This is a genomic window from Luteimonas sp. 3794, from assembly GCF_031456825.1.
Classification (GTDB): domain Bacteria; phylum Pseudomonadota; class Gammaproteobacteria; order Xanthomonadales; family Xanthomonadaceae; genus Luteimonas.
In genome coordinates this window covers 111544-169214 of the sequence record NZ_JAVDVJ010000005.1, presented here as the reverse complement: position 1 = coordinate 169214, position 57671 = coordinate 111544, and the positions used below count along the sequence as shown (strand labels likewise).

The 57671-nt window shown below is 66.0% G+C and carries 51 protein-coding genes (2 of these 51 only partly in view); 33 read left to right on the top strand and 18 right to left on the bottom strand.

Annotation, left to right across the window (positions count from 1 at the left end):
• Positions 1-1125, top strand: partial view of a primosomal protein N' gene (locus J2X52_RS09905; protein WP_310152314.1) — the 3' portion only. The gene continues 1107 nt to the left of window position 1, outside the view; only the last 1125 of its 2232 coding nucleotides appear in the window; its start codon lies beyond the left edge, outside the window; its stop codon occupies positions 1123-1125.
• Positions 1126-1146: 21 nt separating this feature from the next.
• Here the strand turns inward: J2X52_RS09905 and J2X52_RS09900 are convergent, their stop codons facing one another.
• From J2X52_RS09900 to pssA, 4 genes are read right to left on the bottom strand one after another with little or no spacing between them, the layout of a single operon-like run.
• Positions 1147-1941, bottom strand: a complete 795-nt coding sequence (locus J2X52_RS09900) for an NYN domain-containing protein (protein ID WP_310152311.1) — start codon at positions 1939-1941, stop codon at positions 1147-1149.
• A gap of 56 nt (positions 1942-1997) precedes the next feature.
• Complete coding sequence (rimI, locus tag J2X52_RS09895; RefSeq protein ID WP_310152486.1) at positions 1998-2477, bottom strand: ribosomal protein S18-alanine N-acetyltransferase; 480 nt, start codon at positions 2475-2477, stop codon at positions 1998-2000.
• A gap of 16 nt (positions 2478-2493) precedes the next feature.
• Positions 2494-2748, bottom strand: a complete 255-nt coding sequence (locus J2X52_RS09890) for a hypothetical protein (protein ID WP_310152309.1) — start codon at positions 2746-2748, stop codon at positions 2494-2496.
• Positions 2745-3518, bottom strand: a complete 774-nt coding sequence (pssA, locus tag J2X52_RS09885) for a CDP-diacylglycerol--serine O-phosphatidyltransferase (protein ID WP_310152306.1) — start codon at positions 3516-3518, stop codon at positions 2745-2747. Before pssA ends, J2X52_RS09890 begins: the two co-directional genes overlap by 4 nt.
• 106 nt (positions 3519-3624) lie before the next feature.
• On the opposite strand from pssA, the gene J2X52_RS09880 reads away from it, so the two are divergent.
• The 3 genes from J2X52_RS09880 (at position 3625) to J2X52_RS09870 (ending at position 6532) form a co-directional block, all read left to right on the top strand.
• Positions 3625-4029, top strand: coding sequence for a DUF4124 domain-containing protein (locus J2X52_RS09880; protein ID WP_310152304.1), 405 nt, complete (start codon positions 3625-3627; stop codon positions 4027-4029).
• A gap of 254 nt (positions 4030-4283) precedes the next feature.
• Positions 4284-5978, top strand: coding sequence for a proline--tRNA ligase (locus J2X52_RS09875; RefSeq protein ID WP_310152484.1), 1695 nt, complete (start codon positions 4284-4286; stop codon positions 5976-5978).
• Between the two features lie 179 nt (positions 5979-6157).
• Positions 6158-6532, top strand: coding sequence for an H-NS histone family protein (locus J2X52_RS09870; protein WP_310152302.1), 375 nt, complete (start codon positions 6158-6160; stop codon positions 6530-6532).
• A 72-nt stretch (positions 6533-6604) separates the two neighbouring features.
• Here J2X52_RS09870 and J2X52_RS09865 read toward each other — a convergent pair whose 3' ends face one another.
• Positions 6605-7858 carry a threonine/serine exporter family protein gene (locus tag J2X52_RS09865; protein ID WP_310152300.1) on the bottom strand — a complete coding sequence of 418 codons (1254 nt, stop codon included), beginning with the start codon at positions 7856-7858 and terminating at the stop codon, positions 6605-6607.
• Between the two features lie 117 nt (positions 7859-7975).
• On the opposite strand from J2X52_RS09865, the gene J2X52_RS09860 reads away from it, so the two are divergent.
• The 4 genes from J2X52_RS09860 to J2X52_RS09845 all read left to right on the top strand — a co-directional run bounded on the left by J2X52_RS09860 (position 7976) and on the right by J2X52_RS09845 (position 11615).
• Positions 7976-9088, top strand: coding sequence for an ABC transporter permease (locus J2X52_RS09860; RefSeq protein ID WP_310152297.1), 1113 nt, complete (start codon positions 7976-7978; stop codon positions 9086-9088).
• A gap of 81 nt (positions 9089-9169) precedes the next feature.
• Positions 9170-9994: an ABC transporter ATP-binding protein gene (locus J2X52_RS09855; RefSeq protein ID WP_310152294.1), complete on the top strand. Its 825-nt coding sequence runs from the start codon at positions 9170-9172 to the stop codon at positions 9992-9994.
• Positions 9994-10920 (top strand): MlaD family protein, encoded by a 927-nt coding sequence (locus J2X52_RS09850; protein ID WP_310152292.1) that lies wholly within the window; start codon positions 9994-9996, stop codon positions 10918-10920. The genes J2X52_RS09855 and J2X52_RS09850 overlap by 1 nt, the downstream gene beginning before the upstream one ends.
• On the top strand, positions 10917-11615 hold the full coding sequence (locus J2X52_RS09845) for an ABC-type transport auxiliary lipoprotein family protein (protein ID WP_310152289.1): 699 nt from the start codon (positions 10917-10919) through the stop codon (positions 11613-11615). Before J2X52_RS09850 ends, J2X52_RS09845 begins: the two co-directional genes overlap by 4 nt.
• A gap of 111 nt (positions 11616-11726) precedes the next feature.
• On the opposite strand, the gene J2X52_RS09840 is transcribed toward J2X52_RS09845, so the two are convergent.
• Positions 11727-12296 (bottom strand): alpha-ketoglutarate-dependent dioxygenase AlkB, encoded by a 570-nt coding sequence (locus J2X52_RS09840; protein ID WP_310152287.1) that lies wholly within the window; start codon positions 12294-12296, stop codon positions 11727-11729.
• Positions 12297-12478: 182 nt separating this feature from the next.
• Between J2X52_RS09840 and J2X52_RS09835 the strand changes: the two genes are divergently transcribed.
• The gene (locus J2X52_RS09835) at positions 12479-15301 is read left to right on the top strand and encodes a rhamnan synthesis F family protein (protein ID WP_310152284.1); all 2823 of its coding nucleotides are present in this window, start codon (positions 12479-12481) and stop codon (positions 15299-15301) included.
• A 6-nt stretch (positions 15302-15307) separates the two neighbouring features.
• On the opposite strand, the gene J2X52_RS09830 is transcribed toward J2X52_RS09835, so the two are convergent.
• Both J2X52_RS09830 and J2X52_RS09825 read right to left on the bottom strand, forming a co-directional pair.
• Positions 15308-15943 carry a CoA transferase subunit B gene (locus J2X52_RS09830; RefSeq protein ID WP_310152282.1) on the bottom strand — a complete coding sequence of 212 codons (636 nt, stop codon included), beginning with the start codon at positions 15941-15943 and terminating at the stop codon, positions 15308-15310.
• Complete coding sequence (locus tag J2X52_RS09825; RefSeq protein ID WP_310152279.1) at positions 15943-16674, bottom strand: CoA transferase subunit A; 732 nt, start codon at positions 16672-16674, stop codon at positions 15943-15945. The genes J2X52_RS09830 and J2X52_RS09825 overlap by 1 nt, the downstream gene beginning before the upstream one ends.
• 136 nt (positions 16675-16810) lie before the next feature.
• Here J2X52_RS09825 and J2X52_RS09820 point away from each other — a divergent pair, with 136 nt between their 5' ends.
• A complete protein-coding gene (locus J2X52_RS09820; RefSeq protein ID WP_310152277.1) occupies positions 16811-18160 on the top strand; it encodes a phosphomannomutase in 1350 nt (449 codons plus the stop codon).
• Between the two features lie 8 nt (positions 18161-18168).
• Positions 18169-19581: a mannose-1-phosphate guanylyltransferase/mannose-6-phosphate isomerase gene (locus tag J2X52_RS09815; protein ID WP_310152274.1), complete on the top strand. Its 1413-nt coding sequence runs from the start codon at positions 18169-18171 to the stop codon at positions 19579-19581.
• Between the two features lie 69 nt (positions 19582-19650).
• Here the strand turns inward: J2X52_RS09815 and rfbD are convergent, their stop codons facing one another.
• Genes rfbD through rfbB form a run of 4 tightly spaced genes read right to left on the bottom strand, consistent with a single transcriptional unit; the run spans position 19651 to position 23046 of the window.
• Positions 19651-20556, bottom strand: a complete 906-nt coding sequence (rfbD, locus tag J2X52_RS09810) for a dTDP-4-dehydrorhamnose reductase (protein ID WP_310152271.1) — start codon at positions 20554-20556, stop codon at positions 19651-19653.
• Positions 20553-21110: a dTDP-4-dehydrorhamnose 3,5-epimerase gene (gene rfbC / locus J2X52_RS09805; RefSeq protein ID WP_310152269.1), complete on the bottom strand. Its 558-nt coding sequence runs from the start codon at positions 21108-21110 to the stop codon at positions 20553-20555. The genes rfbD and rfbC overlap by 4 nt, the downstream gene beginning before the upstream one ends.
• Complete coding sequence (rfbA, locus tag J2X52_RS09800; protein ID WP_310152266.1) at positions 21107-21994, bottom strand: glucose-1-phosphate thymidylyltransferase RfbA; 888 nt, start codon at positions 21992-21994, stop codon at positions 21107-21109. The genes rfbC and rfbA overlap by 4 nt, the downstream gene beginning before the upstream one ends.
• Positions 21991-23046 (bottom strand): dTDP-glucose 4,6-dehydratase, encoded by a 1056-nt coding sequence (rfbB, locus tag J2X52_RS09795; RefSeq protein ID WP_310152264.1) that lies wholly within the window; start codon positions 23044-23046, stop codon positions 21991-21993. The genes rfbA and rfbB overlap by 4 nt, the downstream gene beginning before the upstream one ends.
• 216 nt (positions 23047-23262) lie before the next feature.
• Between rfbB and J2X52_RS09790 the strand changes: the two genes are divergently transcribed.
• From J2X52_RS09790 to J2X52_RS09685, 22 genes are all read left to right on the top strand, one after another.
• Positions 23263-24009 (top strand): electron transfer flavoprotein subunit beta/FixA family protein, encoded by a 747-nt coding sequence (locus J2X52_RS09790; protein ID WP_310152262.1) that lies wholly within the window; start codon positions 23263-23265, stop codon positions 24007-24009.
• A gap of 97 nt (positions 24010-24106) precedes the next feature.
• Entirely contained in the window at positions 24107-25054 is a 948-nt protein-coding gene (locus tag J2X52_RS09785) for an electron transfer flavoprotein subunit alpha/FixB family protein (RefSeq protein ID WP_310152259.1), read from the top strand.
• Between the two features lie 44 nt (positions 25055-25098).
• Entirely contained in the window at positions 25099-26124 is a 1026-nt protein-coding gene (locus J2X52_RS09780; protein WP_310152256.1) for a glycosyltransferase family 2 protein, read from the top strand.
• Entirely contained in the window at positions 26121-26909 is a 789-nt protein-coding gene (locus J2X52_RS09775; RefSeq protein ID WP_310152253.1) for a GNAT family N-acetyltransferase, read from the top strand. The genes J2X52_RS09780 and J2X52_RS09775 overlap by 4 nt, the downstream gene beginning before the upstream one ends.
• Positions 26900-27274, top strand: coding sequence for an EamA family transporter (locus tag J2X52_RS09770; RefSeq protein WP_310152250.1), 375 nt, complete (start codon positions 26900-26902; stop codon positions 27272-27274). The genes J2X52_RS09775 and J2X52_RS09770 overlap by 10 nt, the downstream gene beginning before the upstream one ends.
• A gap of 38 nt (positions 27275-27312) precedes the next feature.
• On the top strand, positions 27313-28443 hold the full coding sequence (rffA, locus tag J2X52_RS09765; RefSeq protein WP_310152247.1) for a dTDP-4-amino-4,6-dideoxygalactose transaminase: 1131 nt from the start codon (positions 27313-27315) through the stop codon (positions 28441-28443).
• Positions 28444-28446: 3 nt separating this feature from the next.
• Entirely contained in the window at positions 28447-30534 is a 2088-nt protein-coding gene (locus J2X52_RS09760) for a hypothetical protein (protein ID WP_310152244.1), read from the top strand.
• On the top strand, positions 30495-32411 hold the full coding sequence (locus J2X52_RS09755; RefSeq protein WP_310152240.1) for an ATPase, T2SS/T4P/T4SS family: 1917 nt from the start codon (positions 30495-30497) through the stop codon (positions 32409-32411). Before J2X52_RS09760 ends, J2X52_RS09755 begins: the two co-directional genes overlap by 40 nt.
• Positions 32412-32502: 91 nt before the next feature.
• On the top strand, positions 32503-33612 hold the full coding sequence (locus tag J2X52_RS09750; protein WP_310152237.1) for a type II secretion system F family protein: 1110 nt from the start codon (positions 32503-32505) through the stop codon (positions 33610-33612).
• A 5-nt stretch (positions 33613-33617) separates the two neighbouring features.
• Complete coding sequence (gspG, locus tag J2X52_RS09745) at positions 33618-34070, top strand: type II secretion system major pseudopilin GspG (RefSeq protein ID WP_310152234.1); 453 nt, start codon at positions 33618-33620, stop codon at positions 34068-34070.
• Positions 33976-34467 (top strand): type II secretion system protein, encoded by a 492-nt coding sequence (locus J2X52_RS09740; RefSeq protein WP_310152231.1) that lies wholly within the window; start codon positions 33976-33978, stop codon positions 34465-34467. The genes gspG and J2X52_RS09740 overlap by 95 nt, the downstream gene beginning before the upstream one ends.
• Positions 34464-34889 (top strand): type II secretion system protein, encoded by a 426-nt coding sequence (locus J2X52_RS09735; RefSeq protein ID WP_310152228.1) that lies wholly within the window; start codon positions 34464-34466, stop codon positions 34887-34889. Before J2X52_RS09740 ends, J2X52_RS09735 begins: the two co-directional genes overlap by 4 nt.
• Positions 34890-34909: 20 nt before the next feature.
• Complete coding sequence (locus J2X52_RS09730) at positions 34910-35512, top strand: prepilin-type N-terminal cleavage/methylation domain-containing protein (RefSeq protein WP_310152225.1); 603 nt, start codon at positions 34910-34912, stop codon at positions 35510-35512.
• Between the two features lie 94 nt (positions 35513-35606).
• Positions 35607-36638 (top strand): type II secretion system protein GspK, encoded by a 1032-nt coding sequence (locus tag J2X52_RS09725; protein ID WP_310152223.1) that lies wholly within the window; start codon positions 35607-35609, stop codon positions 36636-36638.
• Positions 36577-37623: a hypothetical protein gene (locus J2X52_RS09720; protein ID WP_310152220.1), complete on the top strand. Its 1047-nt coding sequence runs from the start codon at positions 36577-36579 to the stop codon at positions 37621-37623. Before J2X52_RS09725 ends, J2X52_RS09720 begins: the two co-directional genes overlap by 62 nt.
• Complete coding sequence (locus J2X52_RS09715; protein WP_310152217.1) at positions 37620-38330, top strand: hypothetical protein; 711 nt, start codon at positions 37620-37622, stop codon at positions 38328-38330. The genes J2X52_RS09720 and J2X52_RS09715 overlap by 4 nt, the downstream gene beginning before the upstream one ends.
• Positions 38327-38809 carry a hypothetical protein gene (locus J2X52_RS09710; protein ID WP_310152214.1) on the top strand — a complete coding sequence of 161 codons (483 nt, stop codon included), beginning with the start codon at positions 38327-38329 and terminating at the stop codon, positions 38807-38809. The genes J2X52_RS09715 and J2X52_RS09710 overlap by 4 nt, the downstream gene beginning before the upstream one ends.
• 126 nt (positions 38810-38935) lie before the next feature.
• Positions 38936-41125, top strand: coding sequence for a secretin N-terminal domain-containing protein (locus J2X52_RS09705; protein ID WP_310152211.1), 2190 nt, complete (start codon positions 38936-38938; stop codon positions 41123-41125).
• 368 nt (positions 41126-41493) lie between these two features.
• Positions 41494-42927, top strand: a complete 1434-nt coding sequence (locus J2X52_RS09700) for a hypothetical protein (protein ID WP_310152209.1) — start codon at positions 41494-41496, stop codon at positions 42925-42927.
• Between the two features lie 327 nt (positions 42928-43254).
• On the top strand, positions 43255-45198 hold the full coding sequence (locus J2X52_RS09695; RefSeq protein ID WP_310152208.1) for a hypothetical protein: 1944 nt from the start codon (positions 43255-43257) through the stop codon (positions 45196-45198).
• A gap of 268 nt (positions 45199-45466) precedes the next feature.
• Complete coding sequence (locus J2X52_RS09690; RefSeq protein ID WP_310152206.1) at positions 45467-46540, top strand: acyltransferase; 1074 nt, start codon at positions 45467-45469, stop codon at positions 46538-46540.
• Between the two features lie 226 nt (positions 46541-46766).
• On the top strand, positions 46767-47372 hold the full coding sequence (locus J2X52_RS09685; protein ID WP_310152203.1) for a hypothetical protein: 606 nt from the start codon (positions 46767-46769) through the stop codon (positions 47370-47372).
• 321 nt (positions 47373-47693) lie between these two features.
• Here J2X52_RS09685 and J2X52_RS09680 read toward each other — a convergent pair whose 3' ends face one another.
• From J2X52_RS09680 to J2X52_RS09655, 6 genes are all read right to left on the bottom strand, one after another.
• On the bottom strand, positions 47694-49991 hold the full coding sequence (locus J2X52_RS09680) for a glycosyltransferase family 2 protein (protein ID WP_310152201.1): 2298 nt from the start codon (positions 49989-49991) through the stop codon (positions 47694-47696).
• Between the two features lie 184 nt (positions 49992-50175).
• Positions 50176-52974, bottom strand: a complete 2799-nt coding sequence (locus J2X52_RS09675) for a methyltransferase (RefSeq protein WP_310152198.1) — start codon at positions 52972-52974, stop codon at positions 50176-50178.
• 50 nt (positions 52975-53024) lie between these two features.
• Positions 53025-54368 carry an ABC transporter ATP-binding protein gene (locus J2X52_RS09670; RefSeq protein ID WP_310152195.1) on the bottom strand — a complete coding sequence of 448 codons (1344 nt, stop codon included), beginning with the start codon at positions 54366-54368 and terminating at the stop codon, positions 53025-53027.
• Positions 54358-55155, bottom strand: coding sequence for an ABC transporter permease (locus J2X52_RS09665; protein WP_310152191.1), 798 nt, complete (start codon positions 55153-55155; stop codon positions 54358-54360). The genes J2X52_RS09670 and J2X52_RS09665 overlap by 11 nt, the downstream gene beginning before the upstream one ends.
• The gene (locus J2X52_RS09660; protein WP_310152188.1) at positions 55152-56327 is read right to left on the bottom strand and encodes a cystathionine gamma-synthase; all 1176 of its coding nucleotides are present in this window, start codon (positions 56325-56327) and stop codon (positions 55152-55154) included. Before J2X52_RS09660 ends, J2X52_RS09665 begins: the two co-directional genes overlap by 4 nt.
• 82 nt (positions 56328-56409) lie before the next feature.
• On the bottom strand, positions 56410-57671 hold the 3' portion of the coding sequence (locus J2X52_RS09655) for a pyridoxal-phosphate dependent enzyme (protein ID WP_310152185.1). It continues 115 nt past the right edge of the window; the window shows 1262 of its 1377 coding nt (coding positions 116-1377); the start codon falls outside the window, past its right edge — the gene reads right to left on this strand; its stop codon occupies positions 56410-56412.

The following is a 57671-nucleotide window of genomic DNA, read 5'->3' as shown; positions in this document are numbered from 1 at the left end:
GTTTCCGGCCGCTACGCGCATCTGCGCCTGACCCATCGCGCGGGCGCGGCGAAGCCGCCGACGGTGCGCGTGCTCGATGTGCGCAAACGCCCGCTCGAGGCCGGCCTGTCACCGGAGATGTTCGCCGCGATCTCCGCCGCGCTCGCCGCCGGTGGACAGGTGCTGGTGTTCAAGAACCGCCGCGGCTACGCACCGGTGCTGCTGTGTCACGACTGCGGCTGGAGCGCGCATTGCCCGCGCTGCAGCACACCCGATCGTCCGCATCCGATGACCGTGCACGCTGGTGGCCGGCGCCTGCAATGCCACCACTGCGGCCATCGCGCGAGCGCGCCGCCGGCGTGTCCGGATTGCGCGAGTCTCGGCCTGCAGCCGCAGGGCGTGGGCACCGAACGTATCGAAGAGCTGCTGGCCGCACGCTTTGCCGATGTGCCGGTACTGCGCATCGACCGCGGCAGCACCCGCCGCCGCGATGCGCTCGAAGGCCTGCTGGGTGAACTCGGCAGTCAGCCCGGCATCCTGATCGGCACCCAGATGCTGGCCAAAGGCCACGATCTGCCGAATCTCACCCTGGTCTGCGTGGTCGGCATCGACGAGGGCCTGTTCTCGGCCGACTTCCGCGCCGGCGAAAAACTCGCGCAACTGCTGATCCAGGTCGCCGGCCGCGCCGGCCGCGCGGAGAAAGCCGGTCAAGTGCTGCTGCAGACCCATCACCCCGAGCATCCGCTGCTGCTCACGTTGATCCAGGGTGGCTACCACGCCTTCGCCGCCGAGGAACTGATGCAGCGCGAAGCCGCCGGCTTTCCGCCGTTCGCACCGCTCGCGCTGCTGCGCGCCGAGTCTCAACAGGCCGAGCCACCGATGGCCTTCCTGCAGGCTGCGCGCCGCGTGCTCGCGCCCCATGCCGGACGCGACGCCGCCGGCATGCCGACGCTGCTGCTCGACGGCCCGGTGGTCGCACCGATGCCGCGCCGCGCCGGCGTGTATCGCGCGCAATTGCTGATCGCCAGCGACCAGCGTCCGCGCCTGCACGCGATTCTCGATGCAGCCCTGCCGTTGATCCACGCGCTGCCGGAAGCGCGCCGTGCGCGCTGGTCGCTGGATGTGGATCCGGTCGATCTCTACTGAGTCGACCGTCGCGCGAATGGGTCAGTCGGTCGCCGCAGGTTTGCGACGACCGCGTGCGCGCGAGGCCTGTTTCGCGGCCGGCTTTTTCGGCGCCTCGCGGATCTCGACCGCCTGCCCGACCCGGCGCACTTCGAACAGACCGGTCGCATCGATCAGCGCACTGAGATTGCGATAGCCGTAGTTGCGCGCGTCGAACGAGCCCTGGTTGCGCACGTGACTGCCGACCTCGCCCAGATGCGACCAGCCGGCATCGTCGGCGCCCGCCGACACTGCGTTACGCAGCAATTGCACGAGTTCGCGATCGGCCTGCAGTTCGCGCCCCGTCCGCGGCTTGGTCGTGCCGCCGCTGTCGACCTCGTCGGCCGCGCGGAGTTTTTCCAGATACAGGAACGTCGAGCATGCCTTGACGAACGGCGTCGGCGTTTTCTCCTGGCCGAAGCCATAGACCGCGTAGCCGTCGTTGCGCAGCCGCATCACCAGCGGGGTGAAATCCGCATCGCTGGACACGATCGCAAAGCCGTCGAGATTGCGCGCGTACATCAGGTCCATCGCGTCGATGACCATCGCCATGTCGGACGCATTCTTGCCGGTGCTGTAGGCGAACTGCTGGATCGGACGGATCGCATATTCGTGCAGCACTTTCTCCCACCCGACCAGGTGCTGGCTTTTCCAGTTGCCGTAGGCGCGGCGCACGTTGGCGACGCCGTGGCGCGCGACTTCGGCCAGGATCACGTCGATCTTCGCCGCCGGCGCGTTGTCGGCATCGATCAGCAGCGCGATGCGTTTCTCGTTGTCGATGCGGGTGTGTTCGCCCATGGCGATTCTCCGGTCAGGGCGCGCAGCGCGCGCCGGATGCAACGTGGCAGCGGGGTTCAGTCCGCGCCGAACAGTTCGCGGGCCATGACGATCGCGTCCTCGCGGCCGTTGTGCGCCGGGTAATAACGCGGCCGCCGGCCGATCTCGTTGAAGCCTTCGTCGTGATAGAGCGCAACCGCACTGGGATTCGACGGCCGCACTTCGAGAAATACCCGCTGCGCGCCGTGCTGCTGGGCCAGATCGACCAGCGCGCGGAACAGCCGACGCCCGTAGCCGCGGCCCTGCAGCGCGGGATCGACGCAGACATTGAGCACGTGCGCTTCGCCGGCGGCAACGCTCAATACACCGTAACCGGCGAGGCGCCGATCGACATGCAGCACCCACGCCGGATACGCCGCGCGCAGGCAATCGTCGAAAATGCCGCGCGTCCACGGAAACGGATACGCGCGCAGTTCGATCTCCATGATCGCGTCGACATCGGCCGCGCGCATCGGACGCAGCGCCCAGTCGCGCGCCGCAGCCGCGTCTTCTTGCATCGCCTGCGTGTCGGGCTCAGCCGCCATGGCGGCGCAGCTTGCGCAGGCGCGGCCACAGGGCGCGCTTGGCCGACGCCGAACGCAGCTCTGACAGCGCGCCGAGACTGCGCACGAATGCGAACGCGCCTTCGCCATCGCGATGCAGGCCGGCGGCGCGCAGCAGCGGGTCGACCAGCGGATCGTCCGGCAATACCTGGCCCGGCACCTGCACGCGGTAGCGGTCGTGTCCCAGCGCATCGAGCGCCGCGATCTGCAGCGCGTCCCAGCTCACGACGCGGCCTCCGCGCCTCCGCGGCGGCGGCGCCACACCCACAGACCCGGACCCGACAATGCGTACAGCACGGCGGCGATCAACAGCGTCTTGGGCGGATCCACCCACATCGCGATCAGCAGGCCGACCGCGACGACCAGCGCGACGAACGGCACGCGATCGGCCTTCGGCCCGGTGCCGCTGCCCTTGAAACTGGTGTAGCGGATCCGGCTGACCATCAGCAGACCGCAGACCACGGTGACCGCGAGCGCCAGGTAGCGCAGCGCGTCGCCGGTGAAATTGAGTTCGTGGCAGGTCCAGACGAAACTCGCCATCAGGCCCGCCGCGGCCGGACTCGCCAGGCCAACGAAATAGCGCTTGTCGACCGTGGCCACCTGGCTGTTGAAGCGCGCCAGACGCAGCGCCGCGCAGGCGGCGTAGAGAAACGCACCGAGCCAGCCGATCTTGCCGAGCGTGGTGCCGTCGAGGCGCATCGCCATCAGCGACCAGTGGTACATCACCAGCGCCGGCGCCAGCCCGAAGCTGATCAGATCGGCCAGCGAGTCGTACTGCACGCCGAACTCGCTCTGGGTATTGGTCAGGCGTGCGACCCGGCCGTCGATGCCGTCGAGTACTGCCGCGACGAAGATCGCGATGCAGGCGGCGCTGAAGCGCCCCTGCGACGCGGCGATGATCGCGAAGAATCCCGCGAATAGACCACCGGTCGTGAACAGGTTCGGCAGCAGGTAGATGCCGCGGCCGCGGCGCGGGGTCGGGTCGGGTTCGCTCATGCGGGCCAGTGTAGCGCCTGCATCGGGCCGGCCGGCGGGCCGGTTGCGCCTGCGGTCCGGGAGTGCTGCAATCGCCGCCACATTCGAGCACCTGCCGGGGACCGCCATGCGCCGCACCTTCGTGACCGCCCTTGCACTGCTCCTGGCCGCCGCGCCACTGGCCGCCAGCGAGGTCTACAGCTGGAAGGACGCGCGCGGCGTCACCCATTATTCGCAAACGCCGCCCCCGGCGGGCACCCGGTTCGAGGTGCGCAGCATGCAGGGCAATCCTGCCGCGTCCACCCAGGCCACGCCGGCGCCGGCAACGACCACGCCTGCAGCACCGGCGGCGACCGCGAAAACCGGCGACAGCACACAGTGCGAACTCGCCCGGAGCAACGTCGCCGCGCTCAGGGGCGACGGCGCGGTGCAGCAGGTCGACGCCGACGGAACGCCACGGGAACTGGGCAGCAACGAGCGTGCCGACCAGCTCGCGCTATCGGAAGCCGCGGTCCGCGCCTACTGCCGCTAGATTTCGGCACGCCTTGGCGTCCCAACGGCGCCGGGAATTTCTGTAGGAGCGCGCTTGCGCGCGATCGAGGCATTCGCAGTAGACGCCCGATCGCGCGCAAGCGCGCTCCTACAGAAGCTGAGCGGGGACGGTTGCCGGCGAATATCAGGCGGGAGTGACGCTGAGAGCTCAGACCTCATGGCGCCTCGGCGGACCGGGACGCAGAAGCGCGCGTGGCACAATACGCCCCCTTCTTCACCAGCCAGAAGCCGCCGATGCGCCTGTCGCAGTTCCATCTCCGCACCGAGAAAGAAACCCCCGCCGATGCCGAGGTGACCAGCCACAAGCTGATGCTCAAGGCCGGCATGCTGCGCAAGCTGGGCGCCGGTCTCTACACCTGGTCGCCGTTAGGCCTGCGGGTGCTGCGCAAGGTGGAGGGCGTCGTGCGCGAAGAAATGAACGCCGCCGGCGCGATCGAATTGCTGATGCCGGCCGTGCAGCCGCGTGAGTTGTGGGAGGAAACCGGCCGCTGGGAGAAGTTCGGCGGCCAGTTGCTCAAGATGCAGGACCGCAAGGAGAGCTGGTACTGCTTCGGCCCGACGCACGAGGAAGTGATCACCGATTTCGCGCGCAGCGAACTGGCCAGCTACAAGCAGTTGCCGGTGAATTTCTACCAGATCCAGACCAAGTTCCGTGACGAGATCCGCCCGCGCTTCGGCGTGATGCGCGCACGCGAATTCCTGATGAAGGACGCGTACTCGTTCGACATCGACGAGGCCGGCATGGCCGCTTCGTACCAGACCATGCATGCGGCCTACACGCGCATCTTCACCCGTCTGGGGCTGGAGTTCCGCTCGGTGCAGGCCGATTCGGGCGCGATCGGCGGTGACGCCTCGCAGGAATTCCACGTGATCGCCGACTCGGGCGAAGACGCGCTGGTGTTCTCGACCGGGTCCGACTACGCCGCGAATGTCGAAGCCGCGCGCGCGGCCGCACCCGCGCCACGTCCGGCGGCGTCGGAAGAGATGCGCAAGGTCGACACGCCGACGCAGAAGACCTGCGAAGCTGTCGCCGAGCTGCTCGGCATGCCGCTCGCGCGCACCGCCAAATCCATTGCGCTGATGGCCGGCGAGACTTTCGTGCTGGCGCTGGTGCGCGGCGACCACGCGGTCAATACGATCAAGCTGGCCAAGATCGAAGGCCTTGCCGATCACCGGATGGCGACGGATGCGGAAATCGCCGCGCACCTCGGCGCAACACCGGGCTTCCTCGGCCCGATCGGTGCGTCCGGGCCAATCCGCGTCGTCGCCGATCTGGAAGTCGCCGCCCTGGCCAATTTTGTCGTCGGCGCCAATGAAACCGGCTTCCATATCGCCGGCGTCAACTGGGGCCGCGATCTACCCGAGCCCGATGTCATCGCCGACATCCGCGACGTCGTTGCAGGCGACCGCGCCGAAGACGGCGGCGAACTGAAAATCGCGCGCGGTATCGAGGTCGGCCATGTGTTCCAGCTCGGCCGCAAATATGCCGAGGCCATGAATTTCAAGGTGCTCGACGCCAACGGCAAGGCGACCGTGCCCTTCATGGGCTGCTACGGCATCGGCGTGTCGCGCATCGTCGCCGCGGCGATCGAACAGAACCACGACGCCAACGGCATCCTGTGGCCGGTCGCGATGGCGCCGTGGCAGGTGGCGGTGTGCGTGATCAACCCGAAGAACGAGGCCCACGTGGCCGAGGCTGCGGATGCGCTCTATCGCGAACTCAACGCAGCCGGTTTCGACACCGTGCTCGACGACCGGGGTCTGCGCCCGGGGATGATGTTCGGCGACATCGAGCTGATCGGCATTCCCCACCGCGTCGTGGTGTCGGCGCGCGGGCTGGAATCGGGCGCGTTCGAATATCGCGCGCGCAACGCCAGCGAAGCCGAGAATCTCGACCGCGAGGCGCTGTTTTCACGTCTGCGCGACTGAGAATTTCCAGCGCGAAACCGGCGGTATTTACCGCCGGATAATCCGGATCCTTCACGCCGCCTGCCCGCGCAGGTGACGTGCCCGCGCGGTCGTTATTTGTCCGCCGGGGATAAACCGGATTAAGATGCGGCCCATGCCAATGGACTGGTATTCCCAATAATCAGCCGGAGCCGACTCGAATGGCGTTTGACCTCAATGCGTTTTCCCCCCAGCAGCTCGATGCGCTGATCACCCAGGCCAAAGAGCGCAAGACCACGCTCAAAAAGCGCAAGCCGCTGACGGCCGTGCGCAAGAAGCTGACCGACATGGCCGCGGCCGAGGGTTACAGCATCGCCGAGCTGTTCGGTGGCAGCACGCCGCGCGCGACACCGGCCGCAGCCCCGGCGACGCGCAAGAGCGCGACCAAGGGCCGCAAGCTCGGCAAGGTGGCGCCGAAGTACCGCAACCCGGCGAACAAGAACGAAACCTGGACCGGTCGTGGCAAGCAGCCGCTGTGGCTGGCCGCGCACACCAAGAAGGGCCGCAAGCTGGAAGAGTTCCTGATCCAGAAGTGATTGCGGCGGCGCAGAACGCGCAGCACCGCTTCGACGACGCCCTCCGCATGGAGGGCGTTTTCGTATGCGGCGTCAGAGGTTCTTGCGCGCGGGCAGCACGACGTTGCCGAACAACAGCCCGGCAATCAGTGCCAGCACGATGTTCATCACCACCAGCGCCGCTTCCTGGCCTGCAGCCATGTCCTGCTGCTGCACCAGATTCATCAGCCCGCGCAGGCTGTTGCTGCCGGGCACCAGCATGATCAGACCAGGCACGCGGATCACCGCGCCGGGGCGATTGGCCCAGCGCGCGTAGCCGTTGCCCGCGGCGGTGGTCACCAGCGCAGCAACGAACAAACCAATGTTTGGACCCAGCGCCGCGCCGACCCAGCGTGAGATGAGATAGCCCGAGGCGGCGGCGCCCATCACCAGCAACACATCGCGGCGTCCGGCCCGGAACAGGATCGCAAACGCACCGGCCGCGGTGGCCAGCGCCGCCCACTCCACCCAGTCGGGCTGCGGCCGCAGCGCGCGTACATTCGGAGTGACCCCGAGCATCTGCATCAGGGTGAGCGCGATGATCGTGCCGATGGTGAGCTTGAGTACGGTCGTGATCGCCCCGGCGAAGCGCGCGGTGCCCGACACCAGATGCTGGCTGGTCAGCTCGTTGATCGCGTTGGTCAGCGCCATACCCGGCAGCATCACGATCAGCGACGCGATGACCACGGTATTGAGATTCAGCGGGGCGATGAAGGCCGACACCAGGATCGCCACCAGCCCGGCCAGCATGCCGGCCAATGCCTCGTGCGCCTCCTTCAGCCGGGTGCCGTCGCGGGTGACCATGTCGAGCAGGCCGATCAACAGGCCGATGGTGCCGGCCGTGGCGATATCCGCCCAGGGCAACCGCCACAAGCCAGCGACGCCCATCGCCACCATCGCGAAGCCCATGACCTGGAGCGCCTTGCCCCAGGCCCGCGGCTGGCGTTCGTCGAGCGCGCGCAGGGCGGCATAGCCTTCGGCCAGATCCATCTCACCGGCCATCACCTGCTCGGCGATCCGGTCGGTCTCACACAGCTTGTAGAGATCCACATCGCCCGGCGACATGCGGATCACGCGCGTGGTGTCGCTGTCGCCCGGCGGCCGCAGCGGATCGCTGAAGGACAGCACCATACCGGTCGGGTTCACCCAGGGCTCGCAGTCGACGCCCAGTTGCTGGGTCACCGAGATCACCGCGCCCTCGAGGCGCTGTGCGGTGGTGCCATAGGCGTGCAGATGCTCCGCCAACTCGACCACGAAGGCGATGCGCGTGGCGTAACTAGCGGTGGTGAGCGGGGTGGCACGCGACATCCGCACAGGATCGCACGGGCGACCGCGGCCCGGTAGGCGTCGCGACCGTGATGCGCGGCGTCACGCGGGATTTCGGTATGCTCACCGGCGTTTGCACCTCGACCGACCGATGCCTGCATGACCGTCCCCCGACACGCCACGCCCAGCGCCGAATCCGGCGACGGTGGGTCGTTGCGGCTGCGCGGTCAGTGGACGCTGGCGCATGCGGGCGACATCGAAACCGTTCTGCGGGCGCACGAGGCGCCAGCGGGCCCTGTCGACGCGACGGGCGTCGAGCGGCTGGATTCGGTGGGCGTGCTGCAACTGCTGCGCTTCGCCCACAAGCGCAACCTCGATTTCGCGACGTTCCGCTTCCGCGACGACCACCATGCGCTGGTGGAGGCGATCGAGGATGTCGCCGACGATCGTCCGAAGAAGAAGCGGGACTACGGTTTCCAGGCTGCGCTGGCGCGCCTGGGCGAGACGATGCACGACAACGGGCGCGAGGTCGTCGCGCTGGTCAGCTTCCTTGGCGAGACTCTGCTCAAGCTCGGCCGCCTGCTGGTATCGCCGCGGCGCTTCCGGCTGACCTCGACCGTGCACCACATGGAGCAGGTCGGCCTGGACGCGGTCCCGCTGGTCGCGCTGCTGTCGTTCCTGGTGGGCGCAGTCATCGCCTTCCTCGGCTCGACCGTGCTCGCGGAATTCGGCGCGACCATCTTCGTCGTGGAACTGGTGTCGATCGCATTCCTGCGCGAGTTCGGCGTGCTGCTGACGGCGATCCTGCTCGCCGGCCGTACCGCCAGCGCGTTCACCGCGCAGATCGGCGCGATGGTGAGCCGGGAAGAAGTGGACGCCATCCGCACCCTCGGGCTCGATCCGGTGGACCTGCTGGTGATCCCGCGCGTGGTTGCGTTGATGGTGATGCTGCCATTGCTGACCTTCGTGGCGATGATCGCCGGCCTCGTCGGCGGCCTGACCGTGGGTGCCTTCAGCCTCGACATTCCACCGCAGGCCTATATGGCGCGCATGTACGAAACCATGAACGTCCGGCATTTCTTCGTCGGCATGTCGAAAGCGCCGATCTTTGCGCTGGTGATCGGTCTGATCGGCTGCCTGGAAGGCCTGCAGGTCAAGGGCACGGCGCAGTCGGTCGGCGAACGCACCACCTCGAGCGTGGTGCAGACCATTTCGCTGGTGATCGTGTTCGACGCGTTCGCCGCGATCTGGTTCATGCACGTGGGTTGGTGACGACGTGATAGGTGATTCGTGACGGGTGATTCGAAAGAGCAGGCGCGCGTGAGCCCACCCGGGGATCGGGAGGCTGACGCCGTGTCCAATTCCGAATCACCAATCACCAATCACACCGACGGCGACATCGCCATCCGCGTGCGTGGCCTGGTCAACCGGTTCGGTTCGCAGACCGTGCACGACAATCTCGATCTCGACGTCCGCCGAGGGGAGATTCTCGGCGTGGTCGGCGGCTCGGGGACCGGCAAGTCGGTGCTGATGCGCAGCATTCTCGGTCTGCGTCCGCCGCAGGCCGGCGCCATTGAGGTGCTGGGCGCCGATGCGCTGTCGCGCGATATCGAAGAGCGCCGACATATCGAGCGCAATACCGGTGTCCTGTTCCAGGACGGCGCGCTGTTTTCGTCGCTGACCGTCGGCGAGAACGTGCAGGTGCCGCTGAAGGAACATCATCCGGACCTGCGTGATTCACTGCGCTACGAACTGGCGTTGCTGAAGGTCAAGCTGTCTGGCCTGCCGGCCAACGCGCTCGACAAACTTCCGGCGGAACTGTCGGGCGGCATGCGCAAGCGCGCGGGCCTAGCGCGGGCGCTGGCGCTCGATCCGCCGCTGCTGTTCCTCGACGAACCCACGGCCGGCCTGGATCCGATCGGCGCGGCCGCGTTCGACCGACTGATCCGGACATTGCAGGAAGCGCTGGGCCTGACGGTGTTTCTGATCACGCACGACCTCGACACGCTGTACGCGATCTGCGACCGCATCGCGGTGCTGGCCGACGGCCAGGTGGTCGCGGTCGCGCCGGTGGCGGAGATCGAACAGGTCGATCACCCCTGGATCCAGGATTATTTCCACGGCCCGCGCGGCCGTGCCGCACGCGATGCCAAGGCCCACGCCTCGGGAGCTCATTGATGGAAACCAGAGCCAACTACGTCCTCATCGGCGCCTTCACGCTGATTGCGTCGATCGCCCTGCTCGGCTTCGCGCTGTGGGCGGCGAAGTACTCGTCCGACCGCAGCTGGAACGAGTTCGACGTCGTCTTCCGCGAGCCGGTGACCGGCCTGACCGAAGGCAGCAGCGTGCAGTACAACGGCATTGCGGTCGGCACGGTCGACAGCCTGCAGCTCGCGCCGCAGGATCCGCGCCAGGTCATCGCGCGGCTGCGCGTGCAGGCCAATGCGCCGGTCAAGACCGACACCCGCGCACGTATGTCGATGACCAGCCTGACCGGCTCGCCGATCATCCAGCTCACCGGGGGTTCGCCCGAGGCGCCGATGCTGGTGTCGGAAGACGGCGACCGGGTGCCGATCATCCAGACCGAGGCCTCGGCGCTGCAGAACATCTCCGACACCGCGAACCGTCTTGTCGAGCGGCTCGACCAGGTGCTCAGCGAAGAAAATGTTGCGCGCATCGCCAATACGCTGGAGAACATCGAAGGCATGACCGGCTCGGTCGCCGGGCAACGCGAGGATCTGGCGGCGATCATCATCAACGCCCGCACCGCCAGCGAGCAGCTGGAACAGACGTTGACCACCACGAATCGCGCGATGACCAATTTCGACCGCGAACTGGTGCAGAAGCTGCCGACGCTCGTCGCGAGCCTCGAGAGCACATTGGCGCGCATGGATTCCGCCGCCGGCGGCGCCGACACCATCCTCAACGAGAACCGCGCGGCGATCAGCAGTTTCGCCAACGACGGCCTGTCGCAGCTCGGACCGACCCTCGGTGAACTGCGTTCGCTGGTCCGCGACCTGCGCCGGATCAGCGACCGCCTCGATGCCAACCCTGCGCGCTACCTGCTCGGTCGCGATGCGCCGAAGGAGTTCGAACCCGAATGAGTACGCTCACGACATCCACGCGACGCCGCCTGCCCCGGCTCGCCATCGCTCTCGCACTGGGCGCCCTGCTCGCAGGGTGCAGTTCGCTGCTGGGGGGCGGTGGTGGTGACCGTGACCGCGCGACGATCTACGCCCCCGACCCCCGCGTGGCGGCCGATCCCGCCTGGCCCCAGGCGGACTGGCAGTTGATGCTGAGCCCGCCCACCGCGGCGCGGATGATCGACAGCTTCCGCATCGCCGTACGGCCGACGCCGGCCGAACTGCAGGTCTATCGCGGCGCCAGCTGGTCGAAGACGCCCACCGACATGCTCCAGGACACGGTGTTGCGCGCGCTCGAGGATTCGGGCCATATCGCCGCCGTCGCGCGTCAGGGCGCGGGTATGACCGCCGACTACAAGCTGGTCATCGACCTGCGCAGGTTCGAAGCCGACTACAACGGCAACATATTGCCGGCGGCCACGATCGAAGCCAATGTCAAGCTGATCCACAACATCGACCAGACCGTGGTCGGATCGCGCACCTTCCTCGCAGCGCAACCTGCAACGAGTACCGAGGTCGCGGAGGTCGTGGATGCGTTTTCGACCGCGCTGCAAACGGTTGGTGGCGAGATGGTCGGCTGGATTCTCGAATCCGGCAACGCGCACGAGGCGACGCACGCCCGTCGTCCCCCTAGCGCGACCGCGCCTCGGCGCTGAGGCACCCCGCCGGGGTTGCGGACGTTGCGCTTCACTGCGTATGCGGATGACGCACCGCCCGGCCTCACCGCGGACGCAACTCTGCACTTGGCGCGCATGCGACAGCGCGCCTCAACGCAGAATTCGCCGAAATGTGAGATTGATCCGCGGCCCCACCGGCCGCGCAGTTCTCGGCAATGCATGTCGAAACCGCGCCTGCGTATCACCACGCATCACCAGCAGGCTGCCGTGCGGCAGTTCCAGCGCATGTCGCGCCAACCGCCCCTCCGTATCCGGCGCACGCGCCTTGAGCACGAAACGCCGCGTTGCGCCGAGGCTCAATGACGCGATCACCGGCTCAGGGCCGAGCTCGCGCTCGTCGTCGCTGTGCCAGCCCATCGCGTCATTGCCGTCGCGATAGAGATTGGCGAGCACGCTGTTGTAGGCCACGCCCGTTGCCGCGGACACCGCCTCACGAACGGGCCTCAAAGCCTCGGGCCACGGATGCGGCGCAAACGTCGTGCCCGAATAGCGATAGCTCGCGTCCGGATCGCCAATCCAGCAGCTCAACCGCGGCGCGTCGATCTCACGCCCGAACATGCGCAGGCGGTGGCGGCTCCAGGGGACTTGCGCAAGCAGCCCTGCAAACAGCAGGTCGGCTTGGCGCGCCGACATCCAGGTCGCGTCGAATTCGACATCCATTGCAGCCAATACGTGTGCACCGTCCTGTCTCACCATAGATATAGAATGATGCAGCCACGCATCGATTTGCGGCTCCGCATGGCGACCCGCCACAATCCATACATGATTTTTCCTACGCCCCCCCGTCTCAGCGCCTGCAAGAGTCTCGCCTCGGTCCGCTGTCGTCGTGACGCGCGTTTGCGATGAGTCACATCAGCGCGTTTCTGCGGGCATTACGCCGCAGCATCGAAGTTCGTGGTGGCGGCCTCCGCGGCATCGCAGGCGTCATTGAAAGGACGTGGAAAATGCTGCGGGCGCTGGGTCCAGGCGGAGTGCTTGCCCGCATACAGTCGGCCGGACGCACAATGCCACCGGCGCTGATGCCGGCAGACCACTATCCTTTCCCTCCACCTTTCGCGAGTGACCGCAATATGCTTCGCGTCGGCGTGGTGGTTCACATGTTCTATCCCGATCTCGCCGACGAATTCGCTGTCGCGCTGTCGCGAATGCCATTGCCCTTCGTGCTGCTGGTGTCCGTGACTGATCCTAAAGCCGAGGCCACAGTACGGGCCGCATTCGCAAGCATCGAAGGGGCTCAGCGCCTGGAAATCGTAAGGGTGCCGAACCGCGGCCGGGATATCGCTCCGCTCCTCGTGACATTCCGCGAGCAGATCCTGCAACTTGATGTCGTCGGGCACCTGCACACGAAGAAGTCGCTGTACACAGGCAGTACGCAGGACCGATGGCGTACTTATCTCGTGGACGCGCTTATGGGAAGTCGGGAGCGGATCGAGTGGCAACTGGGAATGTTCGCAGCCGAGCCGAAGCTCGGCCTAATATATCCGGAAAGCCACGAGACCGTGCCGTTGTCAGGACACACCTGGCTTGCCAACGTAGCAGCGGCGCGCACGATTTCCGTTAGACTCGGCGTGACGATCGATCCCGATGCGTATCTCGACTTTCCCGCCGGCTCAATGTTCTGGGCGCGAGTCGAAGCTATCCGGCCGATGCTCGCCTTGCGCTTGCCGATCGAAGCGTTTCCGGAAGAGCAGGGGCAACTGGACGGCACACTTCAGCATGCTGTCGAGCGTCTCTTCGTCGCGACGGTGCGCGCAGGGGGGTTTCTCTCGGGCGTGCTCCCGCGGGACGGGGCCCTTGCACTGACTCTCGAAGGCGCGCGCAACTGGCATACCTATTTCGCCTCTCCTCTGGAGGAACGGATCGGTGCTGCCACGATCGACTCGGCTTTTATCTCACTAGACATTTTCGACACGCTCGTACAGAGACCGTTCATCACCCCTGAAGGCGCGCGACACTATCTCGCACGATTGGCCGAGGTCACCTTGGGCGTCACCGATTTCGTGAACCTGCGCGCCCGCGCTGAAGCGCTTGCACGCCATAAAGCCGGTCGGGACCCCACCCTCGGCGAAATCTATGCCGCTGTCGAGGTTCTAGAAGCCAAGGCTCCCGCCGATGACCTGCAAGCACTTGAGCTCGAAACCGAACGCCGCTTGCTCCAGCCCCGGACGGGTGTTCTCGCCGCGCTCGCCCCGCTGCGCAGACGAAAGCTGCGTATGGTTGTGTTGTCTGACATGTATCTGTCTGCCGCAACGCTACGCGAAGTTCTTCCGCCAGCGGTTTCGCAGTCCATTGAAGCCTGGTATGTCTCCTGCGAGACCGGCTGCCGCAAATACGATGGCGATGCATGGCCCATGCTCGTAGAGCGGGAACGGCAGCCTTTATCCAGATGTGTACACATTGGCGACCATGAGCGCGCTGATCTTCAGCAACCGCGTTCGCACGGAATGGAGATGCCCGTCCACGTGCTGCGCGCATCCGCGCTGCTGGAGGTCGTGCCAGCGCTTCGCCCGCTACGCATCGCCCAGGGCGCGTCGTGGTGCGAACAACTCAGGCTGGGACTCATCGCCAACCATTTCAGCCACATCGCGGACGTGTCACCTAACGTGTTCCGACAGGGCCTGCCCATCACGCCAGATACCTTCGGATACGTGGTTCTTGGCCCATTCGTGCTCGACTTCGTGACCTGGCTGGCCCAACTGGCGCGGGCTCAGGGTGTGGAGCACCTGCTGTTCCTGAGCCGCGAAGGCCACCTGCTCTCGCAGGCTTTCGAACGCGTCATTGCAGGGACTTCATCTACGCGACCAGATATCCGCGGCAGTTACTTTCTGGCGTCTCGCCAGGCAACCGGTCTCGCGGCGATTCGCAGCGCGGACGACATCGATCGATTGTTCGAGGGCACCTTCAACGGCACGCTCGGCGATCTGCTCGACGCACGGCTGGGCGAAACGGCCACCCGCACAGTCAGTGCAGCAGTGGGGGCAGCGGCAATGTACGAGCCGGTATTCCTGCCCGAAATGCATGCTGTTGTGTTGGTTCGCCTGACACCGGCGGTCGACGCTCTTCTGGAGTTAGCTGCGTCCACCCGCGAGACCTATCAGGAATACTGGCGGGAAAAGGTCGGAACCGCGCGTCCTATGGTGGTCGACATCGGCTATGCCGGCACGATCCAGCGAAATCTCGCGGGCCTGTTAGGCCATTCGGTAGACGGGGCCTATTGTGCGTTGGACGGTCGCGCCCGGTCGCGGCTGGAACACGTGGGCCAGGCGCACGCGCGCTACCATGATGGTCGGAACAGCATGGCGCCCTCGACCGTCCTTTCGCACGACCTGCTTCTGGAGTCCGTACTGACCGCCTCACACGCCCAATTCGCCGGGTTTCAGCCCGAGACGCGCACCCCCCTTTACGCGCGTCAGGAAATTGATGCGACCCAATGGGCCACGATCGATAGCGTACACAAGGCCGCTCTGCGCTTCATCGATGCGGCCCTGTCTATGGCAGGCCCGTTGTCGCAAGAACTCGTGTTCAATCCGGAATCGGTGCAGGTGCCCCTCGAATGCGTCGGGAGCGGCCGTTGGGCTGCGCCCTGGCTGAGGAGGGTCGGGGTCGACGACGCGTTCACCGGCCGCGGCCATATCGCCGCCGCCCCTTTGCCCAAAGGCGCCTGACGCGCCTCAGCCTGCGCCCGTGAATGTCACGCCGGTCTGCTGTTTCAGCGCATCGGCATCCACACCATCTGCGGTTTCAACCAGCACCAGCCCGTCCGCCGTGACGTCGAACACCGCAAGGTCCGTGATGATCCGGTCGACCACGCCCACGCCCGTCAGCGGCAGCGTGCACTCGGGCAGGATCTTGTGGCTGCCGTCTTTCGCGACGTGCTCCATCAGGACCACGACGCGCTTGACGCCGGCGACGAGGTCCATCGCGCCGCCCATGCCCTTGACCATCTTGCCGGGCACCATCCAGTTGGCGAGATCGCCGCTGCCGGTGACCTGCATCGCGCCGAGGATCGCCAGGTCGATGTGCCCGCCGCGGATCATCGCGAACGAGTCATGGCTGCCGAAATAGCTCGCACCCTTGCGCGCGGTGACGGTCTGCTTACCGGCGTTGATAAGATCGGCATCGACCTCGTCCTCGGCTGGAAACGGGCCGATGCCGAGCAGGCCGTTCTCGCTCTGCAGCCATACGTCCACACCGTCGGGAATGTGGTTGGCCACCAGCGTCGGCAGGCCGATGCCGAGATTCACGTAGGCGCCGTCGGTCAATTCGCGCGCCGCGCGCGCGGCCATTTCATCGCGTGTCCAGGCCATTACTTCACTCCTCGCACGGTGCGCTGCTCGATGCGCTTCTCTGGCGTCGCGTTGACGACGATACGGTCCACGTAGATGCCCGGCAGGTGCACCTGGTCGGGATCGATCTCGCCGATCTCCACCAGTTCCTCGACCTCGGCGACGCAGATCTTGCCGGCCATCGCGCAGGCCGGATTGAAATTGCGCGCGGTCTTGCGGAACACGAGATTGCCCGCTTTGTCGGCCTTCCACGCCTTCACCAGCGCGACGTCGGCCACCAGCGCGGTCTCCAGCACGTAATGCTTGCCGTCGAACTCGCGCGTCTCCTTGCCCTCGGCGACGATGGTCCCGAAGCCGGTCGCGGTGAAGAACGCCGGAATGCCCGCGCCGCCGGCGCGCAGGCGCTCGGCCAGCGTGCCTTGCGGGTTGAACTCGAGTTCCAGTTCACCGCCGAGATACTGGCGTTCGAACTCTTTGTTCTCGCCCACGTAGGACGAAATCATCTTGCGGATCTGCCGGGTTTCCAGCAGCTGGCCGAGACCGAAGCCGTCGACGCCTGCGTTGTTGGAGATCGCGGTGATGTCCTTGACGCCGGAATCGCGCAGGGCGGCGATCAACGCCTCGGGAATTCCGCACAGGCCGAAGCCGCCGACGGCGAAGGTCTGGCCATCGGCGACGATGTCGGCCAATGCGGTCACGGCATCGGGATACTGCTTGCCGCGTCGATCCGCGGCGGAACTCTGCTCGCTCATTGTGATCCTCATGGCGCAACGGCCTTCGATTCTACCGGCTGCGCGGGCGCGCGGCCTTGGACCTTGGTGCAGTGGCAAACGGTCCTGTCCAGTCGAAACGCTAGAATCGGCCCATCCCCGTACCGATGGACCGACGATGCCCCTGCCCGCCTTCAAGGCCTACGACCTCCGCGGCCGCGTGCCTGACGAACTCAACCCCGGCCTGGCCCGTGATATCGGGATCGCATTGGCGGGTCAGCTGCCGCCAGGCGCGATCGTGCTGGGGCGCGACGTACGTCTGAGCAGTCCGGAGCTGCAGGCTGCGCTGGCGGACGGTCTGCGCAGCCAGGGCCGCGAGATCATCGACATCGGCGTCGGCGGCACGGAAGAGGTCTACTTCCAGGTCGACCACCTCGGCGCGGCCGGCGGCGTGATGGTGACCGCAAGCCACAATCCGATGGACTACAACGGCATGAAGCTGGTGCGCGAGCATGCGCGGCCGATCAGTTCGGACACCGGCCTGTTCGCGATCTCCGATGCGGTCGAGGCGGGCAACCTGCCGGCGCCGGTTGCGACGCCCGGCCATGAAACACCCATGCACGACAAGTCGGCCTACATCGCCCACCTGCTCGGCTATGTCGATCGCGCGGCGCTGCGTCCGCTCAAGCTCGTGGTCAACGCCGGCAATGGCGGTGCCGGCTCGATCGTCGATCTGCTCAGCCCCCACCTGCCGTTCGAGTTCGTGCGCGTATTCCACGATGCGGACGGAAACTTCCCGAACGGCATTCCCAACCCCCTGTTGACCGAGAACCGTCAGGCCACGGCAGATGCGGTGCGTGAACACGGTGCCGACTTCGGCATCGCCTGGGACGGCGACTTCGACCGCTGTTTCTTCTTCGACGAGACGGGCCAATTCATCGAGGGCTATTACCTGGTCGGTCTGCTGGCCGAAGCGATTCTCGCCAAGCAGCCGGGTGGCAAGGTCGTGCACGATCCGCGCCTGGTCTGGAACACCGTCGAGCAGGTCGAGGCCGCCGGCGGCGTGCCGGTGCTGTGCAAGAGCGGCCACGCCTTCATCAAGGAAAAGATGCGCGCCGAAGACGCGGTCTACGGTGGCGAAATGAGCGCGCATCATTATTTCCGCGAGTTCGCCTATGCGGATTCCGGCATGATCCCGTGGCTGCTGATCGCCGAACTCGTCTCCACCAGCGGCCGCTCGCTGGGCGATCTGGTGGCGGAACGCGTCGCGAAATTCCCGTGCAGCGGCGAGATCAACTTCCGTGTCGCGGACGCGAAAGTCGCAGTCGATCGCGTGATGGCGCATTACGCAGCGCAGTCGCCTGAAATCGACCGCACCGACGGCATCAGCGCCGACTTCGGCGACTGGCGCTTCAACCTGCGCAGTTCCAACACCGAACCGCTGCTGCGGCTCAACATCGAGACGCGTGCGGACCAAGCACTGCTCGAAGCCCGCACGCGCGAACTGTCCGACCTGTTGTCCGCCTGAGGCCTGTCATGTCCACGATCGTCCCGGTTCTGCTCTCCGGCGGCTCAGGCACGCGCCTGTGGCCGTTGTCGCGCGAGATGCACCCCAAACAGTTCCTGCCTCTGGTGGGCACGGACACGATGCTGCAGGCGACCTGGCTCCGCGCGGCGCCACTGGCCGACAGCGCAGGGCCGATCGTCGTCGCGAACGAGGCGCATCGCTTCGTCGTCGCCGAGCAGTTGCAGCAGGTCGGCGCGCGTCCCGCGGCGATCGTGCTCGAACCGGTCGCCCGTAATACCGCACCGGCGATCGCGGCAGCTGCACTCGAAGCGCTGCGTGAGACGCCGGATGCGGTGCTGCTGGTGTTGCCGTCCGATCATGTCGTGCAGACGCCGGAGGCCTTTCATGCAGCGGTGCGCACCGCACTGCCTGCGGCCGAGGCCGGCAAGCTGGTGACATTCGGCGTCGTGCCGCGCGGGCCGGAAACCGGCTACGGCTACATCAAGGCCGCGAACGGCAATGGTGGCGGACCTGTGCCTGTCGAAGCCTTCGTCGAGAAGCCGGATCTGGCACGTGCCCAAGCCTACGTCGCATCCGGGGATCATTTCTGGAACAGCGGCATGTTCCTGTTCCGCGCCGATGTCTACCTCGCCGAACTGGAACGCCATGCACCGGCGATGCTCGCGGCGGTGCGCGCATCGTGGTCGGCCGCGCGCAAGGACGTCGACTTCACCCGTCTCGACGCCGACGCATTTGCCGCAAGCCCTTCGGACTCGATCGACTACGCAGTCATGGAGAAGACCGACGCGGCGGTGGTGATGCCGCTGGACGCAGGCTGGAGCGATGTGGGGTCCTGGGCGAGCCTGCGCGAGGTCTCGCCGCAGGACGCCGAAGGCAATGCGCATCACGGTGAGGTCGTGTCGATCGACTGCCGCAACACTTATGCCTACGGCGAACGCCTGATTGCGATGATCGGGCTGGAAGACACCATCGTCGTGGAAACGCCGGACGCGATCCTCGTCGGGCGCAGCGACCGCATCCAGCAGGTCAAGGACATCGTGGCCGAACTCAAGTCACGTGATCTGCCGCAAGCCGCCTGGCATCGCAAGGTCTACCGTCCGTGGGGCGCCTACGACTCGATCGACCATGGTCCGCGTCACCAGGTCAAACGCATCACGGTCAAGCCTGGCGGCGTGCTGAGCCTGCAGATGCACCATCACCGCGCCGAACACTGGATCGTCGTCAGTGGCACGGCAGAAGTCACGCGAGGCGACGACGTGCTGTTGCTGAGCGAGAACCAGAGCACCTATATCCCACTCGGCGTGACGCACCGGCTGCGCAACCCGGGCAAGGTGCCGCTGGAACTGATCGAGGTGCAATCTGGCAGCTATCTGGGCGAGGACGACATCGTGCGTTTCGAAGATACCTACGGCCGCGCCTGATCGGCGCGAATCGTTTCAACGCAGAACGGCGCCCAACGGCGCCGTTCTGATGTCCGCGACACCGCACACTCAGCGTTGCGCGGCCGCCAGCGTATCGAGGACGCCGTCCAACCCGGCCTGCCAGGTCGGCAACGCGATCCCGAAGTCCTGCTCCAGCGCCGTAACGTCCAATCGCGAATAGGCAGGACGCCTGGCGGGCGTCGGATAGTCGGCCGTGGTGATGGCTTCGACTGTCGGCGCACGCGCGATCAGCCCGCGCTTGACCGCGCCGTCGAAGATCGCTCCGGCAAACCCGTGCCAGCTGGTTCCCCCAGTCGCCGTGAGATGCCAGGTGCCGGATGCCACGTTGTCGGCACACAGGATCTGCGCGGTGACGTTGGCGATCAAAGACGCGGGTGTCGGCGTGCCGATCTGATCCGCGACGACGCGCAGCACCTCGCGCTCGGCGCCAACGCGTAGCATCGTGCGTAGAAAGTTCTGGCCGTGAGCGGCGTAAACCCAGGCCGTGCGGAAGATCAGATGACGACCACCAGCGGCACGGATCGCCTCCTCACCTGCAAGCTTGCTGGCGCCGTAAATACCGAGCGGCGCCGTGGCGTCATCGGGGCGATACGGACGCGAGCCACTGCCGGCGAACACGTAGTCCGTGGAGTAATGCACCAGCGGCACAGCGTGCGTAGCGCACCAGCGCGCGATCGCACCCGGGGTCTCCGCATTTGCGGCTTGCGCCGCTGCGGGCTCGCTCTCTGCCCTGTCGACCGCGGTGTACGCGGCCGCATTGATCACGCGTGTCGGCCGCGTCGCGTCGAGTAGCGCCACAATCGATCCAGGATCAGAAAAGTCGGCGGTCAGACACCCGCTACCGTCGGGCAGCGTGCCGGACCGGGTCGTGGCGGTCACCTCGCCCAACGGCGCGAGCGCGCGCAGCAGTTCCTGCCCGACCTGTCCGTTCGCGCCGAAGACCAGCGAAGTCATGCGACGAACACCGGCAGGCGATCCTCGGCGATGTCGGCCAGCAAGGGCGCGTGCGTGTCCTTGTCGGACAGCAGCGGCGCATCGATCTGCCAATCGACACCGATCGCGGGATCGTTCCAGCGCACGCCGGCATCGGCTTCCTTCACATATACGTCGGTGCACAGATAGCTGAAGACCGCGCTGTCGGACAGCACCGCGAACCCATGCGCAAAGCCTTCGGGGATCCAGAACTGGCGCTTGTTCTCTTCGCTCAGGATCACGCCTTCCCATTGCCCGAACGTCGGCGAGCCGCGACGGATGTCGACGGCGACGTCGAGCACCTCACCGCGCAGCACGCTGACCAGCTTGCCCTGCGGCCGCGGCCACTGGTAGTGCAGTCCGCGCAGCACGCCCTTGGACGATAACGACACGTTGCTCTGCACGAAATTCGTCGGCAGACCGTGCTGGCCGAACCGCTCCGCATTCCAGGTTTCGAAGAAGAAGCCACGCGCGTCTCCGAACACCGCCGGTTCGATGACGACGGCGCCCGGCAGCTTCGTTTCGATGATCTTCAACGCACCACTCCCCGCTGCACGAGCGACATCAGGTACTGGCCGTAGCCGTTCTTGGACAGCGGCCTCGCGAGCGCCAACAACTGCTCGGCGTCGATCCAGCCGTTGCCGTACGCGATCTCCTCCGGACAGCACACCTGCAGACCTTGCCGGTCCTGGATGGTCTGGATGAAATTCGAGGCCTCGTGCAGGGACTGGTGCGTGCCGGTGTCGAGCCATGCAAAGCCGCGACCGAGCTGCTCGAGATACAGCGCGTCGTCATCGAGATAGCGGCGATTGAGATCGGTGATCTCCAGCTCTCCGCGCGGCGACGGCTTGAGTTCGGCGGCGTAGTCGCTGGCACGCCCGTCGTAGAAGTACAGACCCGTAACGGCGTAGTTCGAACGCGGCGCCTCCGGCTTCTCGGCGATGTCGATGACCTTGCCCGCGGTATCGAACTCGGCCACGCCGTAGCGCTCAGGGTCGTTGACCCAGTAGCCGAACACGGTCGCGCCATCGCCACGCGCATCGGCGTTCTTGAGCGTGTCCGTCAAGCCGTGGCCGTGGAAGATGTTGTCGCCCAGCACCAGGCAGCTCGGCTTGCCGCCGACGAAATCGCGGCCGATCAGATACGCCTGCGCCAGGCCATCCGGACTCGGCTGCACGGCGTACTGGATGTCCATGCCCCACTGCGAACCATCGCCCAGCAGGGTCTGGAACAGCACCTGCTCGTGCGGCGTGTTGATGATCAGCACCTCGCGGATGCCGGCCAGCATCAGCACGCTGAGCGGGTAATAGATCATCGGCTTGTCGTAGACCGGCAGCAGCTGCTTGCTGACGCCCTTGGTGATCGGATACAGCCGCGTGCCCGATCCGCCGGCGAGGATGATGCCCTTGCGTGTGGTCATGCCTGCGCCCCCATGCGTTCCAGACGATAGCTGCCGTCGAGGATGCGCTGCACCCAGGCCTGGTTGGCGAGATACCAGTCCACGGTCGCCTCGATGCCGCTCTCGAATGTGTGCTCGGGCTTCCAGCCGAGCTCGCCCTGCAGCTTCGAGGCGTCGATTGCATAGCGGCGGTCGTGGCCGGGGCGATCGGTCACGTAGGTAATCTGGGTCGCGCGCGGCTGGCCATCGTCGCGCGGACGGCGCGCGTCGAGCAGGCGGCAGATCGTCTCGACCACTTCGATGTTCTGGCGCTCGGAGTCACCGCCCACGTTGTAGGTCTCGCCGACCCGGCCCTTCTCCAGCACCGTCCGGATCGCCGCGCAGTGATCCGTGACGAACAACCAGTCGCGGACCTGCTTGCCATCGCCGTACACGGGCAAAGGCTCACCGGCCAGCGCCTTGGCGATCACCAGCGGAACGAGCTTCTCTGGGAAGTGGTAGGGCCCATAGTTGTTCGAGCAGTTGGTGGTGAGCACCGGCAGCCCGTAGGTGTGGTGGAACGCGCGCACCAGATGGTCGGACGCAGCCTTGGAGGCCGAGTACGGGGAATTTGGCGCATACGGCGTGGTCTCGGAGAACTTGCCGGTTTCGCCCAGCGTGCCGTAGACCTCGTCGGTCGAAACATGCAGGAAGCGGAACGCCTCGCGCCGGCCGTCCGGCAACGCCTTCCAGTAGTCGCGGACCGACTCGAGCAGACCGAGGGTGCCGACAACGTTCGTCTCGATGAACGCGGCCGGCCCATCGATCGAGCGGTCGACATGACTCTCGGCGGCAAAATTCAGCACAGCGTCGGGCTGATGCTCGGCCAGCAGGCCCGAGACGAGCGCGCGGTCGCCGATGTCGCCCTGCACGAACACGTGGTTGGGATCGGATTCGATCGACGCCAGCGTCTGCAGATTGCCCGCATAGGTCAGCGCATCAAGGTTGATCACGCGGACGCCGCGACGCACGGCCTCCAGTACAAAATTGCCGCCGATGAAACCGGCGCCGCCGGTGACGAGCCATGTGGGCACGGGCACACTCTCCTGTGATGTCTGTCGGACCGCCCGTAAGCGGGGGCGACAGGATACCGGGTCACGGGCCCAGGTTCCGCCAGCCAAACTGAACACACGCAACGCGATGCTCACGCGCAGGGAGTTCGCAGTCTGAAGCGCCCCCCGCTAGAATCGCGTGTTCGCCTGGCGCATTACTGTGACCAGATACCCGCAGCCACAAGGGAATTCCCTACGATGAAGATCCTCGTCGCCTACAAGCGCGTGGTGGACTACAACGTTCGTATCCAAGTCAAGCCGGACGGCTCGGGCGTGGTCACCGACGGCGTCAAACTGTCCGCAAACCCGTTCGACGAGATTGCCCTGGAGGAGGCCCTGCGCCTGCGCGACAAGGGCATCGCCACCGAGGTCGTGGTCGCGACCATCGCGCCTGCTGACGCTCAGGCGCATCTGCGCAACGGTCTGGCCATGGGCGCGAACCGCGCCATCCACGTAATCTGCGACGCGCCGATCCAGCCGCTGACTGCCGCGCGCACCCTCCTAAAGCTGGTCGAGAAGGAACAGCCGGACCTGGTGATCCTCGGCAAGCAGGCGATCGATGACGACGCCAACCAGACCGGCCAGATGCTGGCGACGCTCTGGGGCCGCCCGCAGGCGACGTTCGCCTCGAAGGTCGAGATCGCCGACGGCAAGGCGACGGTGACGCGCGAGGTCGATGCCGGCCTGGAGACACTCGAAGTCGACCTGCCAGCCGTCGTCACGACCGACCTGCGCCTCAACGAGCCGCGCTTCATCAAGCTGCCGGACATCATGAAGGCGAAATCCAAGCCGATGGAGTCGATCCCGTTCGCGGACCTCGGGGTTGATTCGGCGGACACCCTCAAGGCCATGCACTTCGATGCGCCTGTTAAGCGCACCAAGGGCGTCATGGTGAAGGACGCAGCCGAACTCGTCGCTGCGCTGAAGGCCAAGGGCCTGCTCTGACCAGCCTCCCCTGACAGCAGCCCAGCATCTGCGTTGCGCCCGCTCTAAGACACCCGATTCCCGCCTGCTGCGGGAACACGGAACAAGGAAAACCCTCATGTCCAACGTCCTCGTCATTGCCGAACACCTCGACGGCATCCTGAATGCCAGCGCGACCGCCAAGACAGTGGCCGCGGCGCAGGCGCTGTCGCCGGAGACCATTGATGTCGCGGTATTCGCAGCCGATCCAGCCGGCGCAGCCGCCGAGGCTGCTAGCTTCGCCGGTGTGTCGAAAGTGCTGGCAGTCACCAACCCGGCCAATGCGAAGGCGCTCGCTCAGGTGCTGGGTCCGCAGGTTGCGAAACTTGTGGCCGGTTACAGCCACGTCTTCGCCCCGTCGACGACCTTCGGCAAGGACCTCATGCCGGTCGTGGCCGCGCTGCTGGGCGTCAACCAGATCTCTGATCTGATGACGGTCGAGGGCAGCCACATTTTCAAGCGCCCGATCTATGCCGGCAACGCGATCGTGACCGTCGAGGCGCCGGCCGACGAGCCTGTGATCGCGACCGTACGCACGGCTTCATGGCAGGAAGCCGCGCGCGGCGGCAGTGCTGTCGTCGAAGCGACCAGCATCGACGCGGATCTGCCGACCCATACCCGCTTCATCGGCTTGGCCGCCGGCAGCACCGACCGACCCGACCTGCAGAGCGCGAAACGCGTGGTATCCGGCGGCCGTGGTGTCGGTTCGGAAGAGAACTTCAAGATCATTTTCAACTTCGCCGACAAGCTCGGCGCGGCAGTTGGCGCCTCGCGCGCCGCGGTAGACGCCGGCTACGTGCCCAACGAGATGCAGGTGGGCCAGACCGGCAAGATCATCGCCCCTGATCTGTACATCGCCATCGGCATCTCCGGCGCAATCCAGCATCTGACCGGCATCAAGGACGCGGGCACGATCGTCGCGATCAACAAGGATCCGGATTCGGCGATCTTCGAGATCGCGGACATCGGCCTGGTGGGGGACCTGTTCAAGGTCCTGCCGGAGTTGGAAGCCAGCCTCAACGGCTGATCTGGAGACAACATGCGACGACAGGTCAATCACCTTGTGAACCCGTGGAAATCCAGATCCGACAGGCGCCAGCCTCGATGAGCGCGGTTCGCTCCCCCGCAGACGCAGCCGATGGCCCAGCGGCCGCCGCCCGGATCCAAAGCCCCGAGCTTTCGATCGTGTCGCCCGTATACGGCTGCCGGGGTTGCCTGGAGGAACTGGTCGACCGAGTCGCAGCGGCGGTCAGCCAGGCCGTTGCGTCCTACGAAATCATTCTGGTCGATGACAGAAGCCCCGATGGCGCCTGGTCGCGAATCGCTGAACTGGCTGAAAGCAGACCACACCTGCGTGGACTACGGCTGTCGAGAAACTTCGGTCAGCACGCTGCGATCAGCGCCGGTCTGGCGCATGCGACCGGACGCACGATCATCGTCATGGATTGCGATCTGCAAGACGTCCCCGAGGAGATTCCCGCACTGCTCCGCGCGCTGGGCGAAGGCGCCGATATGGCGCTCGCAAGCCGCATCGAGCGCCAGGATTCGTTCTTCAAAAAAGCCGGCTCGCGGTCTTTTTACCGACTGCTCGGCTGGTTGACCGGCAGTGTCTACGATCCAACGACGGCGAACTTCGGCGCATATTCGCGCAAAGTGATCGATGTGGTGAACGCGATGCCCGAGGCGGACCGCTTTTTTCCGCTGCTGGTTCGATGGACAGGTTTCGAGACGACTCTGGTTCCGGTCACGCACGCCAAGCGCACGGAGGGCCGGAGTGGGTACTCCCTGCGGCAACTGCTCAGGCTAGCCATGAATGTCGCGCTGTCGTTCTCTGACAAGCCACTTCGCCTGGTTGTCCGGACAGGGCTCGCGTTCGCATTCATGTCGCTGTGCATCGTGGCTCTGAGCATTTACCGTTATTCGATCGGCGACATCGCGGTCGCCGGCTTCACCAGTATCGTCGCCTCGATCTGGCTTGTTGGCGGTGTCGTCGTGTCGAGTGTCGGCGTGGTGGGGTTGTATGTCGGCAAGCTGCACGGCCAAGCGAAATACCGTCCGAACTTCATTGTGGCTGAAGACACGGCGGGCGACGCATGACAACGGAAACGACGCGCGTCCTGCGCGACTCCGCGGTCGAGTCACGCCGTTTCGGGCTCAGAATTGCCCGCGGCATCGTCGACAACAGCGCAAAGCCTGACCAGGTGCGCAACGACATCGATGCACTGCGCCCTGACATTGCGATCTTTCGCTGTGCTGCGGGTGATAGAAGCCAGATCGCCGCACTCGTGTCCGCGGGCCTCGTTCCGCTCCACGCTGACACGCTGGTCTACTACCGCATCGCACTTGGCGAGTCACAAGTCGGCGATCGTTTCGATGGCGATGCCGCCATCGACCCGGCAACGACTGACGACGAACAGGTACTCGCCGCCCTCGTCCGCCGCAGCTTCCATGGATATCGCAACCACTACCACGCCAATCCATTGCTGCCGGCCGACGCCATCCTGGAGGGTTATGTCGAGTGGGCGCTCGACTATGCCATCCGTCCTGCCGAAGGCCAGCAGACCTGGGTGTATCGCACCGATGGCGAAGCCCGCAGCTTCGCGACCTGCCGCCTGGACCCCGGTCGATCCGAGGCCGAGATTGTGCTCAACGCAACCGACCCCGCTTGGGCCGGACGCGGATTCTACTCGGAGCTGCTTCGATTCCTGATCGGGCACTACCGCATGATGGGATTCGCCGCGCTCGTCATCTCCACCCAGGTCTGGAATTACGGCGTGCAGCGCGTCTGGGCGCGTGCCGGGCTGGTGATCGACCACGCTTGGGACACCTACCACGTCAACGTACCGCGCAGTTTCTTGGAGACGGATCGCCGATGCCCGTGATGTTCCCTTGGCTGATGGTAGCCGCCACCATCCTGCTGACCACCTATGGCCAGCTCGTATTGAAATGGCAGGTCACCACGCCCGCCGCGCCGCCCTTTCGGTTTATGGACGACTGGCCCGCCATCGTCGTCCTGTTGCTGCGACCATGGGTGATCTCCGCGCTGGGGGCCGCCTTTCTCGCTTCGCTTTGTTGGATGGCCGCAATGTCCCGCCTCGAGCTCAGCAAGGCATACCCATTCATGGCACTCAACTTCCTGCTGGTCGGCTTGTTGGCTATTCCATTGTTCGGTGAAGCGCTGACCCGCCCAAAGATCGTCGGCTTGTTTCTCGTCATTGCGGGCCTCGTCGTCATCAGCAGGGGCTGACCTGATATGCCCTGCCCCTCCAATCAAAGAAGATCGGCATGATTCCTTTCAACAAGCCTTATATGACCGGCCGCGAGCTGTCCCACATCGCGCAGGCCCACGCCAACGGTCACCTGTCCGGCGACGGCCCTTATACAAAGCAATGCCACAAATGGCTGCGAGAAAATACCCGCGCCTCGGCCGCGCTGCTCACCCACTCGTGCACGGCGGCACTTGAGATGTCCGCTCTCCTGCTCGACCTCCAGCCCGGCGACGAAGTCATTTTGCCGTCCTACACGTTCGTCTCAACCGCCAACGCTTTCGCCCTGCGCGGCGCGGTACCGGTATTTGTCGACATCCGCGAGGACACCCTCAACATCGACGAGCGTCTCGTCGAGAGCGCTATTACGCCTCGGACCAAGGCGATCTGTGTCGTGCATTACGCGGGCGTAGCCTGCGAGATGGACCTGATCCTCGACATCGCGGCGCGACATGGACTAAAGGTGGTGGAAGACGCCGCGCAAGGTATCATGTCGACTTACAAGGGCAAGCCGCTTGGCACGATCGGGGACCTCGGCACGCTGAGCTTCCACGAAACGAAGAACATCATCGCGGGCGAGGCTGGTGCACTGCTGTGCCGCGACAACGACTTCGCGGAGCGTGCGGAAATCATTCGCGAAAAAGGCACAAATCGCAGTCGTTTCTTCCGCGGCCAGGTCGACAAGTACACCTGGGTGGACATCGGCTCGTCCTACCTTCCAGGTGAGATCACCGCGGCGTTCCTGGCCGCGCAAATGGAAGCGGCCGGCGAGATCACGCGACGACGCCTCGACATCTGGAACCGCTACCACGCCTGGGCCGAGCGCTATGAGGATCGGAGCATCGTGCGCCGTCCGATTATTCCCGAGGCATGCGAGCACAATGCGCACATGTACTACTTACTGCTGCCTGATCAGCAGGCGCGCGCGCGCTTTATCGCCGGGATGCGCGAAGCCGGCGTACAGACGGTCTTCCACTACGTGCCACTGCATTCCGCACCCGAGGGCCTGCGCATCGGTCATGCCCACGGCACAATGACCGTGACCGATTCACACAGCGAACGACTGGTCCGTCTACCGCTGTGGGTGGGGCTTGAGGACCAGGTGGACGTTGTAATGAATGCCGCCGACGAAGTACTGGCGGGGCTTTGATCGATGCATACCCCAGAGAGGTCGTTCTCGGCAGCCGCACTGGTGCGCGAAGCCCGGGAACTCCCGACATCGCGCAAGGTGCAGTTCGGCTGCATCATCGCTGCCTGTCTGGTGCTGTTCGCCCTGGTGCTCGTCGCCGGAGATCGCAATACCTTCGTCATCGATTACCGTAGCGATGCCAAGGGCTCGCTGCAGGTGTATTTCGATCAGGGAGGCGGATTTTCCGAGCAGATCTCTGTCCGCCGACCGCACCGTGCCGGCGCGAACAGGCTGAGGTTTCCAATGCCGCCGGGCGAGGTCGTCGCGGTCCGGATCGATCCTGACGCAATCGCTGGCCATATCGTCATCGAGCGGCTTGCTGTCGACGGTACTCGCAGCCGAACCCGAAGCATCGCTTCACCTCACGACCTCCAGATCGCGAACCAGATGCAGCTTGCGTCGGACCTGAACCCGGGCCTGATCACATTCGCGCCATCCGAAGGCGCCTACGACCCGCAGCTCTATCTCCCGCTCGCCACGCCAGTGACTTCGGCCCACCTGCTTTCACCCACCCAGTGGCGGCTGCTCTGGGGTCTGTTCTGGACGCTGGCGGTGGTCGCCACCCTGATTCACTTCGCGCGGCGTGCGCCGCCGACGCGTGCCCTCGCCGTCGCGGCGGCTGCCATGATCGGTCTGCTGGCGACACTCGCGATAAGCGACTACTCGGTCAACCCCGACGAAGCACTCCACGAGGTGGATGCGCACTACTTCAAGTCCCATTGGGCACCCCCAGCGCTGGACGACCCGGCCCTGGCCGGCAATTTCCAGACCAGCCCCTACGGCGTCTCATATCTTGCCGAATGGAATGTGGTCTACCTTGTCGCCGGAAAAAGCGCCCAGTTGCTCGCGTCCTTAGGCACCGACGAACGCACCACCTACCGTCTGGTCAACGTGGCGCTGTTCCTGCTGATGATCGCGGCACTCGCGGCCATCCGCGCGCCGCCTGGGGCCTATCTGATCCTGCTGGTCACGCCGCAGCTCTGGTACCTGTTCTCGTATTTCAACGGCGACGCCCTTCCGTTCGCGACGGGCTTGATCGCCGCCACCCTGGTACTGATGCCGCAGGGTCGCCTGGTGCCTGTATTGAGAGGCGAGGCTCCGCTGGACCTGCGTGCGGCGGGGCACTTGCTGCTGTTCTGCGCTTGCTTGGGACTCATGCTCATCTCCAAGAAGAACTACTGGCCGGTCGTCGCGTTCATCGTTCTCTCGCTCGCGGCCCGCACGTTGGATCTGCGTGCGCCCGTCGCGGCAGCACTGGCGACACTTCTCGTGCTGGTGGTCGCGGACATGGCTGCAGGGTCTGCCCTTGCGGCTACCTACGGGGCGGCAATCATTGTCCCTGCGATTTTGGCGGGTCTGGTGGCCATCGGTGTCTGCGCCCATGCCGCCATTGCGCTGCTACGCCAGCAACATGTACGCAAACGTGTTCTGAGGCTGGCGTCGACCTTGGGGTTGGCGCTGCTGGTTGCAGCGCCGTGGATCGTGATCGACCAGGCCAGAAATCAGGGCAAGGCGGAAACCGTCCAATTGTTGCGTGAAACCCATGCCGGCGGCATGTTCAAGCCATCGCACCCGCTGGAAGAGACATATGCCGGATTGCGCATGTACGAAAAGGGCCACACGCTGCCACAACTGCTGTCGCCCCCGCTGTCATGGGGCGAGACCAGCTATCGCAGTTTCCTCGGTGCATACGGGTATATGGAGTATTTCAACTCCGGCACGCACAACAGGCTTGCGACAGCGCTGCTGATGGCCCTGCTCGCCTGCGGACTGGTCATTGGCCGTGCAACCGGCACGTTGAGCGGCGCACAGATCTTCATCTGCATCGGCAGCGTGGCCGCCATGCTCGGTGCATCCCTGCTCCATAGCTGGACCTACGATTTCCAGCCGCAGGGTCGTTATGTGCTGGGCATATTGATCATCCTGCTGCCGCTGGCCCTCGTACCCCTGCGCGCGACGAGACTCAAAGTGCTCTATACCGCTCTGGCAATCGGTTTCTTTGCGTTGTCCGCTTGGTCACTGATTTTCGTGGCTCTCCCCAACCTGACCTGAAGCCGTATCCTGCAGGTAGGCGAAAGCTGGGCTGGCATCGCTCAGCGGTCCGAACCGGATGTGCGGAAGGTCCCGGCAGACCGGATAATGCTGGTTCTGCAGGGCCAGCGGCCTTGTCCATCGATGCCCCCATGAACGCCGAGCAGCCTGTTCCCAACTCCGATACATCCGCGATCCGCAATCGGCGCCTTGGCGACATCCTCGTTGAACGCCAGATCGTCTCGGCCGCGGACATTGCCAAAGCGCTCGCTTTCCAAGAACAGTTCGGCGGCAGGATCGGCAGCGTTCTGGTCCGGCTCGGCGCGGTCTCGGAGGACACCTTGCTGCTGGTGCTTGCCGAGCAGCTGGGCATGCCACTGCTGCAAGGCGACGAGTGGCCTGAGGGCGGGGATGCCATCCGTGCGGCGCTGGGTCACACGAGATACGGCATTACCTGGTGGCAGGACAACGGCGTGATCGCCTGGGAAACGGAGTCGCAGGATGACGACATCCCATCGCCGCTCCTCGTCGTCGCACGCGATCCGCTCGACCCCCTGGTCAACGAGGCACTCGAACGCGGCTTCGCCGGACGGCGTTGGACCTGGCGGCTCGCGCAGACCCAGGATGTCGATCGGCTGCTCGACATGGTCGGCCGCGGGCGGTCCGACGGCGATACGGCCTGGGACGACGACGACGTCAGTCACCTGCGTGAGCTCGCCGAGGAAGCGCCGGTCATCGAGCTGGTCAACAACATCCTGGCCCAGGCCATGGATCAGCGCGCGTCAGACATCCACATTGAGCCGGAAGAACAGCTCTTCCATGTGCGACTGCGCATCGACGGCATCCTGCATACGCGCATGACCCTTCCGGCCAGCCGCTATCCGGCAGTGGCCTCGCGCGTGAAGCTGATCTCCGGCATGGATATCGCCGAACGCCGACTGCCGCAGGATGGCCGCCTCGGCACACGCGTCAGTGGCCAAGAGGTCGACGTACGTGCCTCGGCCGTGCCCGCCTTGCACGGCGAGTCCATTGTGCTGCGCCTGCTGCCGAAGGAACGCCAGGACCTGAGCCTGGAACGGCTCGGATTTTCCGCGCGCGACCTGTCGTTGTTCCGCACCTGGGCGCGCGAGCCGCACGGGATCGTCCTGGTCACCGGCCCCACCGGCTCGGGCAAGTCGACCACGCTGTACGCGACGCTGGAGGAGATGAACCAGCGCGATCGCAAGATGATCACCGTCGAGGACCCGGTCGAATACGAGGTCGCCGGCGTCACCCAGATCCAGGCGAATGCCGAGATCGGATACACCTTCGCACGGGCGCTGCGGGCAATCCTCCGTCAGGACCCGGATGTCATCATGATCGGCGAGATCCGCGACCTGGAGACAGCCGAGATCGCGGTCCAGTCCGCGCTGACCGGTCATCTGGTGCTCTCGACGTTGCATACCAACGATGCGGTCAGCGCCTTTACCCGCCTGATCGACATGGGTGTCGAGCCGTTCCTGGTCGCCACAAGTGTGCGGGCGGTTCAGGCGCAGCGGCTGGTCCGGCGGCTATGCCCCCACTGCAGCACGCCGACTGAGGTGCTGCCGGCGGTCGACCAGCTGGTCCGGCATCTCGCGCCTCCAGACGCCAGGACCGACTGGCGCAAGGCGGTCGGTTGTGCCCGCTGCCAGGGCACCGGCTACCGCGGGCGCCTTGGCATCTACGAGCTGGTCGACGTCACGCCGGAATTGCAGGAGATGATTCTGGCGTCAGCGACCGCCGAGAAAATGCGTGCACTGGCGTCCGCGCAAGGCGGACGCAGCCTTCGCGAGGATGGCTTGTTGAAGGCCGTGGCCGGTCTCACCACGGTCGAAGAGGTCGTACGGGTGACCGGCGGTGTGGGCGGCGATGGCTGAGTCGGGACCTTACCGGTACGAGGCCATCGACCGCGCCGGCAAGAAAGTGTCCGGCACGATCGATGCGACCAGTGATGCCGAAGCGTCGAGGTTGCTGGCGCAGCAGGGCCTGACGCCTTACGTGGTCAAGCCAAGCCACGTGGGGTTTCGCGGGCCGCGCCGGCGCAACGCCTCAACGCGTGAATTGCAGCTCGTCCTGCACGAGTTCACGACCTTGCTGGAGGCAGGCGTCGGGCTGGTCACCTCGCTGTCGTCGCTGGCCAAGTCCAGCCACCATCCCAGCCTGACCGGCGCTTTCGCCAGCATGGAAAAATCCGTCCGCCGTGGCGAAAGCTTCAGTGCGGCGCTGAGGGAATCCAGGCTGCCGGTACCGGAATACCTGCATCAGCTGGTCCATGCGGGCGAGGCGACGGGACGCCTGGCCGACGCCATCCGCGGCGGCGTGGACCAGTTCGAGTACGACCAGCGCGTACGCCAGGAAATCGCCGGCGCAATGATCTACCCCGCCGTGCTGGTGTTTTCGGGCATCGCCGCAGTCGGCATCATCTTCATGTGGGTGGTCCCCCGGTTCGGTGGACTGCTCACCCAGCATGGCAACGCGATGCCGGCAATGTCGCGTTGGACCATTTCGACTGGCGTGTGGCTCAGCGAGCACGTCTGGATCGTCCTGCTTTCGACTGTCGGCGTCGCACTGCTGCTGCGCACCCTGCTCAAGGCGCCCGGCGTCGCCGATGCGCTGGCCGAACGGGCCGCACGGCTGCCGGTCGTCGGCGACTGGCTGATCGAGGCCGAGGTCGGCCGATGGGCCAGCACCCTGTCCGCATTGCTGGCAGGGCGTGTCGAACTGATCCGCGCGCTGGGCCTGTCGGCGGCGTCGGTGCGCATGGCGTTCCTGCGCGACCGTCTCGGCGCGGTCGCACGCTCCGTGAAGGGCGGCTCTACGCTGTCGGCTGCCTTGCGCGAGCATCGCGCGCTCAATCCCACCGGTTATGACCTGGTCGCGGTCGGTGAAGCCAGCGGAGAGCTACCGAAACTGCTCGGGGCACTGGCCAGGCTCTATGAGACAATCGGCCGCGACCGCATGAAGCGCGCGCTACAGTTAATGGAGCCGCTCGCCATCATCACCATCGGCGTCGTGGTCGGCACCATCATGACCGCGATCATCCTCGCCATCACCAGCGTCAACGACGTCCCCATCTGACCGCCATGAATCGCACCGCTTTCCCCCTAAACGCCCGCCAGACCGGCTTCACCCTGCTGGAAATGCTGGTTGTGCTGGTCCTCATCGGCCTGATCGCCAGCCTGGTCGGGCCGCGCCTGTTCAGTCGCGTCGACAGTTCAAAGGTGCAGGTCGCCGAAACCCAGGTCCGGCTGCTGCGCGGTGCGATTGAAACCTTCCGCCTCGAGGTCGGTCGCGTGCCGTCGAACGACGAAGGTCTGGGCGTGCTCTACAACCCGCCAACCGACGAGCGCGTGCGGGCGCGCTGGCGCGGTCCCTACCTCGACGAAGCGGTGCCCGCCGACCCCTGGGGCAATCCCTACCGCTACGCCGTGCCCGGACGGGATGGCATGCCGTTTGCGATCTATTCGCTCGGCGCCGATGGCGCACCGGGCGGTGAGGGTAATGATGCGGACATCGGATTCCTGCCAGCGCAGTGATGCCTGCCCCGCTGGCCCTGTCGCCGGCGGCTTTTCACTGCTCGAGATGCTCGTGGTGCTTGCACTCGTATCGATCATGGTGGCCCTAATCGCCCCGCGTCTGGCCAACACGGTCCGGGCCATTGGTGTCAGCGGCGACCGGGCGGAAACCGTCCGTCAGATCGAACGATTGCCCATTCTCGTGCGTAATGACGGCCATCCCCTGGCGATTGCGGCCGATCTGCCGCTCCAGCGGGCCGGGATGGACCTGCCGGACGGGTGGCGCGTCACGACCGTGACGCAGGTGAACGTAGCCGCCAGCGGCATCTGCGCAGCTGCCAGACTCAAGGTGGAAGGCGCAGACGTGGTCGAGGAATGGACCATGGCCGCCCCCGATTGCCGGGTCGTCGCACTGTGACCCCGGCGCGCCTCCGCCAGGCCGGCTTCTCGCTGCTCGAAGCGATCGTCGCACTGACCATCATGGCCACGGCTGGACTCGCGCTGTTCGCAGCGATGAACCAGTCGGTGCAGATGGCGCAGCGCGTCGAAACTGCCCGTCTCGCGGATTCCGCCGTGCGCAACGCGATGGCCTGGATGGAAACGGTCAATCCCTCGACCACGCCTGAAGGCGAGCAGCAACTGGGCGAGATCTCCCTGCGCTGGCGTTCCGAGCTCGTCGAACCTGCGCGGGATGCGATGACCGGCCACCTCCAGGCAGGCCTCTACGAGGTCGGCCTTTACCGGGTGACGCTTGAACTGAGCCTCGACGGCCGCCCGCTCACAACGACGCAGATGCGGCGGGTCGGGTACCGGCAGGTGCGCGAGCCGGGCGTGATATGAGCCCGCGCCCACGAACCGCGATGCGGGTACCACGCGCCGCGGCGGGCTTCACGCTGCTCGAGGCGATCGTCACCCTGGTCATCGTCTCGCTGCTGGTCGCGGTGTTGATGCAGGCGCTGAGCCACGCGCTCAACCTGCGGACCCGCCTGCTGCGCGTGCAGGCCGAGGCACGGACCGATTTCCTGCAGGAGGCCTGGTTCCGGGACGCCGTGGGCGGCGCGCAGGCGGACTTCGATAACGCACTGGGCGCAATGGATGGCAGCGCGGAGTCGCTGTCCTATGCCACGCCGGTGCCACTGGTGGCCCAGGGCATGTCGCGGGCACGCTGGTGGTTGGCCGGGCCGCCCGGCGCGGCCACGCTGCGGTATGCCGACAGCGCTGCCGAGGATCTGGTGATCGTGCAAGGTCCGCTGCGCGACGCGTCGTTCGCCTACCTGTCGCGCGATGGTGAATGGCACGACTCCTGGCAGCCCGACGCCGACGACCCCGAACGTCTGCCGCGGCTCGTCCGCTTCGAGGCCACCACGCCCCGTGGGCGGCTCTACTGGCTCGTGCCCCTGCTGGCCGACCCGATCCCGAAGGAAACGCTGCGTACCGACGAGGCGGCTGCCAGTGGGCTCTAGGATCCACTGCCCCGGAATGTCGATCGCGTCACCTCCGCGCCTTGGCGCCCATGTCCGGACTTCCGGCGCACGACACACCCGCCAGCACGGCTTCGTGCTGGCCGTCACCTTGTGGATCCTGGCCGGCATCGCGATCGCGGTGGCGTTGATGACGCTGTGGTCGATCGACCAGGTCGCGCAGGCACGCATCGGCCACGAACGGCTCCAGGACGAGATCGCACTCGTCGGAACGCGCGACACCCTTCTCTACATCGCCGCCACGCGCGAACTCACCGTGGCCGGACTGCCCACCGAGCCCTTGGGCGAGGACGAGCGAGCGATCCGTCGCATGGATGAATTCGGCCCACTGATCCGGGACCCTATCGGCAGCGAGATGCGGCTCGACGACACCGCATACGCCGGGCTTGCCGAAACCCGGTTCGCGTTCCAGGACGAGGCAGGCTTGTTCCCGGTATCGCCGTGGCTGGAGGCCAGCACAAGCCTCGACGGGTTTCTCGTACAGATGGGTGTCGAGCAGCAACAGGCGCCGCGCCTGCGCGATGCGCTGCTCGACTACATGGACAGCGACGACCTGACGCGCCTCAATGGCGCAGAGGAGCGCGAATACGTCCGCGCCGGCCGGCCCCCACCCGCCAACCGTCGCCTGCTGATCCCAGGCGAGATCGCCAACGTGCTTGGCTTCGAGACCCTGCCACCGGTCACGCTCGCGGCGATCATCGCGCACATCAGCCCCTACTACGCCGGACCTGTCAATCCGAACACCATGCCTGCCGACATGCTCGGCATCTGGGTGCCCGGCTGCCCGGAAGCCTGCGAGCGGATCGTGTCCACGCGCGAGCAGAACCCGTTCCGCTCGGCCACGGATCTGCAGTTGCGGCTGGGCATCCTGCTGCCGGGTGGCGACTCGGGCGAATACCGCTTTCTCGCCGACCAGACACTGCGGCTGACGCTGTGGGGACGTTCGGGCGCCGCCTGGCGTATCCATGTACGATTGACGCCCCTCGCTGACAAACAAGCGCCATGGTCCGTCCTGGCCTCGTATCCCATTGCACGCCCTTCGCTCGATGACCCTGCGCAAGACACTGGCAGCCTACTTTTTGCCGACCCGGCGCTTGATCGGGATTGAGGACGGGCCACTCCAGCACGGTGGCAGGCTCGGCGGTGCGCAGTGGGTGGTGCCGCGTGCGCATTGCCAGTATCGACGGCTCGACATGGCTGCGATTCCCGTGCGTCAGCGGGCCGCCGCCGCGCGGCTGGCGCTGGCCGCGCAGTTGCCCGCACCCGGTGCGCTGTGCACCGTGGCCTGGAAGGACGGCATCGGCCATGCGTGGATCTGGATCGACCCGCCGGTCGACTTCGCTGCCGGTCGCCGCCGCTGGATTGCCGAGAGCCTGCTGGCGCCCCCGCCCCTGGGCGATGGCGCACGCATGCTGCAACTGGCCGTCGGCGTCGAGGGCCAAGTCTGGAAAGGCGGGCAGCTCCTCGCCAGCCAGTGGTGGCCGCAACCGCCCGACGACGAAGGCTGGGGACGCTTCCTGCGCTCGGCCGGCCTCGACCGGGCAACGCCGCTGCCGGCTGCGGAGCAGTTCGCATGGCGGGCCGAACCCTGGGGAACACAGACGCACGACTGGATGGCGGGCAGTGTCGAGGCGCGCGAACGTCTGGCGTGGGTCGGTGCCGCGGCGCTGGTCGCGTTGATTGCCGGCTGGCAGCTGACCGCACTGGCGCGCTGGCATTTCGCCAGTGAAGGCCTGGCGCAGCAGCTGGAACTGGCCAGGGCCGAGGTCGCGCCGGTACTGGCGGCGCGCGAACGCGCCGAACATGCGCAGGCCGAGGCGCAGCGCCTGCGCGAACTGCAGCACGGAACCAGCGACTACGAAATGATGTCGCAGGTCGTGGCGGCATTGCCCGAAGGCGTCCAGCTGGCGTCCTGGCGCCGCGAGCCCGGGCGGCTGGTGGCCGTCGTCAATGGCGGAGATGGCGACCCGCGTACGTTTGTGTCCGCGTTCGTGCGGCAGCCCCCGCTCAACGAGGTCGCCGCGGTGCCTGCAGGCACCGGTATGCAGTTGACATTCGATCTGGCGGACGCGGGCGCACAGGGGGTGCCATGAGCCAAATGAACCTGGGCCGGCTGGCCGCCGAATGGCGTGCCAGCCGTAGACTGCGCCTGATCGTCCTGATCGTGCTGCTGGTCCTCGCCGGCCATGGGCTGTCGGCACTGGCCGCACGGACCGATGCCGACCGCCAACGCTACGCGAACGACCTCGAACTCCAGCTGCGCCTGGAAGGCCTGCGCGGCCCGAACCTCTGGGCACCGCGCGCCGACGAGGCCGAAGCCGCGCTCGAGGCCGCGAACGGCCGCGTCCCCGAAGTCAGCAGCGCCGGCTCCGCCCAGGCCGAGCTGCAGGCCTGGATGACCACGCTCGCCGCCGAGAACGGGATTGCCGATGCCCGTATCCGCGTGGAGGAGACGCTCGACGTGCCCGACCACCCCGGCCTGTGGCAGGTGCTCGGTCGCATCGACGGCCAGATTCCGCAGTACGGCCACGGCACCTTCCTGCGCGCGCTGTCCGGGGGGCTGCCGTGGATCCAGGCCGACAGGATCGAGATCGGCGACGGCACGTCGGCGCGGCTCAGCCTGGTGGTGCGCGGCTACTACCGCCGCGCCGAGGTGCCGCCAGACGACGCGGCGTCCGGCGATGCGTCGGGGAGTGGAACATCGCCCGCCCCGGCGCCGGCTTTCGACGACCGTGCCATACCCGCCCAGGAGACCCGCATGGACGCCGCGCCTGAAATCCGGATGGAGTCTGTGCCATGACACCCGCCTGGCGCGACGGCGCCATCATCGCCGGTGCCTGCGTGCTGGGTGCGCTGGCAAGCCTGCTGTTGGGCACGTCCCCGGCCGCGGTCACGCCGCAGCGCAATGCCGACGTGGAATGGGCGCCGGTCGGCATGCGCGTGCCCGACTTCGAGCGCATCGATGCCGTCTGGGTGGCGCGCGCGCCCTGGGGCGCCCTGCCCGTGCCCGTGGAACCGGAAGCGCCGCCGCCTCCACCTCCGCCCCCGCCGCCGGTCCCCGTGGGCGTGGTGGGCTCCGGTCGCGCGGTGCAGGCAATCTTCATGGTGCATGGCGAAGGGGGCGTGCGCGTCCCGATTGGCGGTCGCCTCCCGGACGGCGGCCAGCTGCTGCGCGTGAGCGGCATGAAGGTGGACTGGGTCGACGGCGACGGCCAGCCACGTGAGCGGAGGCTGTTTCTCGACCCGATGCAGGTCCAGGCACCTGGCCCCGAGCCATGAGCACGTGCCGCGCGCTGTCCGCACCACTGTCCGTCCCTGCGGGGACACGTAACGAACCAATGGATGATCGTCCTGATGTCAGCTGAGTCCACGCCACGCCGCGCGCCACCCACTCGAGGGCGCGCCGTGGCCACATCGGCCCTGGCTGGCCTGATCGCCGCCTGCAGTTCGATCCCGCCTGCGCAGATCCCTGCGCCGCTTCGCGCGCCCCACGCCGATGTTGCTGCCGAAGAAGTGCTGCAGGACGCCCGCGACGCGCAGCGGCGGCGCCCGCTGGTCGAACCGCAGGCTACATCGTTACCGCCTGCGTCGGCCGTCGACGCACGCCCGGCCGAAGCGCCCGTGCCCGACATGCCGCACCGGCGTCCGGTGGCCCTGGTGCTGGACGCAGTGCCGCTGCCGACATTCATCAACGTCGTCTTCGGCATGGAGCTGGATTTCGCGATCCAGATCGACCAGGCGGTCAGCGCGCGGACGGACCTAGTCAGCCTGCGGCTCACCGAGCCGCGCACCCCCGAGCAGGCCTACACCATCGCCCGCGAGGTGCTGCTCAGCTACGGCGTGCAGGTCAGCGAGCTGGGGGGCGTGCTGCGCTTCAACCCGATCCAGGAATCCGCCGGCGGTGCCCTGCCCCGTCTGACCGTGACGCGCTCCTTGCCGGACGTGCCCCCCGGCCAGCGCCCGGCCTTCGTCTCGATGCCGCTGGAGGCAGCACAGCCCGGGGCGGTCGCCGCGCAGCTGCGCGGGCTGTTCGGCAACCACCAGGTCACCTTCACCGAGCTCGTCGAAGCCAATGCGCTGATGATCTCCGGCCCGGGTGACGCGGTCCGCGCGGCGATGGAAGCGGTGGCCACGCTCGATGCCAGCATGCTGCGCGGCAAGCGCTCGCTGCGGATCAATCCGCTGTACCTCAACGCCGATCTGCTGGCGCGCGAGTTGCGCGACGTGCTGACCGCCCAGGGCGTGTCGATCCGCGCCGGCGCCGGCAGTGGTGGCGCGGTGACTTTCGTACCGGTCAATTCCGCCAACGCCCTGATCGTGTTCGCCGAATCCCAGGAAGTATTGAACCTGGCGGCCGAGTGGGCCGAGCGCCTGGACCAGCCCAACGAAGACGGCGCTGGCGGTGGCATGTTCCTCTATTCCGCCCGGCACACCACGGTCGAGACCCTGGTACCGGTGCTCGAGGCGCTGGTGGGGGGCTCGAGCGCGGCCAGCACGGGCGCCGGGCGTGGCGCCACCCCTGCGCCCAGCGCGGAAGGGCAGTCCGGCCCCAGCGGCCAGGCGCCCACGAACAACCAAGTGACTGCCATCTCCGGCGCCGGCGGCCAGCTCGCCGTGGATCCGGTACGCAACGTCATCGTGTTCCAGGGCGATGCGCAGCGCTGGCGCAGCATCCAGGGCATCCTGGCCCGCCTCGACCAGCCCGCACGCCAGGTGGTGGTGGAGGTCACCGTGGCCGAGGTCACCCTGACCGATGAATTTGCCAATGGCGTGGAGTGGGCCTTCAACAACATCAGCGTGCAGGGCGTGCGCGGCCCGCTGACCATGCTGCAGGGCGCCACCGGCGGCGGTGGGCTGGTCTGGCAGGGCCTGTCCTCGTCCGGCCAGGTGCGCGCCCTGGTCAACCTGTTCGCGCGCGACAGCCGGGTGACCATCCTGTCCACGCCGCGCATCCTGGTCAAAAGCGGCGAAAGCGCCAGCATCGACGTCGGCACCGAGGTCCCCATCGTCACCAGCCAGGCCACCGCGCCGGACCTGCCCGGTACGGGCAGCTCCATCCTGCAGTCCATCCAGTACCGCAAGACCGGCGTGCTGATGGACATCACCGCGGTGGTCCATTCCGGCCAGCGGGTGGACCTGAAGATCTCGCAGGAAGTCAGCGAAGCATCGGTCACCGATACCAGCGAGATTTCCTCGCCCAGCATTTTCAGCCGCAAGCTGCAGACAAGCCTCAGCCTTGCCGATGGCGAAAGCACGCTGCTGGGTGGCTTGATCTCCAATACCCGCACCACCGGCAAGACCAAGATTCCACTGCTCGGCGACATCCCGGTGCTGGGCGCGGCCTTCCACAGCCGCCGATCGGAGAACACCCGCACCGAGCTGCTGATGCTGATCACGCCCTATGTCGTCGAGGACTCGATGCAGACCCGCGCGATCACCGAAGCCATCCGCAACCGCTTCACCGGCATCCCTACCGAGCCGCCGCTGCAGCCGGACACGCCGGTGCCAGTGTCGGTGCCATCGGTGCCCACCCCGACGATGGAGTTGCCGCTTCCAGTCACATCACCTGACGCGCGCGGGCAGGAACTGCCGTAATGCTGAATACACAGACCGATTGTGATAGATAGCGTTAAATTCGCATCGATCCGTGAACCACTACTCTGTTTCGCCGTGAATTCCCCGCGCAGAACGCTGAATTGGTGGATCTTCATTTAGCGTACGTTGACGGTTCCCATAACGGCATGCTTACATTGCCAACGCATCCGGGGACTGTGCAGCTTTGAAGCACGCGCAGCAAAAGGCTGGGACGCCACAGAGGGAACAGGGGGAATGACCTGGACTAGGTGGAGCCACGGCTTGGGTGTCGGCGCCGGCACGTGCATGCGGACGGCGGGAAAACCCCGGATGTGCAATCCGCAACAAAACAACAAAAACCTAAGCTTAGGAGCTCCAACAAAATGTCCTTGAACAAGAAGATTCTCGCAGCCGCCATCGTTGGCGGGCTGTTCGCGGGTTCCGCGCACGCCCAGGTCAACCTGAGTGCCACTACCGCCAACCCGGTCCTCATCGCTCAGGAAGCGAACATTGGTGCTGACGGCCTCACCGTGCTCAACCCGGGTGGCGCGCTGACCCTGCAGACCAACACCAACTACGCGTTCTCGGATGGCGAAGTGCGTTATGCGCGCATCCAGTGCTCACCCAACATGGTGTTTCCGGCGGCTGCGGCTAGCGCAGTGACGCTTACTGGCGCGTCGGTTGGTAACCTGAATGGCGTGGGCACGAACGCCATCAACTTCTCCATCACCGCGAATGGTGCGGTTCCGAGCACAGCTGTTCTTTCCGTCGCGGGTCCCCGCATCTTCACCAGCCGCGAGGCAGTGTCGTGCGAGTACAGCCTGTATGACCAGCCGTCGCAGGCTGCATCGGGTGGCGAAACGGGCCGCATCGCCATCCAGCAGGGTGCGTATGCCGCGTTCGCAGCCAGCTACGGTTACAACAACACGGTCTTCAACTCGGTGGCTTCGGTCGAAGCCGATCCCTCGTTCTCGGATTTCCTGACCAACACCACTGGAACGACCGCCAACACTGCGCGTCTGGGCCAGATCCTGTTCAATACCCGCGAAAATGTGTTGACCGATGCCGACCAGCCGATCGGGGCTGCTGGCACCGCGGTGACGCTGGCCACTATCCTGGGCACCACCACCCGCCACGTTGTCAACGGTGACTTCTCGGCCGCGGCCAATGCCAACGGCACCTTCACTGGCGAAGCGTTGACGCGTGTTTTCGTCGCCACGGGAACCACCACCTGCGCTGCTGCCACTGGTGCGACCCGTGTCAATGCCACCGCCGTGACGGCGACCTCAGCTACCTTCGCAACGGGCAACGGCGTCGTGGCTGGCGGCCTCTGCTACACCCCGCGCGACGGCGTTGCGATTCCGGCCAGCGATTACTCGATCAGCCTGGCTCCGGTCAGCAACGACGGCTACACCGCCAGCCCGGCGGGCCCGAGCGCAGTGGGCTCGATCACGCGTGATGGCACCGAGCTGCAGGCGCCGTTCGTGCAGGTGCCGGCCGGCTGGCTCGCCCGCATCGCGATCAGCAACACCGGTACCTCGGACCGTCCGTACAGCCTCTCGGTGCTGAGCGCGAATGCCGACGGCAGCACCACGGTCGAAGCCTTCGACCTGGCCGCCGACGTCAAGACCGGCATGATCCCGGCGGGCACCACCAGGGTCATCCGTCTCGACGACGCGTCGCTCGCCGCTGCGGCCCGCCGCGGTACGGTGATCGTCAACGTCGCTGGCCCGAGCAACACGGTCCAGGGCCTGTACCAGGTGGTCAACCCGAACACCGGTCTCGTGACCAACCACGTCATGGTCCGTCCGGACACCAACTGATCGCTCTACTGATCGGTTGATCGCAAGACTGAAAGGCCCGCTTCGGCGGGCCTTTCTTTTGGTCGATCGCGACCTCTTCCAGTAGTCCTCGCGGGCGTGAATTCCGCGAAGGCGACCCACCGAGGCCGATGTCCGTGTCACGCGCGCGGGCCCGGATATGCGCTCTGTCATTTTCGCAGACGCGCCTCCGCGACATCCCGCCGTCTCAGAGGACCTCAGCGCACGACATCATCGGGCGGGTCCGGCCGGATGGCACGGCATTGAAATTGCATGACTCAAGAACCGGCGACGTCTGCCGATATCGATGTCCTACACCAAGGGGAACCCATGAAGAAGCCAATCCGCAACCTGTTTTGCGCCGCTGTGCTGATGGCAGCCACTATCGCCGTGCCTGCGACCGCCGCGCCGGGCGCGTTCCACGATTTCAACCGCTCGCCGACGACCACCGAGGCCGGCGTCTCGGGCAGCTACACCATCGAGTTCGGCAACCATTTCCCTGACAATTCCGTGGCGCCCTTCGACGGAGCGGAGGCTCGGATCATCGTCACGTTTGCGGCCGGGTTCGATCTGAGCGGCGCGCAGTTCGACGCCTCGGCATCGCGCCTCGCCGTCGGCCCCGCGGACCAGATCGCGATAAGCAACACGTTCAACACCGCCGGGGAGCTCGCGCCAGCATCTAACGCGACGATTGACCCCGTGGCACGCACCCTCACGATCACCGGCCTGAGCGGCGACATTATCGGCACCACCGGCAGCAGCGGCACCCCCTACACGGCCTTCCGGGTGGTGATCAACGGCGTGCAGAGTCCCGCAGTACCGGGCAATGCCGCCATTTCCACAGCGTTCCAGAGAAACGTAGCCGGCGCCTGGACACCGTTGACCTCGGGCATCTCGAACGTTTCCATCACGGTTCCTCCGGGCGTCGTCCTGGGCGCAAATCCTGCGGCGCCGCTCACATATGCCCGGGAGCTCATTGCCACCTCGACCAATCCGTTGATCCTGACCAACCTCGGCCCGCAGAACCTGCGTGTGCCGCTGACCTACAATCTTTCCGCCAGCGAAGTGCGTCACGCCCGCCTCGAATGCGGCAGCGGCATGGTGTTCCAGCCCGGGACCGCGGTGTTGTTCGGCGGCTCGGCCAGTGTCGGCGCGGTCAACGGCATCGGCACGAGTGCGATCACGTTCTCGGTGACCGCAGGCGCTGCCGGCGCTTCCGGCACCGGCTACCTCAATGCCAGCGGTAACCGCTCTATCGCGGGCACCGACCCGGTAGACTGCACCTACTCGCTGTACGACTTCCCGTCGCAGGCGCAGGCCGGTGGCAGTGCGGGTCGCGTGGCCACGGTCAGCGGTGCCTACCTCCGCTTCGCCTCCAGCACCGCGTTCACCTCGACCGGCCGGATTTCGACCGCGAACGTGGAAGCCGATCCGGCCTACACGCGCTTCGTCGCTTCGACGCCGACGACACTCGGTGTGGCGGCATTGTCGCGGCTGACCTACAGCTTGGGGTCACCGGCTCCACTGACTGCTGCAGGCACGCCGATCGCCCTGACCAATCTGCATGCGACGGGCGCATCGGGTACTCGCATCGTGGCAGCTGGCGACTTCACCTCGGCGGCCAACGCCAATGGCAGCTACACCAGTGATGCCCTGAACCGCGTCTACCTAAGCACCAGCAACGTCAACTGCACAACGGTCGGCATTCCGGCGGCGACCCTGTCGGCGACCCAGGCCACGTTCCCGGTGGGCGCAACGGCGACCGACCGCATGCTGTGTCTGGCCCCGCGCGTGACCGTCGCGATTCCCGCGTCGAACTACGCCACCACGCTGGACGCGACATCCGCGCAGCCGACGGTCTATGCGGTGCCGGACATCGGTCCACTGGGGGCAGGCCAGATCATGCGCAACGGCACCGAGCTGCAGGCTCCGCTGGTCCAGGTGCCGGCCGGCTGGATCGCCCGGCTTGCGCTGACCAACACGGGTACCGTCGCCCGCACATATGCGATCCGCGTGATGAGCGCGAACGCGGACGGCAGCACCGCCATCGAAACGTTCGACTTGGCCGATGACCTGAAGACCGGCAGCATCCCCGCTGGCGGCACCAAGGTCATCCGCCTCGACGCCGCCTCGCTCGCGGCTGCGGCACGCCGCGGTACGGTGATCGTCACGGTGTCGGGCCCGAATAACCAGATTCAGGGCCTGTACCAAGTAGTCAATCCGAACACCGGTCTGGTCACCAACCACGTGATGGTGCGTCCCGGCAGCAACTGATCCACTGGCACTCCATGCTTCAAAAAAGGCCCGCTTCGGCGGGCCTTTTCTTTGCCCATCGCCTGGTCATGCAGGCCGTGACACGACATGGGGCTCGCACAGCTGGCGGCGACGCGCAGATATGGCGGAAAATGCCGCGACACGTATCTTGCGGGATGACGTCCAGGCTGGACATCACGCAGCGCCCGCCCGGGCGGAAAAGGACTGCCGGCGACAGCCTCGTGCACGTCTGCGCAATCCGGCCTGATTCATCGGGGAGAGCGACACCATGGTGGCAGGCGTACAGACGTCGCCGGGACGGTCCGGCCAGCTGGACGTGCTCGACGGCCTGCGCGGACTGGCGGTGCTGATCGTGCTGGCCTCGCACTTCTCGGGGCTGGGGCTGATTCCGCGCCCCGCCTTTCACGGCGTCGGCAAGAGCGGCGTCTACCTATTCTTCGTGCTCAGCGCGTATCTGCTGGTGCGCAACCTGCTGCGCCAGCCGCCGGGTGCGCTGCGGCGCGCCGATACCTGGTTCGATTACGCACTGCGCCGGGTGCTGCGGATCTGGCCGTTGTATCTGGTGGTGCTGGGTCTGAGCTGGTGGACCCACAGCAGCGGCCAGACGCTGCTCTATCCGATCGACACCGCGTCGCTGTGGCGGCACCTCGCGCTGCGCGAGGGCCACAGCGTGCTGTGGAGCGTGCCGGTGGAGTTCAAATTCTATGTCCTGCTGCCGCTGGTGGTCGTGGCGGTGGCGGCGATGGCGCGCCATCGCTGGCCGGCATGGGCACAGGGCTTGGCGTTCGTGACGGCGGTGACGGCGGTCACGGTCGCCTGGCCGCCGGCCGAATCAATCGAGAACACCGTCAGCCTGTGGCCCTACCTGGCGGTGTTCCTGTGCGGCGCCTTCACCGCGCGCGTGGATGCCTGGCTGTCCGCACACCCGGCGCGGCGCGGCTTCTGGACGATGGTCGGCGTGCTGGCGCTGCTGGCCTGGTGCGTTTCGATCCCGGCGATCTGGTGTGGGCTGCGGGGCATTCCATTCGAAGCGACCATCACGCGTACCTGGTACCTCTTCTTCGGCGTGCTCTGGTCGGCGCTCCTGCTGGCACTGCTGCACGGCCACAGGGGTTGGACGCGGCTGTTCGCCTGGCGTCCATTGCGCTGGATCGGTCTGGTGAGTTTCAGTCTCTACCTCTGGCATATGCCGGTGCTGTACGCGCTGGGGCCACTCACGGCGCGCCTGCCCCTGCTGGCCCCCCTGCTTGTGCTGGGCGCTGCGTTGGCGGTAGCCGCAGTGTCGTGGTGGCTGCTGGAACGGCCACAACGCGGCATCCGCTACCGCCGCAGGACAGCTTGAACAGTCGGTGCGTGCTGCCAGCCCGGACGAACGCAGGGCATCAGGAGCGATCCACCATCCGCCAGCCCGGGGCCCCGGTGCAATGCGTTGCCCGAATCGGGGCGGATCGCGGCTGGCTGCGCTTTACGCCCACGGCCCACGCGCGCGCCTCGTTGCCTGAGATAAGATGCGCATCGCCTTTTTGCGTTTGCACTCATGTGCGTCTACCGACCTTCGGGATACCAGAATGATGACCCCCTCTAGAACCGCAGGCATTGCCACGCTTGCGATCGCATCGCTCCTGATGGTGACGGCCTGTGGATCGGACGATCCGGGGACCTCCGGCGCGGCTCCCATTGCCGATGGCGCGGACGCGATCCCGGCCGACCAGAGCCCGCCCCCGGCCGCGATGCCAGGCCGAAAACTGCCGGAGATTGATGGGGGCGCCCGCGAGCCCGTCAATATCGATGGGGCGACGACGCTGACACAGCGGTTTCTCTCCCCGCCCGCGTCCGAGATCTCACAGATCGGCGTGATAGTCGGAACCTACGGAGGCGAGTCCGACGGCCATCTCGTGCTTGAACTGTGCCAGGCCGCGCGTTGCGCCACCGGCGAGACGGCGCTCTCCACCGTGGCCGACAATACGTTCGCCATGACCCAACTCGACTCGCCCTTCCAGGTGATGGGTGATCAGGCGCTCTCGATCTCCATTTCGACGCGTGACGCCTCCAAGGCCGTGGCCGTCTGGGCCTACGACGTTCCTGCGGCAGTGGAGACCTCGGCCGAATCGGACGATGGCACCGGCACCGCGGTATCGCTCGAGAACACCAGCTTTCTGTTCCAGTATCTGTAAGCGGACGCGCCCTGCTGCATGACTGGCTGCGTGCCTGCGTGCAGCGGGGGACGTTTCATCTTTGAGGAAGCGTGTCCGTGCACCGAGCGCGTTGACCCGGCGCGTCTTTCATTCAGGCCTGGGTCCCCGGGCTCCGTTTGATCATTCTGGGCGCCCCCGGGGCGCCCGGCGAACGCATCGAGCGCGACGCCGTAGCAGCACGCAGAACGCGTACGCGATGGCCCCAGCCTCTCCCGGGCGTCAAGCCGGAATCCGTAACCCGTCGGCCACTGCCGTGGCCGCGGGTGACCGCGGGATGACGCAGGCCGGGGCTTCCTGCCGTCAGGCGCTTTCTTGCGGCGCAAGCCGGTGGCGCGGCGGAAACGCGTAATCGAAGGTATCCCCGCCGCTCGCCAGGTTCGGGCTGTAAGCGGGATCCTGCGCGAGCAGGTCGGACCAGCGCTGGTTCATGATGTCGACTTCGCGCAGGAACCGCTCTCGCTTTTCCGGCGCATCGTCACCACCGCGCGATGCGGACTCGTGGTGCACCAGCTCGGCGTAGGGCGTCCAGAGGTTGCGGTAGCCCAGCGCGCGGATGCGCAGGCAGAAGTCGACATCGTTGTAGGCCACCGCGAGCGACTCGTCCAGCCCGCCCACCTGCTCGTAGACCGACCGGCGCACGACGAGACATGCCGCGGTGACCGCCGAATAGTTCTGCAGCAGCCGGGCCCGGAACATATGCCCGAACCAGCCTTTGGGCCGGCCGCCGTAGGCGCTGACCGCCACGCCATTGAACCCCAGCACGATGCCGGCATGCTGGATGGTGCCGTCCGGGAAATAGAGCATCGCGCCCACCGCGCCGATGTCCGGGCGCAGCGCCTGGGACACCATTTCCTTCAGCCAGCCGGGCGCGCTGACTTCGATGTCGTTGTTGAGCAGGCAGATCACCTCGCCGCGAGCGTTGGCGACGCCGAGGTTGTTGAGGGCCGAGTAGTTGAACGGCTGGTCGTGGCGCACGACGCGCACGCGCGCGTCCTGCGACACGCGCGCCAGATACGCCAGCGTCTTTGGCTCGACCGATCCGTTGTCGACGATGACCACTTCCAGTTCGGGGTAGTCGGTGTCCTGCAGGATGCCGCGCACGGCCATCGACAGCAGTTCCAGGCGGTCGCGGGTGGCGATGACCACCGACACGAGCGGCGCGTCTGCGGGCAGTGCGTTCCTGACCCGGTAATTGCCGGGGTGCCCGGGAATCTCGACGACCTCGGCCGCACGCCCGACCCGGTCCAGATGCGACTGGATGGTCTTCATCGCCGCGAAATGGGCGTAATTCTTCTCGCCCGGAGCCAACGCCGTCGAGCCGGGAATCGCCCGCCAGTGATAGAGCACGTGCGGCACGTGGCCGATCTGATCGGCGTCCAGCTGTTCGACGCAGCGCAAGGCAAGATCCCAGTCCTGGCTGCCCTCGTACCCGGTGCGGAACCTGCCGACGGATTCGACGAGTGCCCGCTCGTAGACGCCGAAGTGACTGACGCAGTTGTGTGACAGCAGCAGGTCGTGGTTCCAATCCGGCTTGAAGTACGGATCGAAGCGCACGCCCTTGTCGTCCATCTTGTCCTCATCGCTGTAGGCCATACGCCAACGAGGATTCGCCATGAACCCCGCGACCATTTCCTGCAGGGCGCGGGGATGGAGTTCGTCGTCATGATCGAGCAGCGCGATGTACTGTCCGGTGGCCATGTCCAGCGCGGTGTTGGATGCCTGCGAGATGTGGCCGTTGGACTCACGCACGACGTAGCGCACGCGCGGGTCCATCTGCGCATATTCGGCGAGGATCTGCGCGACATGCGGCTGGGGGGACGCGTCGTCGGCGATGCACAGTTCCCAATGGGGATAGGTCTGCTCACGCACGCTTTCGATGCATCGACGGAGCCAGCGCGCGGGCGGGTTGTAGGTAGGCACGACGATGCTGACCAGCGGCGAGCCCTGCGTGTGGTCCCCGGCGGCGGTCTCGGGCGCACCCGGCAGGCTGCCGTAAGTGTCGAGCCACCGGCCGTAGTCCAGCGGATCCATGCTCCGGTGGCGGTGCACGCGCGAGGCGGCATACAGGAAATCGCCGACGTCCCGCGCGCCATTGGACAGCCCACGCCGCATGAGTTCGAGAATGAACGCCATCCGCGCCTCAAGCCTGGTCGTGCTACGGAGCCCGTCCAGGAACAGCCGCGTTGCCGCCTCGACGCGCCCCAGGGCGCGCAGGCGCGGATTGGCCAGCCTCAATTCGGCCTTCATGACGGTAGGATCGAACCGCAGTGCCACGACGGGTGCCGGGAACATGACGACCATGTCGCCGTCGAAGGCTCCGCCCGCACCGACGTCAATCGCGAATTCGATCTTGTTGGCCTCGCTGAAGCCTTGCCCGTAATCGACATACAGGCACGGCGTGGACAGCCGGCCGGACACCACGTCGATGCGCAGGTCCAACTGGTACCAGCCGCCCGCAATACGGTCGATGCGGCACAGGAATGCCGGGTCGGCGCCAGTCGCGCGCCACGGCGCCAGGCCGTTGGCCGCGTTGCCGGCTGCTGTCAGTTGCTGGATCGGGGCCAGTTCGAGCTCGATCGTTCCATCAGTGTGCGTCATCGTCCAGTTTCCGATCTGTTGCAATGGGTAATCCGCGCCTGCTGTCGCGGCTTGGGTGTGAATATGGATTGCCAGCATCCGGACGCGCTGGCATCCGGGGAGGCTGCGTGGTGGACGCGGGCCTCATGCAGGGCGCGCACGCCGGAGCCAGCTGCACGGACGCGGCGACAGCGCTCCACGACGCTCATTCGCGAACGCGCCGGAACCATCCCGACATCCTGCGGAGGATGCCTCCAACCGACCGACGCTTCAGGTGTTCCAGATCCGCGCCGACCGTCTCCAGCCTGTCGCGGGTTGCCAACTGCTGCGCGGACAGGTCCCGCATGGCGCTGCCGATCGCATCCACGGAACCGCCAAGTCTTCCGGTTGCGGCATGCAGGCTTTGCGACACCGCATCCAGCTGTTTCAGCAGCCCATCAGCACGTTCGTTGGCCAGCACAACGTCGCCTTGGACAGCCTGGATGCCAGAGGCCAGGTCCTGTGTCACCGCGTGCAGGCTCTGCGAAACGGTATCCAGCTGCTCGAGCAATCCGTCCACCCGCTGCCCGGTCACCGTCACGGCGCTGCGCAAGGTGTGCACACCGGCATGGATGCCCTCGGCCACCGCATGCAGGCTCTGCGAGATTGCATCCTGCTGTTCCAGCACGCTGCCGACGCGATCGCCAACGTGCCCCACGCCTGCGTGCAGACTCTGCGAGACGGTATCCAACTGCTCGAGTAATCCGTCCACCCGCTGCCCGGTCACCGTCACGGCGCTGCGCAAGGTGTGCACACCGGCATGGATGCCCTCGGCCACCGCATGCAGGCTCTGCGAGATTGCATCCTGCTGTTCCAGCACGCTGCCGACACGATCACCGACGTGCGCCACGCCCGCGTGCAGGCTCTGCGACAGCGCGTCCTGCTGTTCCAGCACGCTGCCGAGGCGATCGCCGACGTGCGCCACGCCCGCGTGCAGGCTTTGCGACAGCGCGTCCTGCTGTTCCAGTACGCTGCCGACACGATCACCGATGTGCGCTACACCGGCGTGCAGGCTTTGCGAGACGGTATCCAGCTGCTCCAGCAATCCGTCCACCCGTTGCCCGGTCACGGCCACCTCGCTGCGCAAGGTGTGCACACCGGCATGGATGCCCTGTGTCACCGCATGCAGGCTCTGCGACATTGCGTCCTGCTGTTCCAGCACGCTGCCGACGCGATCGCCGACGTGCGCCACGCTCGTGTGCAGGCTCTGCGACACCAGGTCGAGCTGCTGGAGCAGGATGCCGCTACCGGTACTGCTTCCGACCGGACCGCTGCTGTCGAGATCCGTCGGCAACCCGATCTCGAGCACCTCACGCAAGCGCTCGTGCTGATCCACCCCTGTCACCGCGGACTGGAAACCTTCTTCCAGACGAAGCTGTGCCTCTACCCACTCCTGCCCATGCCCCGGGAACACGCGGGACAGCACCTGGCGTACGAAGTCACCGACCTGCTGAACACCCTCAGTCGACTGCATCGGAGCGACAGCCGTTCCGGCGTACGTGAACAACAGGCTGCGCAGGGTGAGCCACCCGAGAGTCGGTGATGGCACCTCCCACTCGCGATCGAAATAGACCATCCGCCCTTCCAGGGTGGACACCAGGTTGAACGGCGTGGCATCGATGTAGCGGTCGGGAAGGACCTGCGACGGATCGTCGGTCGTGATTTCGACACCGTCTTCCGCGAGGATGTCGCGCAGGTGCCGCAGATAGCGTGCGGTCACGTCCGCCAGTTCGTCGAGGGCCCATCCCGGCCTGGTCAGCACGGCGCGGAACTCCTCCACCAGCAGCGGGCCGCGATGGTAGGCATCGACTTCCGACACGCGCATTCGGACATCGCCGTCGTCCGCCTGCTGGTCCGACAACGCTCGGGAATGCACGCTCAGACATCCGTTGTCCTCCCGGACGAAACGGCTTTCGCGGGCGAACATCCCCGCCCTCTGTGTGCTGTAGTGCCAAGCGAGCGTGGCATCGTTCCAAGACACATCCTTCCCGTCGCCCGCGCGCACGAGAAAGGAGTTGCCGAGATCGAGCAGCAGCCGGTTGTCGCCGATCCCGGTCCAGGCGCGCTGCAGGTTGAACGTGGTTGCACCCAGCTGACGGTCCCGGCGAACCGCCTGAGCGGCCAGCGTTCCCGCATCGAACTCCTGCGGATCGGCCCGGAGGCCGCTCGGACCGATGATGCTCACCGGCGTCTTGTAATCGGGCATCGGCACGTGGAAGTCGCGTCGCGCGAATCCGGCCTCCGACAGCAACGCGTCGAGCTCCCCACGTCCCCAAGTGCGGACGCCGTCGCTGCGATAGCGTCCCTCCACACCCACCATGGGCGTGCCCAAATGGTCTTCAGGCGCGCCAGCCAGATATTTGAGGCCGAATTTGTTCTCGATGGCGAGAAACATGCTGCCGCCAGGCGCGAGCATGGCACGTACGCTGCGCAGCATGTCCAGCGCCGGCTTCGGCGCCTGGGAGAACACATTGGCGTACTCCAGCACGCCGATCAGCGTGATCACGTCGAACTTGGTTTCCGGTGCGAAATCCTGGAACCGTTCGGCGAGGACCTGGACATTGTCCAGTCCGCGGGCACGCTCCCGGGCAATCGCCGCCCGCCGCCTCGACCCTTCCAGCGCCAGCACCTGCGCGCCCGTCTCGCCCAGGAACCGGGTCACCGCGCCGCATCCTGCTCCGATCTCGAGCACACGGGTCTTGGCGGCGAAACTTCCGGAAAACGGGCGGAGCAGGTTGGACCGCTCGTTGGAGAGGTGGTAGAAGCTCGGCCAGTCGGTGCATGCGGCACGCAGTTCCGGCGAGAACACGCTGACGTCCCGAGCCTCGCGCAGCGTGGACAACAGCCCGTCCTCGGACGAGTCGCCATCGCTGTACGCAATGCCGGCAAAGTCGCCCCGGCCCCAGACGTGATCCTCGAACCGCGTGTAGCCGGCCGCTGCCAGTATTTTTTGCATGTCGGTCATGCGATTCCCGTTGTCGTTCCGTCGCCGCGCCACTGGGGCGGCCACAGGCATTAGGGGCTGGAGACGTCGACCATTTCGAGCCCCAGGTCGGCCATCCCGAAGAAGTCCGCGTTGCCGACCTTCACATGGATGCTGTCGTAGCGGCGGTCGTGCGGCACCACGCTGTGCTCGTTGCGGCTCGCAACGCCGACGGAGATGAAGTAGTCGCCGTCGGCAAGGCGGAAATCGAGCCGAATGCGAATGTCGACAACCGATCCACGTGTCCCACTGTCAGTCCAGCCCGGCAATGGTTTGTATTCGGTGTTGCTTCCGTAGACGACCACGCCCTCGGCGGTCTTGACGGTGACCCCGAGGATCGGCCTGACCACTTCCCGGTCGAATGCGATACGCAAGGCGAGGGTCGCATTCGCCCCCGACTCCACCATCGACGGGTACAAGCGGCCCAACGAACTCAATTCGAAATCGACGATCCGTGCGGCACGGTCTCCCCAGCGGAATTCGCTCGGATTGTAATTCGGCCGCGCCTCGAAGCCGGCGTCATCGCCCACGAATGCCGCGGGGCAGGTGTCCTCGGCAGGCAGAGGCGGCGCGAGGTCGACCTCGTGCTCCACTTCGTCCTTTTCCACGCCGAATAGAACGTCGTAGTAGTGATTGACCACGTCCTTGGGCCGGCCCTGCAGCAGCTGGCGCCCGCCGTCGAGGAGATGCGCGCGATCACAGTGCTGCACGATCTGGTCTGCCGAATGGCTGACCAGCAGGATGGCCGTGCCGGCATCCTTGAGCTGTCTGAGCCGCGCGAAGCATTTGGCCTGGAACCGGGCATCGCCCACGGCCAGGGCTTCGTCCACGATCAGCAACTGGGGATCGACCTGCGCCTGCACGGCGAACGCCAGCCGCACCACCATGCCGCTGGAATAGTTACGAACGGGCTGGTCGATGAACTCACCGATATCCGCGAACGCCAGGATTGCATCCAGCTTGGCTTCGATTTCCCGGCGATCCAATCCGAGGACCGCAGCGTTCAAGTAAACATTCTCCCGACCAGTGAACTCGGGATTGAATCCACTGCCCAGTTCCAGCAGCGCTGCGACGCGACCATGAACCTTGACTTGCCCTTCGGTAGGGGCCAGCGTGCCGGCAAGCAACTGCAGCAAAGTCGACTTGCCCGAGCCGTTGCGACCGACAACGCCTACAGTCTCGCCATGGCGGACCTGCAGGTCCACGCCCCGCAACGCCCAGAATTCCTTGAAATAACGCTTACTCTCGACACCGACGAGTCCCTGCAGCAGGCGATGCACCGGCTTGGCGTATACGCGGTAGCACTTGCCAAGCCCCTGTGCGTCCACCACGAACTCGCCGTGGGCTGTTTCCAGGTGCTGAATTTCAGAGGACATCGGCAAACCCCGTGCGCGTTTTCTGGAACACCGCATAGCCGAAAGCTGCGAAGAGCGTCGCGCCAAGCGCATACATCGCCAATCCGAGCCAGTCCGGCATGCGTCCCCAGAACAACAGTTCGCGCGCCTGGTCGATGATGAAGGTCAACGGATTGAGCTTGAAAATAATCTGGAAGTGCTCCGGAAGCGTCTCCACCGGCACGATGGCCGAAGACAGGAACAACATGGCCGTGGCTACAACGCCCGCGACCTGACTGATGTCACGCAGATAGACGCCGAGCGATGACAGCAGCCAACCCATGCCGAGCACGCCGATCGCCAGCGGCAGGAACACGACAGGCAAGAGAAGCGCGCCCATCGGCAACTCGTGGCGCAACAGAAAATTGACCAGCAAGAACACCACAATGTTCATGCAGGCATGGAACAACGCCGAGATCGTCACCACCACCGGCATCAGTTCGAGCGGGAATACGATCCTCTTGACGAGGTTTGGACTCGATACGATCAGGCTGGGCGAACGGGTCAGGCACTCGGCAAAAAACCCGTGGACGATCAGACCGATGAACAGCAGCATGGCGAAATCGCCGAGGTTGTCCGACGCTCCGGGCCATCGCGCCTTGAGGACATACCCAAATGCAAGGGTGTAGACCACCAGCATCAGGAACGGGCTGAGCAGGGACCAGAAGATCCCGAAACTGGCGCCCCGATACCGACCCAGCACATCGCGGCGAACCAGCTCCCACAGCAGGTTCCGGTGCTTGCCGAAAATGGACGTCAACCCGGTCATGCGGCGAGCGCGCGGTCGATATCTGCGCGCAGGTCTTCCAGACCTTCCACACCCACACTCAACCGCACCAGCTCATCTGAGATCCCCAGTCGCGCACGGTTCTCCACCGGCACCGACGCATGCGTCATCACCGCGGGATGATTGACCAGGCTCTCCACGCCACCAAGTGACTCGGCGAGGGTGAACAGTTCGGTGCGTTCGCAGAACCGCTTCGCGGCTTCGAAACCGCCCTTGATGCGGACCGAGATGATGCCGCCGAAGCCATCCATCTGCCGCTTCGCAAGGGCGTGCTGCGGGTGCGAGGCGAGACCGGGATAGATCACCTGCTCAACCGCGGGATGCGCGTCGAGAAACTCCGCCAGGGCCTGCGCGTTCTCGCAGTGCGCTTTCATGCGCAGGTGCAGGGTCTTGAGACCGCGCAGCGCGAGGAAGCTGTCGAAGGGGCCCTGCACCGCACCGCATGAGTTCTGCAGGAACGCGAGCTGCTCGGCGAGTTCGGCGTTGTCGCCGACCACCAGCATGCCGCCGACCATGTCGGAGTGGCCGTTGAGGTACTTGGTGGCCGAATGCATGACGATGTCGGCGCCGTGTTCGATCGGGCGCTGCAGGATCGGCGAGGCGAAGGTGTTGTCGACCACGACGATCAGGCCGCGCTTGTGCGCGATGTCCGCGATCGCGCGGATGTCGACGATCTTCAACATCGGATTGGTCGGCGTTTCGATCCAGACCAGCTTGGTCTTGTCGGTGATCGCGGCCTCGAATGTCGCCGGATCAGTCATGTCGACATAACTGAAGGACAGGCCAGCGCTGCGTGTGCGCACGCGCTCGAACAGGCGATAGCTGCCGCCGTAGAGGTCGTCCATCGCGATGACATGGTCGCCGCTGTCAAGTAGCTCGAGCAGGGTCGCCGTGGCCGCCATGCCGGATGCGAACGCAAAACCGCGGGTGCCGCCTTCCAGGCCCGCGACGCAACGTTCGTAGGCGAAGCGCGTCGGGTTGTGGGTGCGCGAATACTCGAAGCCCTGGTGTTCGCCCGGGCTGGACTGTGCGTAGGTGGAGGTCGCGTAGATCGGCGGCATCACCGCGCCCGTCGAGGGGTCGGGCGACTGGCCGGCGTGGATGGCCAAGGTGGCCAGCGCGTAATCGCGCTGCCGGGAACTGGATTCGGACATGACAGCTTCCTGAAAGGACGGGAGATTCTAGCCAGCAGTCCTGAACCACTGGTTCAGAACCGCGGCGATCAACTCGTGGGCGTCACTGCACCCGGCGGCGCAGGTAGTTCAGCAGATCGATCCGCGTGATCAGGCCGAGGAACTGCTCACCTTCCGTGACGATCGCAACCTGCCCGCGATCAAACACCGGGAGCAGCGCTTCCACGGGCGATTTGACGTCCAGGAAGTCGAGCTTGCTGACCATTGCCGACGACACAGGTTCACGAAAGCGTGCTTCGTCACCGTAGACATGCAGCAGCACGTCGCTTTCGTCCAGGATGCCGACGATGCGGTCACCGTCCATCACCGGCAGCTGCGAGATCTCGTAGAGCTTCATGCGCTGGTAGGCCGTGACCAGCAGGTCGGTGGGCTGCAGCACCACCGTGTCGCGACGCGAGTACGGGCGCAGGATCAGGTCGCGCAGGTCGCCGTACTGCTCGCGCTCCAGGAAGCCGTTGTCGAGCATCCAGTAATCGTTGTAGAGCTTGCTCAGATATTTGTTGCCGGTGTCGCAGACGAATACCAGCACTTTCTTCGGCGTGGTCTGCGCGCGGCAGTACTTGAGGGCGGCGGCGAGCAGCGTGCCGGTCGACGAGCCGCCGAGAATGCCCTCGGTGCGCAGCAGCTCGCGCGCGGCGAGGAAGCTTTCCTGGTCGCTGATCGCATACGCCTGCTTGACCCGCGAGAAATCGGAGATGTCCGGCAGGAAATCCTCGCCGATGCCCTCGACCATCCAACTGCCCGACTTGTCGTTGAGCACGCCGTCGTTGATGTATTCGGCGAGGATCGAGCCAACCGGATCGGCCAGCACGAGTTCGACATCCGCCGCGTCCTTGGCGAAGCAGCGGGACAGGCCGGTCATCGTGCCGGAACTGCCGCAGCCGAACACGATCGCGTCCAAGCCGCCCACCTCACTCATCTGCCGCAGGATCTCCGGCCCGGTGCCATGCTCGTGCGCGGCCGGGTTGTCGGGATTGCCGAACTGGTTGATGAAGTACGCGCCCGGGGTCTCGCGCGCGATGCGCTCGGCGAGGTCCTGGTAGTACTCGGGATGGCCCTTGGCGACGTCGGAGCGGGTCAGCACGACCTCGGCGCCCATCGCCTTGAGGTTGAAGATCTTCTCCCGGCTCATCTTGTCGGGCACAACGAGGATGAGCTTGTAGCCTTTCTGCTGGGCCACCAGCGCCAGGCCGATACCGGTATTGCCGGCGGTACCTTCCACCAGAGTCGCGCCGGGCGCGATGTCACCACGCGCTTCGGCGGCTTCGATCATGCGCAGACCGATACGGTCCTTGATGGAGCCAC

What these genes read in the sequence shown, in the direction of transcription:
- J2X52_RS09720 (WP_310152220.1), top strand. Translation starts at nt 36,577, where the DNA reads ATGACCCTGCGCAAGACACTGGCAGCCTACTTTTTGCCGACCCGGCGC.
- J2X52_RS09845 (WP_310152289.1), top strand. Translation starts at nt 10,917, where the DNA reads ATGAGTACGCTCACGACATCCACGCGACGCCGCCTGCCCCGGCTCGCC.
- J2X52_RS09740 (WP_310152231.1), top strand. Translation starts at nt 33,976, where the DNA reads ATGGCATGCCGTTTGCGATCTATTCGCTCGGCGCCGATGGCGCACCGG.
- J2X52_RS09850 (WP_310152292.1), top strand. Translation starts at nt 9,994, where the DNA reads ATGGAAACCAGAGCCAACTACGTCCTCATCGGCGCCTTCACGCTGATT.
- J2X52_RS09820 (WP_310152277.1), top strand. Translation starts at nt 16,811, where the DNA reads ATGCCCCTGCCCGCCTTCAAGGCCTACGACCTCCGCGGCCGCGTGCCT.
- rfbA (WP_310152266.1), bottom strand. Translation starts at nt 21,994, where the DNA reads ATGACCACACGCAAGGGCATCATCCTCGCCGGCGGATCGGGCACGCGG.
- J2X52_RS09710 (WP_310152214.1), top strand. Translation starts at nt 38,327, where the DNA reads ATGACACCCGCCTGGCGCGACGGCGCCATCATCGCCGGTGCCTGCGTG.
- rimI (WP_310152486.1), bottom strand. Translation starts at nt 2,477, where the DNA reads ATGCAAGAAGACGCGGCTGCGGCGCGCGACTGGGCGCTGCGTCCGATG.
- J2X52_RS09830 (WP_310152282.1), bottom strand. Translation starts at nt 15,943, where the DNA reads ATGGCCTGGACACGCGATGAAATGGCCGCGCGCGCGGCGCGCGAATTG.
- J2X52_RS09785 (WP_310152259.1), top strand. Translation starts at nt 24,107, where the DNA reads ATGTCCAACGTCCTCGTCATTGCCGAACACCTCGACGGCATCCTGAAT.
- J2X52_RS09835 (WP_310152284.1), top strand. Translation starts at nt 12,479, where the DNA reads ATGAGTCACATCAGCGCGTTTCTGCGGGCATTACGCCGCAGCATCGAA.
- J2X52_RS09875 (WP_310152484.1), top strand. Translation starts at nt 4,284, where the DNA reads ATGCGCCTGTCGCAGTTCCATCTCCGCACCGAGAAAGAAACCCCCGCC.
- J2X52_RS09685 (WP_310152203.1), top strand. Translation starts at nt 46,767, where the DNA reads ATGATGACCCCCTCTAGAACCGCAGGCATTGCCACGCTTGCGATCGCA.
- J2X52_RS09840 (WP_310152287.1), bottom strand. Translation starts at nt 12,296, where the DNA reads ATGGATGTCGAATTCGACGCGACCTGGATGTCGGCGCGCCAAGCCGAC.
- J2X52_RS09760 (WP_310152244.1), top strand. Translation starts at nt 28,447, where the DNA reads ATGCATACCCCAGAGAGGTCGTTCTCGGCAGCCGCACTGGTGCGCGAA.
- J2X52_RS09695 (WP_310152208.1), top strand. Translation starts at nt 43,255, where the DNA reads ATGAAGAAGCCAATCCGCAACCTGTTTTGCGCCGCTGTGCTGATGGCA.
- J2X52_RS09660 (WP_310152188.1), bottom strand. Translation starts at nt 56,327, where the DNA reads ATGTCCGAATCCAGTTCCCGGCAGCGCGATTACGCGCTGGCCACCTTG.
- J2X52_RS09670 (WP_310152195.1), bottom strand. Translation starts at nt 54,368, where the DNA reads ATGTCCTCTGAAATTCAGCACCTGGAAACAGCCCACGGCGAGTTCGTG.
- J2X52_RS09775 (WP_310152253.1), top strand. Translation starts at nt 26,121, where the DNA reads ATGACAACGGAAACGACGCGCGTCCTGCGCGACTCCGCGGTCGAGTCA.
- J2X52_RS09825 (WP_310152279.1), bottom strand. Translation starts at nt 16,674, where the DNA reads ATGAGCGAGCAGAGTTCCGCCGCGGATCGACGCGGCAAGCAGTATCCC.
- rfbD (WP_310152271.1), bottom strand. Translation starts at nt 20,556, where the DNA reads ATGACTTCGCTGGTCTTCGGCGCGAACGGACAGGTCGGGCAGGAACTG.
- J2X52_RS09730 (WP_310152225.1), top strand. Translation starts at nt 34,910, where the DNA reads ATGCGGGTACCACGCGCCGCGGCGGGCTTCACGCTGCTCGAGGCGATC.
- J2X52_RS09870 (WP_310152302.1), top strand. Translation starts at nt 6,158, where the DNA reads ATGGCGTTTGACCTCAATGCGTTTTCCCCCCAGCAGCTCGATGCGCTG.
- J2X52_RS09865 (WP_310152300.1), bottom strand. Translation starts at nt 7,858, where the DNA reads ATGTCGCGTGCCACCCCGCTCACCACCGCTAGTTACGCCACGCGCATC.
- J2X52_RS09790 (WP_310152262.1), top strand. Translation starts at nt 23,263, where the DNA reads ATGAAGATCCTCGTCGCCTACAAGCGCGTGGTGGACTACAACGTTCGT.
- J2X52_RS09680 (WP_310152201.1), bottom strand. Translation starts at nt 49,991, where the DNA reads ATGACGCACACTGATGGAACGATCGAGCTCGAACTGGCCCCGATCCAG.
- J2X52_RS09665 (WP_310152191.1), bottom strand. Translation starts at nt 55,155, where the DNA reads ATGACCGGGTTGACGTCCATTTTCGGCAAGCACCGGAACCTGCTGTGG.
- J2X52_RS09715 (WP_310152217.1), top strand. Translation starts at nt 37,620, where the DNA reads ATGAGCCAAATGAACCTGGGCCGGCTGGCCGCCGAATGGCGTGCCAGC.
- J2X52_RS09675 (WP_310152198.1), bottom strand. Translation starts at nt 52,974, where the DNA reads ATGACCGACATGCAAAAAATACTGGCAGCGGCCGGCTACACGCGGTTC.
- gspG (WP_310152234.1), top strand. Translation starts at nt 33,618, where the DNA reads ATGAATCGCACCGCTTTCCCCCTAAACGCCCGCCAGACCGGCTTCACC.
- J2X52_RS09860 (WP_310152297.1), top strand. Translation starts at nt 7,976, where the DNA reads ATGACCGTCCCCCGACACGCCACGCCCAGCGCCGAATCCGGCGACGGT.
- J2X52_RS09815 (WP_310152274.1), top strand. Translation starts at nt 18,169, where the DNA reads ATGTCCACGATCGTCCCGGTTCTGCTCTCCGGCGGCTCAGGCACGCGC.
- J2X52_RS09880 (WP_310152304.1), top strand. Translation starts at nt 3,625, where the DNA reads ATGCGCCGCACCTTCGTGACCGCCCTTGCACTGCTCCTGGCCGCCGCG.
- pssA (WP_310152306.1), bottom strand. Translation starts at nt 3,518, where the DNA reads ATGAGCGAACCCGACCCGACCCCGCGCCGCGGCCGCGGCATCTACCTG.
- J2X52_RS09770 (WP_310152250.1), top strand. Translation starts at nt 26,900, where the DNA reads ATGCCCGTGATGTTCCCTTGGCTGATGGTAGCCGCCACCATCCTGCTG.
- J2X52_RS09900 (WP_310152311.1), bottom strand. Translation starts at nt 1,941, where the DNA reads ATGGGCGAACACACCCGCATCGACAACGAGAAACGCATCGCGCTGCTG.
- J2X52_RS09690 (WP_310152206.1), top strand. Translation starts at nt 45,467, where the DNA reads ATGGTGGCAGGCGTACAGACGTCGCCGGGACGGTCCGGCCAGCTGGAC.
- rffA (WP_310152247.1), top strand. Translation starts at nt 27,313, where the DNA reads ATGATTCCTTTCAACAAGCCTTATATGACCGGCCGCGAGCTGTCCCAC.